Origin of the sequence: Nocardiopsis sp. EMB25 (assembly GCF_026797795.1) — a bacterium.
Taxonomy (GTDB): domain Bacteria; phylum Actinomycetota; class Actinomycetes; order Streptosporangiales; family Streptosporangiaceae; genus Nocardiopsis; species Nocardiopsis lucentensis.
Window position 1 is genome coordinate 5,450,323 of record NZ_JAMTDN010000001.1, and the last position, 56,482, is coordinate 5,506,804.

55 protein-coding genes, 1 tRNA gene and 1 pseudogene (2 of these 57 running past the window's edge) are annotated in these 56,482 nt (G+C 69.4%); 35 read left to right on the forward strand and 22 right to left on the reverse strand.

What is annotated here, in order from left to right:
* From KIK06_RS24140 to KIK06_RS24150, 3 genes are all read left to right on the forward strand, one after another.
* A protein-coding gene (locus KIK06_RS24140; protein WP_268645222.1) for a replication-relaxation family protein crosses the window boundary here: on the forward strand, positions 1-587 show its 3' portion. The gene continues 253 nt to the left of window position 1, outside the view; the window shows 587 of its 840 coding nt (coding positions 254-840); the start codon falls outside the window, past its left edge; it ends in the stop codon at positions 585-587.
* Positions 588-1,309: 722 nt separating this feature from the next.
* Positions 1,310-1,705 (forward strand): WhiB family transcriptional regulator, encoded by a 396-nt coding sequence (locus KIK06_RS24145; protein ID WP_268645223.1) that lies wholly within the window; start codon positions 1,310-1,312, stop codon positions 1,703-1,705.
* Positions 1,683-1,931, forward strand: coding sequence for a helix-turn-helix domain-containing protein (locus tag KIK06_RS24150; RefSeq protein ID WP_268645224.1), 249 nt, complete (start codon positions 1,683-1,685; stop codon positions 1,929-1,931). Before KIK06_RS24145 ends, KIK06_RS24150 begins: the two co-directional genes overlap by 23 nt.
* 73 nt (positions 1,932-2,004) lie before the next feature.
* On the opposite strand, the gene KIK06_RS24155 is transcribed toward KIK06_RS24150, so the two are convergent.
* The 3 genes from KIK06_RS24155 to KIK06_RS24165 form a co-directional block, all read right to left on the reverse strand.
* A complete protein-coding gene (locus KIK06_RS24155; protein WP_268645225.1) occupies positions 2,005-3,375 on the reverse strand; it encodes a tyrosine-type recombinase/integrase in 1,371 nt (456 codons plus the stop codon).
* A gap of 466 nt (positions 3,376-3,841) precedes the next feature.
* On the reverse strand, positions 3,842-4,063 hold the full coding sequence (locus tag KIK06_RS24160; RefSeq protein WP_268645226.1) for a hypothetical protein: 222 nt from the start codon (positions 4,061-4,063) through the stop codon (positions 3,842-3,844).
* 472 nt (positions 4,064-4,535) lie between these two features.
* Positions 4,536-5,270, reverse strand: coding sequence for a helix-turn-helix domain-containing protein (locus tag KIK06_RS24165; RefSeq protein WP_268645227.1), 735 nt, complete (start codon positions 5,268-5,270; stop codon positions 4,536-4,538).
* 427 nt (positions 5,271-5,697) lie between these two features.
* Between KIK06_RS24165 and KIK06_RS24170 the strand changes: the two genes are divergently transcribed.
* From KIK06_RS24170 to KIK06_RS24180, 3 genes are all read left to right on the forward strand, one after another.
* Entirely contained in the window at positions 5,698-5,976 is a 279-nt protein-coding gene (locus tag KIK06_RS24170; protein ID WP_268645228.1) for a hypothetical protein, read from the forward strand.
* A gap of 215 nt (positions 5,977-6,191) precedes the next feature.
* On the forward strand, positions 6,192-6,677 hold the full coding sequence (locus tag KIK06_RS24175) for a GntR family transcriptional regulator (RefSeq protein WP_268645229.1): 486 nt from the start codon (positions 6,192-6,194) through the stop codon (positions 6,675-6,677).
* Between the two features lie 94 nt (positions 6,678-6,771).
* Positions 6,772-7,239 carry an HD domain-containing protein gene (locus KIK06_RS24180; RefSeq protein ID WP_442789796.1) on the forward strand — a complete coding sequence of 156 codons (468 nt, stop codon included), beginning with the start codon at positions 6,772-6,774 and terminating at the stop codon, positions 7,237-7,239.
* A gap of 2 nt (positions 7,240-7,241) precedes the next feature.
* Here KIK06_RS24180 and KIK06_RS24185 read toward each other — a convergent pair whose 3' ends face one another.
* From KIK06_RS24185 to KIK06_RS24200, 4 genes and pseudogenes are all read right to left on the reverse strand, one after another.
* Positions 7,242-7,715, reverse strand: coding sequence for an NUDIX hydrolase (locus KIK06_RS24185; protein ID WP_268646166.1), 474 nt, complete (start codon positions 7,713-7,715; stop codon positions 7,242-7,244).
* A gap of 45 nt (positions 7,716-7,760) precedes the next feature.
* Positions 7,761-8,174 (reverse strand): annotated as a pseudogene (locus tag KIK06_RS24190) (Clp protease N-terminal domain-containing protein); the annotation flags it as partial.
* A gap of 2 nt (positions 8,175-8,176) precedes the next feature.
* The gene (locus KIK06_RS24195) at positions 8,177-8,665 is read right to left on the reverse strand and encodes a Clp protease N-terminal domain-containing protein (protein WP_268645230.1); all 489 of its coding nucleotides are present in this window, start codon (positions 8,663-8,665) and stop codon (positions 8,177-8,179) included.
* Between the two features lie 16 nt (positions 8,666-8,681).
* Positions 8,682-9,419, reverse strand: coding sequence for a DUF5919 domain-containing protein (locus KIK06_RS24200; protein ID WP_268645231.1), 738 nt, complete (start codon positions 9,417-9,419; stop codon positions 8,682-8,684).
* Positions 9,420-9,707: 288 nt separating this feature from the next.
* Here KIK06_RS24200 and KIK06_RS24205 point away from each other — a divergent pair, with 288 nt between their 5' ends.
* From KIK06_RS24205 to KIK06_RS24215, 3 genes are all read left to right on the forward strand, one after another.
* Positions 9,708-10,112: a plasmid replication, integration and excision activator gene (locus KIK06_RS24205; protein WP_268645232.1), complete on the forward strand. Its 405-nt coding sequence runs from the start codon at positions 9,708-9,710 to the stop codon at positions 10,110-10,112.
* Between the two features lie 104 nt (positions 10,113-10,216).
* A complete protein-coding gene (locus KIK06_RS24210) occupies positions 10,217-10,462 on the forward strand; it encodes a hypothetical protein (RefSeq protein WP_268645233.1) in 246 nt (81 codons plus the stop codon).
* Entirely contained in the window at positions 10,462-11,880 is a 1,419-nt protein-coding gene (locus KIK06_RS24215) for an FtsK/SpoIIIE domain-containing protein (RefSeq protein WP_268645234.1), read from the forward strand. Before KIK06_RS24210 ends, KIK06_RS24215 begins: the two co-directional genes overlap by 1 nt.
* Before the next feature lie 233 nt (positions 11,881-12,113).
* Here KIK06_RS24215 and KIK06_RS24220 read toward each other — a convergent pair whose 3' ends face one another.
* Positions 12,114-12,323, reverse strand: a complete 210-nt coding sequence (locus KIK06_RS24220) for a hypothetical protein (protein WP_268645235.1) — start codon at positions 12,321-12,323, stop codon at positions 12,114-12,116.
* A gap of 71 nt (positions 12,324-12,394) precedes the next feature.
* Here KIK06_RS24220 and KIK06_RS24225 point away from each other — a divergent pair, with 71 nt between their 5' ends.
* From KIK06_RS24225 to KIK06_RS24235, 3 genes are read left to right on the forward strand one after another with little or no spacing between them, the layout of a single operon-like run.
* Positions 12,395-14,089 carry a replication initiator gene (locus KIK06_RS24225; RefSeq protein WP_268645236.1) on the forward strand — a complete coding sequence of 565 codons (1,695 nt, stop codon included), beginning with the start codon at positions 12,395-12,397 and terminating at the stop codon, positions 14,087-14,089.
* Positions 14,089-14,313, forward strand: a complete 225-nt coding sequence (locus tag KIK06_RS24230) for a helix-turn-helix domain-containing protein (protein ID WP_268645237.1) — start codon at positions 14,089-14,091, stop codon at positions 14,311-14,313. The genes KIK06_RS24225 and KIK06_RS24230 overlap by 1 nt, the downstream gene beginning before the upstream one ends.
* Positions 14,313-15,473 (forward strand): tyrosine-type recombinase/integrase, encoded by a 1,161-nt coding sequence (locus tag KIK06_RS24235; protein WP_268645238.1) that lies wholly within the window; start codon positions 14,313-14,315, stop codon positions 15,471-15,473. The genes KIK06_RS24230 and KIK06_RS24235 overlap by 1 nt, the downstream gene beginning before the upstream one ends.
* Before the next feature lie 115 nt (positions 15,474-15,588).
* Here KIK06_RS24235 and KIK06_RS24240 read toward each other — a convergent pair.
* Positions 15,589-15,659: transfer RNA gene (locus KIK06_RS24240), tRNA-Gly, on the reverse strand.
* A gap of 140 nt (positions 15,660-15,799) precedes the next feature.
* On the opposite strand from KIK06_RS24240, the gene dcd reads away from it, so the two are divergent.
* The 4 genes from dcd to KIK06_RS24260 all read left to right on the forward strand — a co-directional run bounded on the left by dcd (position 15,800) and on the right by KIK06_RS24260 (position 20,098).
* Positions 15,800-16,390, forward strand: a complete 591-nt coding sequence (gene dcd / locus KIK06_RS24245; protein WP_017600497.1) for a dCTP deaminase — start codon at positions 15,800-15,802, stop codon at positions 16,388-16,390.
* 431 nt (positions 16,391-16,821) lie between these two features.
* Complete coding sequence (locus KIK06_RS24250) at positions 16,822-17,817, forward strand: quaternary amine ABC transporter ATP-binding protein (RefSeq protein ID WP_268646168.1); 996 nt, start codon at positions 16,822-16,824, stop codon at positions 17,815-17,817.
* Positions 17,814-19,049 carry an ABC transporter permease gene (locus tag KIK06_RS24255; protein ID WP_268645239.1) on the forward strand — a complete coding sequence of 412 codons (1,236 nt, stop codon included), beginning with the start codon at positions 17,814-17,816 and terminating at the stop codon, positions 19,047-19,049. Before KIK06_RS24250 ends, KIK06_RS24255 begins: the two co-directional genes overlap by 4 nt.
* Positions 19,050-19,087: 38 nt before the next feature.
* Positions 19,088-20,098 (forward strand): glycine betaine ABC transporter substrate-binding protein, encoded by a 1,011-nt coding sequence (locus KIK06_RS24260; RefSeq protein ID WP_268645240.1) that lies wholly within the window; start codon positions 19,088-19,090, stop codon positions 20,096-20,098.
* 137 nt (positions 20,099-20,235) lie between these two features.
* On the opposite strand, the gene KIK06_RS24265 is transcribed toward KIK06_RS24260, so the two are convergent.
* Positions 20,236-20,850, reverse strand: coding sequence for a rhomboid family intramembrane serine protease (locus KIK06_RS24265; RefSeq protein ID WP_268645241.1), 615 nt, complete (start codon positions 20,848-20,850; stop codon positions 20,236-20,238).
* Positions 20,851-20,985: 135 nt separating this feature from the next.
* Positions 20,986-21,459 (reverse strand): hypothetical protein, encoded by a 474-nt coding sequence (locus KIK06_RS24270; protein WP_017600492.1) that lies wholly within the window; start codon positions 21,457-21,459, stop codon positions 20,986-20,988.
* Between the two features lie 672 nt (positions 21,460-22,131).
* Here KIK06_RS24270 and KIK06_RS24275 point away from each other — a divergent pair.
* The 6 genes from KIK06_RS24275 to KIK06_RS24300 all read left to right on the forward strand — a co-directional run bounded on the left by KIK06_RS24275 (position 22,132) and on the right by KIK06_RS24300 (position 32,387).
* On the forward strand, positions 22,132-23,832 hold the full coding sequence (locus KIK06_RS24275) for an ABC transporter family substrate-binding protein (RefSeq protein ID WP_268645242.1): 1,701 nt from the start codon (positions 22,132-22,134) through the stop codon (positions 23,830-23,832).
* An 83-nt stretch (positions 23,833-23,915) separates the two neighbouring features.
* Positions 23,916-24,926, forward strand: coding sequence for an ABC transporter permease (locus tag KIK06_RS24280; protein ID WP_017600490.1), 1,011 nt, complete (start codon positions 23,916-23,918; stop codon positions 24,924-24,926).
* Positions 24,919-25,839 (forward strand): ABC transporter permease, encoded by a 921-nt coding sequence (locus tag KIK06_RS24285; protein ID WP_017600489.1) that lies wholly within the window; start codon positions 24,919-24,921, stop codon positions 25,837-25,839. Before KIK06_RS24280 ends, KIK06_RS24285 begins: the two co-directional genes overlap by 8 nt.
* Positions 25,836-28,022: an ABC transporter ATP-binding protein gene (locus KIK06_RS24290; RefSeq protein WP_268645243.1), complete on the forward strand. Its 2,187-nt coding sequence runs from the start codon at positions 25,836-25,838 to the stop codon at positions 28,020-28,022. Before KIK06_RS24285 ends, KIK06_RS24290 begins: the two co-directional genes overlap by 4 nt.
* Before the next feature lie 332 nt (positions 28,023-28,354).
* Positions 28,355-30,001 carry a D-alanyl-D-alanine carboxypeptidase/D-alanyl-D-alanine endopeptidase gene (gene dacB / locus KIK06_RS24295; protein ID WP_442789797.1) on the forward strand — a complete coding sequence of 549 codons (1,647 nt, stop codon included), beginning with the start codon at positions 28,355-28,357 and terminating at the stop codon, positions 29,999-30,001.
* 313 nt (positions 30,002-30,314) lie between these two features.
* Positions 30,315-32,387 (forward strand): ABC1 kinase family protein, encoded by a 2,073-nt coding sequence (locus KIK06_RS24300; protein ID WP_051059235.1) that lies wholly within the window; start codon positions 30,315-30,317, stop codon positions 32,385-32,387.
* 16 nt (positions 32,388-32,403) lie between these two features.
* Here the strand turns inward: KIK06_RS24300 and KIK06_RS24305 are convergent, their stop codons facing one another.
* On the reverse strand, positions 32,404-32,955 hold the full coding sequence (locus tag KIK06_RS24305; protein ID WP_268645244.1) for a TIGR03086 family metal-binding protein: 552 nt from the start codon (positions 32,953-32,955) through the stop codon (positions 32,404-32,406).
* Positions 32,956-33,095: 140 nt separating this feature from the next.
* Between KIK06_RS24305 and KIK06_RS24310 the strand changes: the two genes are divergently transcribed.
* Positions 33,096-33,887, forward strand: a complete 792-nt coding sequence (locus tag KIK06_RS24310; RefSeq protein ID WP_268645245.1) for a helix-turn-helix transcriptional regulator — start codon at positions 33,096-33,098, stop codon at positions 33,885-33,887.
* On the opposite strand, the gene KIK06_RS24315 is transcribed toward KIK06_RS24310, so the two are convergent.
* Entirely contained in the window at positions 33,823-34,434 is a 612-nt protein-coding gene (locus tag KIK06_RS24315; protein WP_268645246.1) for a TetR/AcrR family transcriptional regulator, read from the reverse strand. The genes KIK06_RS24310 and KIK06_RS24315 overlap by 65 nt on opposite strands.
* Positions 34,435-34,547: 113 nt before the next feature.
* Positions 34,548-34,871: a DMT family transporter gene (locus KIK06_RS24320; RefSeq protein WP_017600482.1), complete on the reverse strand. Its 324-nt coding sequence runs from the start codon at positions 34,869-34,871 to the stop codon at positions 34,548-34,550.
* A gap of 309 nt (positions 34,872-35,180) precedes the next feature.
* On the opposite strand from KIK06_RS24320, the gene KIK06_RS24325 reads away from it, so the two are divergent.
* Positions 35,181-36,488: a L,D-transpeptidase gene (locus tag KIK06_RS24325; RefSeq protein WP_017600481.1), complete on the forward strand. Its 1,308-nt coding sequence runs from the start codon at positions 35,181-35,183 to the stop codon at positions 36,486-36,488.
* A 117-nt stretch (positions 36,489-36,605) separates the two neighbouring features.
* On the opposite strand, the gene KIK06_RS24330 is transcribed toward KIK06_RS24325, so the two are convergent.
* The gene (locus KIK06_RS24330; RefSeq protein WP_268645247.1) at positions 36,606-36,848 is read right to left on the reverse strand and encodes a hypothetical protein; all 243 of its coding nucleotides are present in this window, start codon (positions 36,846-36,848) and stop codon (positions 36,606-36,608) included.
* Between the two features lie 558 nt (positions 36,849-37,406).
* Between KIK06_RS24330 and KIK06_RS24335 the strand changes: the two genes are divergently transcribed.
* Positions 37,407-39,632 (forward strand): serine/threonine-protein kinase, encoded by a 2,226-nt coding sequence (locus KIK06_RS24335; protein ID WP_268645248.1) that lies wholly within the window; start codon positions 37,407-37,409, stop codon positions 39,630-39,632.
* Positions 39,633-39,650: 18 nt separating this feature from the next.
* On the opposite strand, the gene KIK06_RS24340 is transcribed toward KIK06_RS24335, so the two are convergent.
* Entirely contained in the window at positions 39,651-40,226 is a 576-nt protein-coding gene (locus tag KIK06_RS24340; RefSeq protein ID WP_268645249.1) for an NADAR family protein, read from the reverse strand.
* A 64-nt stretch (positions 40,227-40,290) separates the two neighbouring features.
* A complete protein-coding gene (locus tag KIK06_RS24345) occupies positions 40,291-41,073 on the reverse strand; it encodes a dioxygenase family protein (protein WP_268645250.1) in 783 nt (260 codons plus the stop codon).
* 71 nt (positions 41,074-41,144) lie between these two features.
* On the opposite strand from KIK06_RS24345, the gene KIK06_RS24350 reads away from it, so the two are divergent.
* The 6 genes from KIK06_RS24350 (at position 41,145) to fxsT (ending at position 50,806) form a co-directional block, all read left to right on the forward strand.
* The gene (locus KIK06_RS24350) at positions 41,145-41,630 is read left to right on the forward strand and encodes a MarR family winged helix-turn-helix transcriptional regulator (RefSeq protein ID WP_017600476.1); all 486 of its coding nucleotides are present in this window, start codon (positions 41,145-41,147) and stop codon (positions 41,628-41,630) included.
* A 209-nt stretch (positions 41,631-41,839) separates the two neighbouring features.
* On the forward strand, positions 41,840-42,265 hold the full coding sequence (locus KIK06_RS24355) for a DoxX family protein (protein ID WP_017600475.1): 426 nt from the start codon (positions 41,840-41,842) through the stop codon (positions 42,263-42,265).
* Between the two features lie 216 nt (positions 42,266-42,481).
* A complete protein-coding gene (locus KIK06_RS24360) occupies positions 42,482-43,456 on the forward strand; it encodes a trypsin-like serine peptidase (RefSeq protein ID WP_268645251.1) in 975 nt (324 codons plus the stop codon).
* Complete coding sequence (locus KIK06_RS24365; protein ID WP_268645252.1) at positions 43,453-44,907, forward strand: VMAP-C domain-containing protein; 1,455 nt, start codon at positions 43,453-43,455, stop codon at positions 44,905-44,907. Before KIK06_RS24360 ends, KIK06_RS24365 begins: the two co-directional genes overlap by 4 nt.
* Positions 44,908-44,936: 29 nt before the next feature.
* Positions 44,937-46,100 carry an AAA family ATPase gene (locus tag KIK06_RS24370; RefSeq protein ID WP_268645253.1) on the forward strand — a complete coding sequence of 388 codons (1,164 nt, stop codon included), beginning with the start codon at positions 44,937-44,939 and terminating at the stop codon, positions 46,098-46,100.
* Positions 46,097-50,806 carry an FxSxx-COOH system tetratricopeptide repeat protein gene (gene fxsT / locus KIK06_RS24375; protein ID WP_268645254.1) on the forward strand — a complete coding sequence of 1,570 codons (4,710 nt, stop codon included), beginning with the start codon at positions 46,097-46,099 and terminating at the stop codon, positions 50,804-50,806. The genes KIK06_RS24370 and fxsT overlap by 4 nt, the downstream gene beginning before the upstream one ends.
* 30 nt (positions 50,807-50,836) lie before the next feature.
* Here fxsT and KIK06_RS24380 read toward each other — a convergent pair whose 3' ends face one another.
* Positions 50,837-51,034 (reverse strand): DUF397 domain-containing protein, encoded by a 198-nt coding sequence (locus tag KIK06_RS24380; RefSeq protein WP_017600470.1) that lies wholly within the window; start codon positions 51,032-51,034, stop codon positions 50,837-50,839.
* 217 nt (positions 51,035-51,251) lie between these two features.
* On the opposite strand from KIK06_RS24380, the gene KIK06_RS24385 reads away from it, so the two are divergent.
* Positions 51,252-51,590, forward strand: a complete 339-nt coding sequence (locus KIK06_RS24385) for a CU044_2847 family protein (protein WP_040690544.1) — start codon at positions 51,252-51,254, stop codon at positions 51,588-51,590.
* A gap of 248 nt (positions 51,591-51,838) precedes the next feature.
* Complete coding sequence (locus KIK06_RS24390) at positions 51,839-52,300, forward strand: nitroreductase family deazaflavin-dependent oxidoreductase (RefSeq protein WP_051059232.1); 462 nt, start codon at positions 51,839-51,841, stop codon at positions 52,298-52,300.
* Positions 52,301-52,320: 20 nt separating this feature from the next.
* On the opposite strand, the gene KIK06_RS24395 is transcribed toward KIK06_RS24390, so the two are convergent.
* The 3 genes from KIK06_RS24395 to KIK06_RS24405 form a co-directional block, all read right to left on the reverse strand.
* The gene (locus KIK06_RS24395) at positions 52,321-52,668 is read right to left on the reverse strand and encodes a VOC family protein (protein WP_268645255.1); all 348 of its coding nucleotides are present in this window, start codon (positions 52,666-52,668) and stop codon (positions 52,321-52,323) included.
* A 130-nt stretch (positions 52,669-52,798) separates the two neighbouring features.
* The gene (locus KIK06_RS24400) at positions 52,799-53,170 is read right to left on the reverse strand and encodes a hypothetical protein (RefSeq protein ID WP_017600466.1); all 372 of its coding nucleotides are present in this window, start codon (positions 53,168-53,170) and stop codon (positions 52,799-52,801) included.
* 98 nt (positions 53,171-53,268) lie between these two features.
* A complete protein-coding gene (locus KIK06_RS24405) occupies positions 53,269-53,748 on the reverse strand; it encodes a hypothetical protein (RefSeq protein ID WP_017600465.1) in 480 nt (159 codons plus the stop codon).
* Between the two features lie 607 nt (positions 53,749-54,355).
* On the opposite strand from KIK06_RS24405, the gene KIK06_RS24410 reads away from it, so the two are divergent.
* Entirely contained in the window at positions 54,356-54,781 is a 426-nt protein-coding gene (locus tag KIK06_RS24410) for a CBS domain-containing protein (protein ID WP_017600464.1), read from the forward strand.
* 248 nt (positions 54,782-55,029) lie between these two features.
* Here KIK06_RS24410 and KIK06_RS24415 read toward each other — a convergent pair whose 3' ends face one another.
* Positions 55,030-55,878, reverse strand: coding sequence for a helix-turn-helix transcriptional regulator (locus KIK06_RS24415; RefSeq protein WP_268645256.1), 849 nt, complete (start codon positions 55,876-55,878; stop codon positions 55,030-55,032).
* A 138-nt stretch (positions 55,879-56,016) separates the two neighbouring features.
* On the opposite strand from KIK06_RS24415, the gene KIK06_RS24420 reads away from it, so the two are divergent.
* Positions 56,017-56,482 carry the 5' portion of an NAD(P)H-dependent oxidoreductase gene (locus KIK06_RS24420; protein ID WP_268645257.1) on the forward strand. 314 nt of this gene lie beyond the right edge of the window, so the window shows 466 of its 780 coding nt (coding positions 1-466); it begins with the start codon at positions 56,017-56,019; its stop codon lies off the right edge, out of view.

The window sequence follows — 56,482 nt, forward strand, 5'->3', positions numbered from 1 at the left end:
GAGCAGTGTTGGTCGCCCTGTACCAGGGCAAGGAGCCCGAGGAGCTGCACTTCCGCTCCGACCGGGCTCTGGCGTTGGCCCACTCGCCCCGCCTGGACCACATCCTCGGCCTGGCCCAGACCCGCGCGGAGTTCACCGAGAGCGCCCGTGAGGTGGGTGCTGATCTGCTTCGGTGGAGGTCCGAGCGCGAGTGTAAGGAGCGGTGGGGCCGCTACATCCGCCCGGACGCCCTCGTGCGCTGGGAGCAGGGCGTCACCGTGGTGGACGCGTTCGTGGAGTACGACACCGGCACCGAACCCCTCACCCAGCTCAAGAGGAAGATGCCGGGGTACGCGCTTCTGGCCCAGACCAGCAAGTTGCCGTCGATCGTGCTGTTCGTGGTCCACTCCGACCGGCGCGAGGACAACGCGGCGCGCACGCTCGCCTCCTCCTGCACCGGCACGGTGGGGGTGTACCTGACCACCCACCACCGCCTGGCGGTGCAGGGGGCGGGCGCGCCGATCTGGCGGCTGGCTCACTGCCGTGACCGGGTGGAGCTGCGCGATATCCCCAACGCTTATCCCTGCGAGAAGAAAGACAATTCCTAGCCCTCTTATCACGGCGAACATTCCCGATTTCAGTCGCCGAAAAGCGGACGTGTATTCGGTGGTGGCGAGAAGAGACAAGGGATGTTTGGTGGGGTCCAGTGAAGCTTCGGCGGGCGGTCGTGGCCGTGGTGGGAGTACTCCGTTGGCGGGCCTGTGACTCCGCCTGTGACTGGGCCGGTAAGTGGGCCGTTACCGCGTCCGCCTTGGCCTCCGTCTGGTGCTCCCTCCTTGGGTGGACCACCCTCGGTGGTGTGTTCAGTGCAGGTCGGGCGGGTTGTGGGGTGGTCCACCGGCCGCCCCGGCTGTATACCCAAGTGGGTAGTCCTCTTCACGTAGGGCGCGCGGCGCCCGGGGTGTGCGGGGGCGGGACCGCCCCCGCACACCCACCCCACGACGGTCTCACCATCCCCACCCACCCGCCCTCTTCCACCCTTTCTTGCCCACCAATTAATCCTTTTGTTGAGCATCTCCATGGCGAGGGTCGATGCAGCCAAGATCGCGCAGCCAGGCGAGAGTCATGGCGGCGCGCCTTTTCTTCTCGCGCCGCTTTTTCTTGGCTGCCGCGAATTGCTTCGCCGCTCGCCGGGCGAGCACCGGCGGCGCCGCGTGACCGCCACCTTGTGCTCGCGGGTCGGGTGTCGCATCTGCGGTGGGGCCGTCTTCATAGGAGGTCGTCAAGGGGGAAGCGCCGACGGATCCGGACGGATCACGAAAGGGTGGACATGGGGGACACGAATCGGCAGACGCCGCTGGTGGGCCATGTGACGGCGGGGACACCGCGCCCGCGCCCCACGGGCCGGGGCGGTGTGTCAGGGGCGGACGGGCGGTTTGGTGGCCCCACACGCCCCGACCCGGGCGACGGGGGCTGGCAGGCCCATGCGGCGTGTTGGGGGATGGACCCTGACCTGTGGTTCCCGGCCCAGGGTGGGTCGGTGCGTGCGGCCAAGCGGGTGTGCCGGGTGTGTCCGGTACAGGTCAACTGTCTGGCCGAGGCGATCAAGCGCGGCGAGCTGTACGGGGTGTGGGGCGGTGCCTCAGAGGACGAGCGACGCCAGTTCCGCACCGCACACCGGGTCGAGCGTGGGGGAGGTGCTGATGGCCGAGGTCGAGCGGCCTGACGAGGTCGGGCCGGACCGGTTGTTGACGATCCCGCAGGCAGCTCAGGTGTTGGCGGTTCCGGAGTCGTGGCTGCGGGAGCGGGTCCGGCTACGGAAGGTGCCGCATCGCAGGCTCGGCAAGCACGTCCGCTTCACCACCCAGGACCTGGAGCAGATCGTGGAGCGAGCCGCCCAACAGGTGGTGCCCGCACGGCGAACCTTCCAAGGGCGCCCGTACAAGAGATAGGGAGAAGGAGCAGCGGGCCGGTGGGGTGGGTGAACGCCCGCCCCACCGGCCCTCCTGGCTCCCGATCTCTCGGTCAGGAGATGAGCCGCAGGCGCTTCCCGCCGTCCGGATCCAGGTGGGGTGCCGGAGCGGTGGGTGGGCCGTCGATGGCCTCGATGATGGCATCGTCGATGTCTGTGACCAGGTGCCCGTAGCGGTCCATGGTGGTGGTGATCGACTTGTGTCCGAGCCTGCGCTGGATCTTGAACACGTGCACGTCCTTGTCGATCAGCCACGCCACGTGGGTGTGGCGCAGGTCGTGGATACGCGGCTTCTTGGCCAGGCCCCTCTCGCGGGCCTTCTTCACGGCGGGGACCCAGCGCCGTGAGTAGAAGGAGGAGTGCCGCCACCACGCTCCCGTTTCGGTGGTGAACACGAAGTCCTCGGCATCCTTCCCCTTCAATCGTGCCTGGATGAGGTTGATGGTGCCGGGCGAGAGCGGCACTCGCCTGCGGGAGTTGCGGGTCTTGGGCGGGCCGAGCTTGAAGGTGTTGTCGCTCTGGCGCTTCCACGCCCTCCGCACGTCCAGGTAGCCGCGCACGGTGGCCGTGCCGTCGGCTCCGACCGCTCGGGTGATGGTGATGTCGCGGACCTGGAGGGCGACCAGTTCGCTGTAGCGCAGGCCGGTGCGCACGAACACCTCCAGCATGTCCCGCACGTCGGCGTGGGCGGCATCGCGCAGGATCTCGAACTCCTCACGGGTCAGAAAGCACATCTCCTGGTCGCCCTCGCCGTCGTCCACGCGGGGCAGGCGGGTGCGGGCGGCGGGGTTGGAGTGGCGTAGCGGCGGGTCCTCGCGGACGGCGGCCTCGCAGACGGTGAACAGCAGCGCGTGCAGGTTCTGGATCGACTTCGGTGCGAGCGGCGGGCGCAGCCACCCGTTCTTCTGTCCGCGTTTGGCGCCCTTCTTGCTGCCCTTGCCGTTGTTGGGGTTGACGGGGGTCCTGGGGTCGGGGATTCCGGCCTGGAGGTGGTTGACCCAGGCCCGCACGTCCTTGGGCTTGAGCTGGGACGTGTCGCGCAGGTTCACCTTCCCGAAGTGGGGGAGCAGGTGGCGGTTGAGGTCGCGGTGGTAGTCGGCGCGGGTGCGTTCGTCGATGCCGGACATGGAGTCGATCAGGTCGCGGGCGAAGTCGGCGAACAGCACCGGTTCGTCTTCGGGCTCGTCGTCGGTGTTCACCCACCCGTGTCCGGGGACCCACCCCTGCGCCCATCCTTTGCGGGGGATCCAGTTCTCCGGCCACAGGTGGCCCGCTGCCTCGACGTGGAGTTTGAAGGTGTAGGCGTCGGCGTGGACGTCGAACGGTTCGGACTGGGGTGCACCGTCACGGGTGCCGCCAAGCCGCCATTTCACCCAGTACCGGATGCGCCCGTTGGCCAGTGTGCGCTGGTTGATGGTTGCCATGCGTGGACCATCGCTTGGGTGGGCGCCAAAGCGAAGGGAATCGGCGGAAGATCTTGGAGAACCTTCGACCCGGGCGCCGCGGTGGGCGATCCATCCGCGTTCGCGCAGGTTGTCGGCCTCACAGGCTGGGTCCGTGCACCCGCGTGCACCCCGGCTGGGGGTGTGTATGACGGGATGGGCGGAGCACACCCACCGGCCCGATCCCGGCCCCGTGCACCCGCTGGTGCACCCCAACACGAAGACGGCCCCTGGCGTGCGCAGCGTTAGCGCACGTCAGGGGCCGTTTTTGATGCCGAGCGGATGACGGGAATCGAACCCGCGTTATCAGCTTGGGAAGCCGACAACGCTTCTGGGTGCTGACCTCGTGCCTCGCCTACCTGCGTTGATGTGGTCCGTCTGTCCGCGATTCCCCGTGGTTCCCCGATGTTGACCGCCTCGTGTGGCACGTGTGTGGCACGGAAACCGCCTACGGTTCGGCTCGTCTGGAGGGGCGGAAGACGTCGGCGTGGAGCATGGAGAGCTCGATCCACGGCGGGTCGCCGTCTTCCCGTACCCGGGCGACGACGGCGCTTCGCTCTGTTCCGATGGCCGGGTAGTCCCTGGGCTCAGCCCGATCGCGTAGCGGTGAGTCGATGACGATCCCGTCCACGGACGCACCGATGTATTCGTGGCCGATGATCTGGACCATAACTCCCCACGGCTCGTGGCTCGTGATCCTGGCCCGCACGAGATCGCCTGGTCTCAGGTCGGTCGTTCGTCTGGTGGGAAAGTCGTCCGCTTCCGTGGCCAATCGTGTTGTCCTTCCATCGCCGTGTCTCCGCGGGACCGGTTCGGCTCGCATCTATACACCCCTGTCACAGGGGAGGGCCACCACGGTTTTGGTCCGAGGTGCCCGATAGCGCCGGAATGAGCAACCCATGACAGTCGTATTCCGCTGTCGGGTGCCTCGGGATCCGAACACGCCAGCAACCACGGTGGGCCGCCCGGGGGCGGTACTGGTTCTGTCGGATCAGCCCCGGTGCCGCTCCTCCGCTCCGCCCGGTGTCCGGCTCGGGACCGGGCGGCAGCCCGCAGCCCGAGACGGGCGGCGGGCCGCGCGACGGCGCTCGCGCCGTCGCCTTGATCCCATAAAGCCCAATTCGGCAACGAGGCCAGTGGACCTATGACGCGACGGGTTGTGCTCCCTCCCACGCCAGCGTGAAGCTCCGTGCGTAGGTCTCGGCCATGTCCGGGGACAGGGTTCGGTCGATCTCGACCACGGGCGACTTCGCCGCTGGAAGGCCATAGATGTGCTGGTTGACCAGAAGCCGCCTTTCCGTCAGGTAGACGGAGTTGTACAGGATTGTGGAATGAGTCCTGACCTCGACGCCTTCGACACCCAGGAGGGGACGGAAGAGGGCAAGTGCGTTCCTCGCCCTGGCGGCCAAGGCGTCTCCGATCTCCTCGTCCTCCCCGCGCTGCCTGACCTCTGGGGAATCAGGGTCTCCGAGCAGGATCCGGACGCTCACGCCGTCACGGGCCCTCGCGGCCAGGAGCTCCAGCATGCCCGCGTCGTCAGCGAGGAAGAGGCCGCTGTAGACGAGGATGCCGATCTCCTGCTTCGCCTCGGCGAAGAGAGCGCACCATGCTTCCCGTGGCACTTCCCAGCGGTGGGCGAACACGCGGTAGGCGTGCTCGAAGAGGGGAGGGTCCTCCTCCGGCTCCGGAGCCCCCTGCGGCCATAGATCCTCCTCGTCCACTTGGAGAAGATCGGCGACCGCCCAGCGGTGGCGGGGGTAGGGCCGCTGACCCGAAAGCCATCGGCGGACGGTCTTGGGGTCGACTCCGAGACGTGCGGCTACGTCGGTCTCGGTGAGTCGGGACGCGGCCAGTGCCTTCCGCAGTGCAGTGTTCACGTCGGTGCCCTCCGGGGGTACGGGACCCCGACGATAACAGAAGACGTCCCTAGACGTCCCTCAGCTTGTCCGATACGTGGTACACATGTCCGCCTACTCAGAGCATCGTTTCCCACGTAACGAAGGCTCCTGCGAGTCCCTCGGACTCCCAGGTGTCTGACCCGACCGAGTAGGGGCGGAACATGCGGAACCCGTTCGCGTACGTCCGGAAACGAGCACCCTCCACGAACCGAGTCCCCAGAGCCACGCCGTGCACGGGGCTTGCCTTCACACCGCCGCCGTCCGTATATGCGGTCGCTCCCCTGGTACGTGTGGCCCGGCCCTACGTGCTCCACGTGGAGAGGCTGCGCGCTGCTCGTCTCGTCGACCAGACCCGGACCGGCCTGGAAGTCCTTTTGGAGATCTCGCGAATGGAGGTGATGGCGGCGTGAGCGCGAAAACCGGGCCGGACATCCTGCTTCGACTGCTCAAGAGCCACTACGGCGACCAGTGGTCCATCCGGCGTCACGGACGCCTGTGGGTCGCCACCACCACGAACGCTGACGCGACGCACGCTCCCACGCTCATCGAGGAGAACGTGGAGGTCTTCGCCAACCAGCTTGAGCATCCCCCCAACGGGATCGGGAACGCGGACCTGCTTCCCGCGCGGATCGCCCAGGGCGGCCGTCGCATCGGGGGTGCCGAAGACGGTCCTCCGGAGGGGTGAGGACCGGCCGCGGGCCGACGCTCGAGTTCGTCCGTGACCAGCTTCGGTGCTGCGGTTGGGGCGTCCGCTTGGTGGTGATCGGGGGGAGGGTCTACAGGCCCGGTCATCACCGGCGGGCGTCCGTAGAAGTCCTACAGTCATCTGGAGACAGTTGGACTCAGTTGGACTCGGTGGGACTCAAAGTCCGACCGCTGGCTTTTCTCGGAGGAATCCGCTTGAACTCGCGTACCCCGTGGGGGACCTACAACCAGATCGCGGAGGTCCTCCGCTCCCGCATCGCCGCTGGGGACCTCGCACCTGGGGACGCGCTTCCCTCGGAGGCGGCGCTCGGAGACGAGTTCAGTGTCTCCCGCACGACCGTTCGCCGCGCCCTGGCCCTGCTGGAGGCGGATCGACTGATCAAGGCCCTTCCCGGGACGGGCCGGGTCGTGTGCACCGAGGAAGAACGCCAAAGTAAGGAACCGGGCTCTGCGCCTCCTGCTCAGTATCGGCGGATCGCCGCTGACCTGCGGGACCGGATCACCAGTGGTGAACTCGCGCCCGGTGACGCTCTGCCCAGTGAGGCCGCGCTTGTCCGGCAGTACGACGTATCGCGGGGGACGGCGCGACAGGCTCTCTCCGAACTGGAGGGAACCGGGCTCGTGGTCGCCGTGCACGGCAAGGGCCGGTTCGTCAAAGGCCCGGACACGGCCGCGGGTTAGCCTGGCACATGTGGGACATGTTCACTGGGCGCGGGATCTCGCGCGAGAGTTGCTCGAACGACCGTTGCCCCGGCGCTGGGCGCACACACAGGGTGTGGCGGAACAGGCACGCTCCCTGAACGGGGTTCTCGGGGAGGACGCGGATCTCCTCGAAGCCTCGGCCTGGCTGCATGACATCGGGTACTCACCGGACCTGGCGACGACTGGCTTCCATCCCCTCGACGGTGCTCGCTACCTCCGGGACGTCCAGAAAGCTGATCACGAGTTGTGCTCCCTGGTCGCCTACCACTCCGGCGCCGTCGTGGAAGCCGAAGAACGCGGCATACCGGGTGTGCTCGAAGGCGAGTTCACGCACCCTCGGCAAGATCTGCTGGAAGCGCTCACCTACTCGGATATGACCACGGGGCCGGACGGCACCCATCTACCGGTCGAACGCCGGTTGTCGGAGATTCTGGAGCGCTACGCCCCTGACCACCTCGTGCATCGTGCGATCACCCGTTCCTCACCGATGCTGACGTCGGCGGTGCGGGCCGTGGAACAGCGTTTGGCCAACGCTCACTGAGGTCACCCGATGTGCATCGGTCCGCCGCTGAGGAAGTGATCCACACGTAGCCGCATCGAACGGTCCATCGTGTACGTCGCCAACTCCGCCCGGGGAACCCAGACGACTTCCTTGGACTCGCTGCTGGGCCTCGGCTCACCCGAGACGGGGTGGGCTGTGAACGCGATGGAGAATTCCTGGCGGGCCTCGCCGTCGCTGGTGTAGTAGATGATGTGCTTCGGGTCGCTGTAGATCCCGACGGTTCCGGTGATCTCGCAGGTGATCCCAGTCTCTTCGAGGGTCTCCCGCACCGCGGCTTGGGGAACCGACTCGCCCAGGTCGATGGCTCCCCCGGGAACCGCCCAGTTGTCGTTGTCGGTGCGACGGATCATCAGGACCTCGTCGTGCTCGTTGACGACGAAGACGTTCACCGAGGGGACGAGACTGTTCGCGGCCGGTGCCTCGGGGTCGTCGTAGTAGTCGATCCGCTTACCCATGGGCCTTTCCTCAACTGAATGCGTCACGTAGTTCAGGGCGCGGTTGATGTGCTGAGAGACCTGCGCAGGAGAAACGCCGAGGCTTTCGAGCACGGACGATGCCGTGTTGTTCTGATCGTGCAACAGTCCGGAAAGCAGATGCTCCGTACCTATGGCGTTGTGATCCCGATAAGTCGCTGCGTGGAGGGCTCCCACCAATGCGGTCTTAGCATCCGGATGGAAGGGTAGGTGTTTCGGCCGGAACCAGATTTTTCGCTCGCCGGTCTTGGCCGTTTTCGCCCGAACCGCCTCGTAGTCGACGTTGAAGAACTTCAGGGTGTGGGCGGCAATGCCCTCGCGTTCCGCAATGATGCCGAGAAGCAGGTGTTCGGTTCCGATGTAGGTGTGCTTGAGTGTCTTTGCTCCGTGCTCGGCTAGGCCGACCACTTGCCGGGCCTGTGGTGTGTATCTCTCGAACATGGCTACTGCTCTCGCATCAGGCGGAGTGTGGAGGCCTGATCATGACTGTACTTCGCGATTTCGTCCAAGGTTCGGTGTACGTGCTGAACAACGTCTTCAGGAGGAATGCCGAGGTTCTGGAGGACGTGGGACGCCACGTTGTGTTCTTTGCGCAACAGTCCGAGAAGTATGTGTTCTGTCCCGATGAAGTTGTGCTCTCGCCCTATGGCGGCGTAAAGCGATCCCTCCAAGGCATTCCTGGCCTCGGGGTCGAATCGTCGATGGTACCTGAGGGTCCAACTCTTTCGTTCGCCGAGGTGGGCCACTTCTGTTCGAGCAGCCTCGTAGTCCAGTCCGAGAGAGGCCAACGTGCTGGCCGCGAGACCGTTGCCTTCCAGGGCCAGCCCCAATAGCAGATGCCCGCTGCCGATACGTCTGTGCTTGAGTGCAACCGCTTCGCTCTGTGCCTGCACGACTGCATCTCCTGCTTGGTCGGTGAACCGTTCGAACATGCCCCTCAGTTTCGCATCAGTCGAGGGGGGTCGCCTGGTCCCAGACCTTCTCGAAGCTCTCCATGTAGGTGCTCATCATCCCACCGCCGGGAATCTTGCGAAGGTGGAAGACCGGCGCCTGGGCCGCCGGAGCACCGTAGACGTGGGTGTTCACCAAGAGCTCGTCGTCGGCGCGGTACAGCGAGTTGTACAGAGTCGTCCCGTGCAAGCGGTACTCAGCACCCTCGACTGCACGTACTGGCTTGTGCATCAGGATGACGTTCTTGATCTTCGAGGCCATCAGCTCGTCGATGCCCTCGTCCCGGCCTCGCTGCGCGACGGCTTCACTTTCGGGATCACCCAGGAGGATCCGCACACGGACACCTGAACGGGCCTTGTCCGCCAGGAGCTTGAGCATGCTCGGGTCGTCCGCGAGGAAGAACCCGCTGAAGATGAGGATCGAGATCTCTTCCTCGGCGCTCTTGAAGAGGCGCTTCCACAGGTCGGGAGGGACGCTCCACCGGTGGGGGTAGATCTCGATGATCTCGCTTTGCGATGCCGCCTTGCTCTGTTCCGGGCTCAGGGCCTCGGGCCAGATGTAGGTCTCTTCGACTCCGAGGTAGGCCGCGGCCGAGTAGCGATGCCGTCGGTAGGGTGTGCGGCCCTGCGTGATCCAGCGCTCGACGCTTTTCGCGTCGACACCGATCGCTTCGGCCACGTCGGCCGGTGTGACGCCACGCTGAAGGAGCGCGGCTCGCAACCTCTCGTTCGGCATGTACCCCGTGGTTCGCAGGATGTCTAGGGACGCGCTCACATTATCGAGACGTCCCGAACACGTCCAGCCATGTAGTGATCTCGTCCCGTCCCCTCAAGGGATCGTGGTCACTGTCGCCGGAACTTCTGGTGGCAGCGGATTCGACGGGCTTCCTCAACTTCTTCCGTCTACCGCTAGTCGCGAGTATCGATACATGCTATACATGTATCTAAATTGGTTCGAGTGGTCGCCTGGCGATCACCGGCAAGGGTTCTGACCTGTGTGAACGACGAGAAGAGGACTGCCGATATGGCTATTCAGGGTGCGTTGCCGGTGGAGTTCGGGACCGTGTTCCCGCACGGGGCCTTCGCTCTGGGGGTGGAGGCGATCACTGACTTCGAGACCAAGCGGCCCCAGTTGGACAAGGAATCGGGGTTGCCGTTGTGGGCGGTGGACGTGATCGACGCCGACCCCGAAGCCCGGGGCAAGGCCAAGTCGGTCAAGGTCAAGGTCGCCGCCCAGGTGTGCCCGACCCTGCCGGACGAGGTCCCCGGGCTGCCGTTCCGCCCGATCGAGTTCGAATCCATGGCGGTCATGCCCTACGTGGACGACAACGGCCGCCGCCCCCGGGTGGCGTACTCCCTGCGGGCTCGGGGCGTGAAGGCTCCCGGCGCCGCTGGTGGTCGTCGCTCCCAGACCAAGGACGCCGCCTGACCCCCGCCTGAACGTGAAGCGGGGCGGCCTGGTGCTCCAACACCTAGCCGCCCCTGAACCCCTCCCCGTTACCCGCGAAAGCTTCGTGAAGAGGTGCCTTCAGTATGTCCCATTACCCCGATGACCTGTCCGGGATCTCCGGCTCGCGGCTGGTCCGGCTGTTCCTGGAAGCGGTGGACACGCCGCGCACGACCTCGACCGAGTGGGCGGAGTTCTTCGACTTCAAGGCGCGCGTGTTCGCTCTGATCGCGGACCGGGACGGCAACCCCGACGCGGCCAAGGCCGCCGAGCGCGCCCGCACGAACCGTGACCGGGTCCTCAACGAGATCGCGGACGGGGGTGAGGTCTGATGCCGTCCAAGGTGGGTTCCGCTCAGACCTCTCCGACTCTGCCGTCTCCGGCTCAGGGGGTGCGGTGGACGACTCCGATCGTGGAAACCCCCGGGATCGTCGTGCTGGCCTCCTGGGTGTGGCGGCTGGTGCGGTTCCTGGTGACGCTGCCGTTCCGGTTCCCCGTTATGGTCGCCTCTGCTGCTGTGTCGGCGGCATCCTGGTACTGGTTCGGCTGGCTGGGTCTGGCCGTGCTGTGGGCAACCGCCACGGTGGCCTCTCTGGTGTGGTGGCGCGTCTGGCCGGACTCGTTCCGCCAGTGGGTGACGCTGCGGACCCTGGCGTGGTGGCGGCACGTGTTTGTCTACCGCCGGCACTGGCAACCCGTCTTGGTCATCTCCGGCCTGGCCGAGTCCTACCAGGAACGCCGCTACCTGCCCCGCATCCGCCGCGTCTCCTGCACTTCCTGGGCGGATCGGGTTCGGGTCACCCTCGTAGCTGGGACTTCCCCGGCCGACTTCGAAACCCGCGTGGCCGAGCTGGCGCACGGGTTCGGCGCCCCCTCCTGCCGTGTGGTGGTGGAGGGGCCGCGCAAGATCACCTTGGAGTTCCCCCGACACGACACGTTGTCCGAACCCCTCCACGCCTTCCCGATGACCCACCACGTGGATCTGTCCGCGCTGCCGGTCGGCGTCACCGAAGACGGTTCCGAGTGGCGGCTTCGCCTGCACGGGACTCACGTCCTGGTGGCTGGGGTGACCGGGTCCGGGAAGGGGTCGGTGATCTGGTCCGCCATCCGCGCGACGCTCCCGGCCGTGGCTGAGGGGACGGCGCAGGTGTGGGCGATCGACCCCAAACGGATGGAGCTGTCCTACGGGCGGTCCCTGTTCGCTCAGTACGCCGATGACGGCGAATCCGCGGTGGCGGTCCTCGAACTGGCCGTGAGCCAGATGCAGGACCGGGCACGCCGCTACGCCGGTCGCCAGCGCTCCCACACCCCCACCAAACAGGATCCGTTCGTCCTGGTGGTGCTGGACGAGGTCGCGTTCCTGACCGCCTACCACCCCGACCGCGACGTGCGCCGCCGCGCGGAGAACGCGATCGCCACGCTGACCTCGCAGGGTCGTTCGGTGGGGTTCTCGGTCCTGGCCGCGCTTCAGGATCCGCGCAAGGAGGTCATGAACCTGCGCAACCTGTTCCCGGACAAGGTCGCGCTCCGTCTGGACGAGGCGTCCCAGGTCGACATGATCCTCGGCGAGGGTGCCCGGGATCGTGGGGCGAACGCGCATCTGATCGACCCGGGGCTTCCCGGGGTGGGCTACGTCCGCATGGAAGGCTCACCCGCACCGGTCCGAGTCCGGGCCGCGTACGTAGCGGATGAGGACATCACCGCCATGGCCGACGGCTACGGACCCTCCGAGAACGGAGCGGACCGGTGATGGCGGTAGTTGCGGACCTCTCGCCAGTAACTCCAGCCCAGCCCTGGGGCCACCACAGCAACGACCAGCAGGTGCAGCCAATTCGGGTTCGGCTGGGTCAGCGTGATCACGGTGATGAGCGCAGCTCCGATGATTCCCAACCCATACACGGCGTTGAGAACCACCATGCCTCGGCGGCTGAGGACTTCCTGAGGTCTGGCCATGGCGAACACCTAGATCGTCTGGGGGCGGGTCTACGGGGCGGATTCTTCCTCTGGGGGAGGGGTGTCCTGATGTTCTCGGAAGGCGCGTTTCTTGGTGACGTAGGTGTAGGTGCCCAAGACCAGGCAGAGCAGCCAGGTGATGAGTATGTCCCACAGCATGAAGGCGAAGGAGCCGCCGATCTCCGGTCCCGTTACCAGCCATGTGGCGGCACCCACCACGATGACGCTGCTCAGGATCACGAACCATGGACGGGGCGGCTTGGGTTCCATGCGGTGGGGGTCTCCCGCTCGGTGGTTGTGGGGGTGGGTTGATGCCGACTCCTACCGGTAAGTCGACTCGGGCTGAACGGCTGGCGCAACCCCTGGCGCGTGAGGTGGCCGAACAGGTGGCCGCTGACCACGGGGTGTGTATCCGCCCGGTGTCCCTTCGACGCACCGACATCGCCACCGGTGCCACCGAGATCGTGGACGTCCCGTGCGGGTCCACGCTCGAATCCCGGTGTCCCGCCTGCGCGAAGCGGAAGCGGTCGCTGCGGCGGACGCAGTGCGAAGAGGGCTGGCACTTGGCCTCTGAGCCGGTGGTGGAGCCTGACCCGCCTTCCGAGGTGCAACGCTCGTGGGTGGAACAGCGGGCCGTGGTCACCGCCGAACGGGAACAACTCGCCTCCACAGGTTCGGCGTCGGCTGAGGACCTGGCCGAACTGGACACCGCGATTTCGGACCTGGACGAGGAGATCACCGCCTCCGGGCTGCGGGGCTCGGTCACCCGTTCGGGCTCCTCGTCGTCGGGATCGCGTCGGGTTCGCTCCACCAAGCGCCGTCAGGACGTGCCCGATCTCCCGAAGCGTCCGATGACCAGGAAGACGGTCGGGCGGGCCTACACCGACCCCAACACCGGCCGGACGTTCCGACCCTCGCTGTTCATCACGCTCACCCTCGACTCCTACGGGCGCGTGAAGTCGGACGGGACCCCCGTGGATCCCGTCTCGTACGACTACCGTCGGGCGGCTCGGGACGCTCTGCACTTCTCCAAGCTCGTGGATCGGTTCGTGCAGAACCTGCGTCGTGTGGCGGGGTTCGATGTGCAGTACTTCGCGGCCGTCGAACCCCAACGCCGGTTGGCTCCGCATCTGCACATGGCCACCCGGGGGACGATTCCGCGGGCCGAGCTGCGCCAGATCGCCGCCGCGACCTATCACCAGGTGTGGTGGCCACGGGCGGACCGGGTCGTGTACGAGGGTGATCACCTGCCGGTGTGGGACGAATCCGCGGGAACCTACCTCGACCCGACCACGGGCGAACTCCTGCCCACCTGGGAACAGGCGCTGGACGCCTTGGACGAGGACCCGGACGCGGAGCCTCATCATGTGGTGCGGTTTGGCCGTCAGGTGGACGCCAAAGGCGTGGTTGCTGGGTCGGCGGACGCGGACCGGTGCGTGCGCTACCTCGCGAAGTACCTGACGAAGGACATCGCCGAGTGCCATGAAGTGGAGTCCCTGGCGCAGGAACAGCACATGGACCGGTTGTTGGACGCGCTGCGGTTCGAACCGTGCTCGCCCCGGTGCGCGAACTGGCTCCGCTACGGCATCCAACCCGACCAGCCCAAGGCGGGCCTTCGCCCCGGGTTCTGCCGTTCCAAGGCGCACCGCCGCGAACACCTGGGCTACGCGGGCCGTCGTGTCCTGGTCTCCCGCAAGTGGTCGGGCAAGACCCTCGCCGACCACAAGGCGGACCGGCTCACCTGGGTCCTCAACGCCCTCGGGATCGATCGCATCGATCGCATCGATGGAGACGACGGCCAGGAGGACGAGAACGATCCCCGGTCACCCGTGCTGACCTCGGTCAACTCTGGAAAGTTCGCGTGGGAACTGGCGCGTCCCACCGACCCGGATGTCGCTCCCCGCGAACGCCGTCTGCTCCGCGCGGTGGGTGAGTCCCTCAAGCGCCGCGCACAACTCGACGCGGCACGTACCTCCGAACGTTCGGCAACGGAAAGGGCTGCCTGATGGCGACCACCAAGACCCGTCCCACTGGCCGTCTGCTCACCGTGGCGCAAGCGGCCGAACGCCTCAACACCTCCGAGCGCTACCCCCGTCGCCTGATCGAGGAACGACGCATCACCTTCGTGAAGCTCGGCCGCCACGTGCGCATCCCGGAATCGGCCCTGGACGACTTCATCACCGCTGGCACCGTCGAACCGGTCCGGCTCCGCATGGGAAGGGTCGCGTGATGGCGGGGGAGAAGAAGCGCGATTTCGGCAACATCCGCAAGCTGGCGTCGGGCCGCTTCCAGGCTCGGTACCGAGTGCCGGACGGGGAGCTTCGCCCGGCTCCGACGACGTTCGCGACCAAGAAGGCGGCGCAACGCTGGCTGACGCTCAAGGAAGCGGAGATCGCCCAGGGCGACTGGTTCGACCCTGAGGCCGGGAAGGTCCCCTTCGGTGAGTTCGCGGCCGAGTGGGTGAAGGATCGCGACCTGACCCGCAAGTCTCGACGGACCTACGAAGACCTGCTGCGGCTCCACCTGAATCCCACGTTCGGTGACATGCACCTGAACGAGATCACGACGGCGGACGTCCGCCGGTGGCGGGCCTCCCGGCTGCGACGCAAGCGGGGGAGGGGGCAGGTTCCCAAGGCGTACCGGCTCATGCGGGCGGTTCTCAACACCGCCGTGGCGGACAAGCTCCTCCGTGAGAACCCGTGCCAGATCGAGGGCGCGGGCCAGGAGGACAGCGAGGAACGCCCGGTGCTGTCCGTCGCCGAGGTGTTCAAGCTGGCTGATGCCATCAAGCCGCGGTACCGGGCCCTGGTCCTCCTCGCGACGTTCGGCAACATGCGCTGGGGCGAACTGGCCGGACTCCGTCGCCAGAACCTCGACCTGGACAAGCGCACGGTCCGGGTCCGGGAGACGGTGACCGACGTGGGCGGCTTGTATCAGGGCAAGCCCAAGTCGAAGGCGGGTTACCGGACGGTGTCCCTCCCGGAACTGATCATCGCGGACCTGCGCCACCATGTGGAGACCTACGCGGCTCCGGGGAGGAACGGCTTCGTGTTCGTCGGGGTGCGGGGCAACCAGCTTCGGCGCGGCAACTTCTCGAAGTACTGGGCGGACGCCTGTGACGCGGTGGGCCTGGAGGGCGTCCACCTTCACGACCTCCGGCACACGGGCAATACCTACGCGGCGGAAGCAGGGGCTTCCCTGCGGGAGCTGATGAAGCGCATGGGGCATTCCAGCTCGAAGGCGGCGCTGATCTACCTGCACGCCCGGGAGGAACGGGAACGGGAGATCGCTGACCGCCTGGGCGCTCGGGTCGCCGAGGAGCTGAACGCGGGCCGGACCAACCCGGACGAGGACGACGATGACCCGCCGTTGGCAGGGGCTCGGGTCTGAGCCCGCCTCTCGCCCGTGTGGCACGTGTGTGGCACGGCGACCGGGACATACCCCCACGAAGCACTTAGGCCAGGTGTTCGGAAAACCCCGAATGACCTGGCCTAACACTGTTCGGAGCGGATGACGGGAATCGAACCCGCGTTATCAGCTTGGGAAGCTGAAGTTCTACCATTGAACTACATCCGCGCTGTCCCTCCGATGATCATCACCGGCTGGCAACGAACGCTATCCTAGCCCAACTCCGGGGTCCGTGGGCAACTCGCCGCCGGACGGGGTTGCCTGCGAGGTCGCCCGCGCCGCGTTCTCCCAGGCGGTAGGTTCGGAGCGTGCTGCTCTCCGATCGCGATATCAGGTCCGAAATCGACGCCGGGCGGGTCAGGATCGACCCCTTCGACCCCGGTCTCGTCCAACCCTCCAGCATCGACGTCCGGCTGGACCGGTACTTCCGTGTGTTCGAGAACCACAAGTACCCCCACATCGACCCCTCGGTCGAGCAGCCGGACCTCACCCGGCTCGTCGAGACCGACGGCGACGAGGCGTTCGTCCTCCACCCGGGCGAGTTCGTGCTGGCCTCCACCTATGAGGTCGTCTCCCTCCCCGACGACATCGCCAGCCGGCTGGAGGGCAAGAGTTCCCTCGGCCGCCTTGGTCTGCTCACGCATTCCACGGCCGGGTTCATCGACCCCGGCTTCTCCGGGCACGTCACCCTGGAACTGTCCAACGTCGCCACCCTGCCGATCAAGCTCTACCCCGGCATGAAGATCGGCCAGCTGTGCATGTTCCGGCTCTCCTCAGCCGCGGAGCACCCCTACGGCTCCGCCCGGTACGGCTCTCGCTACCAGGGGCAGCGCGGTCCGACGCCCTCGCGCTCGCACCAGAACTTCAGCCGCACCCCGATCCCGGTCGAGTCCGACTGACCGGATGCGGCCACCCGCGCGGGGGATGTTGACGGTATGGTCAGGGTTGGACACGTTCCGTGGGCGAGTGCGCCCGATTTGCCGATGTGACCCATATCACCCTGAAATGGTGTGTGGCGTAGATCACACTCGGCCCTCTTGTGGTGCCTGGAACCACCGCTACAGGTCGGCGGACCACTTTTGCCCAGGTTAAACCTGTTATTTGCTGGTGACATTCCAACTAAACCGCCGGTGTACATCTCGGTAGGGTGGCGCTCCGACGTGACACCAGGTGGCGGTCTCGCCCCGGTCCTCGGGGTGCGCACGCGGGGGCTCTGCGCCGACCCGCCGCCTGAGGTAACCGCGGGTGGCGAAGGGGCGATGCGCCTTGTCGGGGCTCGCGGTGGAACAGCCCCGCAGAGGAGACCGTGTCAGCAGTACGCGCAGACAACCTGTACAAGGTGTTCGGCAGGCAGGCAGGGGCCGCGGTCGAGCGGCTCTCCGACGGCAGCCACCGTGACACCATCGCCGACCTCGACGTGACCGCGGCCGTCATCGACGTCTCGTTCGAGGTCAAGCCCGGCGAGATCTTCGTCGTCATGGGCCTGTCCGGGTCGGGGAAGTCCACCCTGATCCGCATGCTCAACGGCCTCCTGGAGCCCACCTCGGGCACCGTCGAGGTCGACGGCGTCAACATCTCCGCCCTCAACAAGAAGGCTCTCCTGAAGCTGCGCGGAGAGAAGATCAGCATGGTCTTCCAGCACTTCGCGCTTCTTCCGCACCGCACGGTCCGCGAGAACGCCGCCTACGGCCTCGAACTGCGCGGCGTTCCCCGCGCCGAGCGCGACCGGAAGGCCCAGGAGACCCTCGAACTGGTCGGCCTCGGCGGCTGGGAGGACAAGCTCCCCCACCAGCTCTCCGGCGGTATGCAGCAGCGCGTGGGCCTGGCCCGCGCCCTCACCGCCGACACCGACATCATTCTCATGGACGAGGCGTTCAGCGCCCTGGACCCGCTGATCCGCCGCGACATGCAGACCCAGCTCCTCGAGCTCCAGGAGAGCCTGGGCAAGACGATCATCTTCATCACGCACGACCTCAACGAGGCCATGCGCCTCGGTGACCGGATCTGCGTCCTGCGCGACGGCCGCGTCGCCCAGGTCGGCACCGCCCAGGAGATCCTCAGCGCTCCGGCCAACGACTACGTCGAGCGCTTCATCGAGGACGTCGACCGCACCCGGGTCCTCACCGCCACCGAGGCGGTCGACCCCGACGCGCCCGACGACGCGTCCTTCCCGGAGGTGGCGGCGGACACCCCCATCGCGGACCTGTACGGCAGCATGACCACCTCCGACCACCTCCGCGTGGTCGGTGACGACGGCCGGGCCCTCGGGACGGTGTCGCGCACCTCCGTGCTCGCCGCCCTCGCGGCCGGGAAGGAGAACGCGTGACCCCCGTCGACTTCCCGCCGAACATCCCCCTCGGCGTCGGCTTCGAGACCCTCAACCAGTGGCTCAAGAGCAACTTCGCCCCGGTCTTCGACGCCCTCGCCGCCTTCGTGGACTGGGCCGTGGACGCCCTCTCCGGGTTCTTCGTGTCCCCGGGGGCCGGTCAGCTGGCCTTCATCGCCGCCGCGATCATCGCCGTCCCACTGCTCCGGACCCGACGCGAGCCCCTGACGGCCGTCGTGGGCGTCGTCTCACTCCTGTACATCCTCCAGGCCCAGTTCGGGGTCGGTGACCTGTTCATCAACAGGGTCCTCCCGCCCGCGCCGGTCCTGTGGCTGATCGACGTGACCGGTGAGTACGCCGACGGGTACTTCGTGGTCTCCCTGCTGTTCCTGATCTCCGTGACGGTGCTCGGGACGATGGACAAGGGGGCCCGGGCACGCACCGCGGTGGTGTCCGGCGGCTGGCTCGCGGCGGTCCTGCTCGGCTGGTTCCTCCTGCCGATCGTGGTCACCGAGCCGCGTGCCCTGCTCATGCTCCTGCTGCTCAGCCTGCTCGCGTTCTCCGTGGCGGGCTGGAAGATGGGTGTGTTCGCCCTGGTGGCGCTGTCCGTGGTCGCGTCCGTCGACCAGTGGACCAACGCCATGGACACCCTCGGCCTGGTCCTCATCGCCAGTCTCATCGCGGTGCTCATCGCGATCCCGATCGGCATCCTGTCGGCCTACAACGGCACGGTCAGCAAGATCGTCAAGCCGGTCCTCGACCTGATGCAGACGATGCCCGCCTTCGTCTACCTCATCCCGGCGATCTTCTTCTTCTCGATCGGGGCGGTCCCCGGCGTGGTCGCGACCGTCGTCTTCGCCATGCCGCCCGGCGTCCGCCTCACGGAGCTGGGCATCCGCCAGGTCGACAAGGAGCTGGTGGAGGCCGGTGAGTCCTTCGGCGCTCCCAGCCACAAGATCCTGACCGGGATCCAGGTCCCGCTCGCCCTCCCCACGATCATGGCCGGTGTCAACCAGGTCATCATGCTCAGCCTCTCCATGGTCGTCATCGCGGGCATGGTCGGCGCCGGCGGGCTGGGCAACCAGGTCTACCAGGGCATCGCACGCAATGACGGTCCTCTGGGCTTCGAGGCCGGTGTCGCCGTGGTCGTCCTGGCGATCTTCCTCGACCGCCTGACGGCCGCGGTCACGCACAACACCCCGCAGGCACGCGCCGAGCGCGCGCGCTCGTGAGGGACCGACGAGAAGTATCGAGGGAAGGAAGAACACGTATGAACGCGCGTCTGGCATCGCTCACGGCCCTGGGCCTGGGCAGCGCACTCCTGCTGACCGCCTGTGGTGGCGGCGGGCAGGACCTGACCGAGGGTGACGGCGACGACCAGGCGGCGGGCGCCTGCGAACCGGGCGCGGAGGCGCCGGTCGTCGAGGAGACCGACATCCCGGTGGTCGACATCCCGGAGTCCGGTGAGGACGCCGACGAGATCAACATCGCGCTGATCCCGTGGGAGGAGGGCATCGCCGCCACCGCCCTGTGGGAGGTGCTCCTGGGGGAGAAGGGCTACGACGTCACCATCACCGAGCTCGACGTCGCCCCCATGTACCAGGGCGCCGCCAACGGCGACGTCGACCTGTTCCTCGACACCTGGCTGCCGCAGACCCACGCGGACTACTGGGCGGACTACGGGAGCGACCTGGAGAACCTCGGCTACTGGTACGACAACGCCCGTCTGACGCTGACGGTCCCCTCCTACATGGAGGACGTCAACACCATCGCCGACCTGCGCGAGCACGCGGACGAGCTGGACGGCCAGATCGTCGGCATCGAGTCCGGTTCCGGTCTGGTGCGCACCACCAAGGAGCACGCCGTCCCGGGTTACTGCCTGGGCGACGACCTGGAGCTGGTCGAGTCCTCCACCGGCGCCATGCTCGCCGAGCTGGACTCCGCCTACCAGGCCGAAGAGCCGATCGTCGTCACCCTGTGGCGTCCGCACATCGCCTACGCCCAGTACGACCTCAAGGACCTCGAGGACCCCGAGGGCATGATGGGCGGCGCCGAGACCATCCACGCGGTCGGTCGCGGCGGCTTCGCCGAGGACTACCCGAACGCCGCCTCCTGGCTGAGCGAGTTCACGCTGTCCGACGAGGAGCTGGGTTCCCTGGAGTCCCTGACCCTCGACGAGTACGAGGACGACCCGCAGGAGGGCGCCCGCGTCTGGCTCTCCGAGAACCCCGAGTTCCTGGAGCGCACTCTGGGCGATGACGCGGAGGGCCTGGAGTTCTAGCCGACTCCCGGCGCCGCACGGCGTCCCGGATCAGCCGTCCCGAGCCTCGTGCCGGGGCGGCGGGGCCGTAGAGAACACGTACGGGCCGTCTCCCCGAGGGGGAGGCGGCCCGTACACGTGCGTGCGGCCCGTGTGGTTCAGGGCGCGTAGTACCCGCCCTGGGCTCCGGGCTTCCACTGGCCGGCCTGGTTACGGCGTTCCCGCCGGGGGAGCAGGTAGGCGGCGAGCAGGCCGCCGACGAACCCGAACAGGTGGGCCTGCCACGAGACGCCGGGGTGTTGGGGCAGGACCCCCCAGATCATCGTCCCGTAGAAGAGGACCACGCAGATCATGATCACGATGTCGATGGTCTTGCGCTCGATGACACCGCGCAGGACGGTGTAGCCGAAGTAGCCGAAGACGAGCCCGCTGGCGCCGACGGTGAGGGAGAGGGGCTGGCTGAACAGCCACACGCCGATCCCGCTCACCAGGGCCACGATCAGGGTGGTCAGGAGGAACCTGCCCAGGCCGCTGAAGGCGACCAGGGATCCCAGGACCAGGAACGGCAGCGAGTTCCCGATCAGGTGCGCCAGGTTGCCGTGCATGAACGGTGCGGTGAGCACGGTCCAGGGCTCGGAGAACGTCCAGGCGCGCAGCCCGAACTCCCGGTCGAGCCCTCCGCTGAACAGGAAGCTGTCGAGGATCTCGAAGACCCACATGGTCGCGAGCATCCCCGCTACGGTCAGGATGGCGGTGATTCTGGACTGCTTCACCCCACCGAGAGTAGATCACGCGTCCTTGAGGCGGTATGTCCGTGGGGTGTGTGGTGCGGTGCGCCCGTCTTGTGCCTGGAGGGAGCACGGTTCGCGCGTCACCGCGCGGACGGTGACCGCTTTCGGTGGGTCCGCTCAGGAGGTCAGGGAGCGCTCGCGGGGCGGGATACCGGCGACCGCCATGAAGGCCTCGACCTTGGCGGGCCTGGTCATCCCGGTCAGCGGGAGGTGCGTGCGGGCGGTGCGGCGGCTGCGCAGCGACGGGAAGCGCTTGGGCCGACCGGAGGTGTCGTACAGGGCCAGGGAACGGATCCGTCCGGGGAGCACGTGGTACGAACCGATGTCCTGGAACGGCACGCTCACGGTGTACCGGCCCCGCGTGTAGCGGAACTCGTCGTCGGAGACCTCCAGGACGGGCACCTTGATGAGGTGGCCGTGGACGGCCAGCGCGACGCCCATCAGGGCGAGGAGGATCCCGAGGGTGACGGTGGCCCAGTGCCCGGGTTCGACGACCACGGCGACGACGGCCAACGCCACGAGGAGGTAACCGGCCGTCAACTCCACGTGCTTGCGGCCCGCGGGGCAGACCAGGCGGACGGTTTCGGACACGGCAGATGCCTCTCTCGCTGGGTACTGCACGGGGTGACGGCGGTCGCCGATCGCAGCCTATCGGCTCCCCGCCCCTGCGGACGGCGGTTTCGGACACCCCACTTCACGGCGTCGGCTACTCATCTGTGACTGTTGATGCTTGTTGTTCTGTTTCGATTGATTAGTCTGATTATCATCGGACCTTCCGATGAAAGGACCCTTGTCCTTCCCCTGTCGTCGCTGGTGGGCGATGCGCTCTGCGGCGGGAATTTATCGCATTATTTGAGTGGTTTAATCACCTGTGTCCGCTTTGGTGTGTGGGTGGGTGTAGGTCACTCGCGTGGATAAACACTGTTGACCTTGGACTCGATTTCGATGGTCATCCCTTGGGAGTCTTCGCGCATTTTCGGCATGTCCGAATCCGACTTCGCTGGGTAACTTCGCTGGGAGGGTTCTGACCTGCGAAGTTGTGCGGTTTCGCGGTGTGTTGCCGACGTATTGAGATCCCGTGTCGGCCACGCTCGGCGACGGCAGCGAACGGGTTGCGGATGGGTCACGAATCCGGCATTGGGGCTATACAGACATTTCGCCTAATGGTCTTCTGAACGACTAATCGCCTAACTTCGGCGGGGTATGCGTCATGTGTTCCGACGCTGCGTGTTCGGCTCGTATTAGCGATCAAGGGTGTAACTGATGCACGAACGAAGGAAAACGCTCGCGCTGGCCGCGGCGGGCGCCTCCGCGATGATGGTGTTGACGGCCTGTTCCGGTGGCGGAAGCGGTCCAGCGGAGGGGGACAGGGAGATCACCTGGGTGATCAACAGCCTCCCGGCCGCGTGGGCGAGTATCAGCGGCGCGGGCGGCAGTGTCTACACGGTCCAGATGCTCTCCGGAGTGGTCCCGCACACCGGGGTCTTCCAGCCCGACGGCAGCTATGAGTACGACCTGGACATCCTCGCCGAGGAGCCCATGGTCATCAACGACGACCTCGACGAGGGCCCGTTCCAGTACAGCTTCACGCTCGCCGAGGACGCCGTGTGGAGCGACGGAACGCCGATGACCGGTGAGGACCTGCGCGTCACCGCGATGATGTACGCCTCCCCCGACGAGGGCTACTGCACCACGTGCGACTCCCGGGGCACCACCAACGCCGACATGATCGACACGATGGAGGTCGACGGCAAGACCATCACCATCACCCTGGAGGAGGGGCTCTCCGACCCCGAGTGGATGAGCCTGTTCGACTCCACCAGCGCCGGCGGTGGCTTCTACCCGTCCCACCTGGCGGAGGAGAACGGCTGGGACGTCGACGACCCCGACCAGCTCGGCGAGTTCTTCACCTGGCTGCACGAGGCCCGCACCGAGTGGTCCGGCGGCCCGTGGATGATCGTCGAGGGCGACCTGGAGAACCAGGTCGTCAAGGAGCCCAACCCCGAGTGGTGGGGCGACCCGGTCCAGCTCGACCGCATCATCATGCCGTTCAACACCGACGAGGGCACCTTCGTCAACGCCTTCAACAACGGCGAGTTCGACGGCGCCAACCCCGCCCAGTTCAGCACGGACGTCGTCACCCAGCTGGAGGGCGCCCCGAACGCCACCGTCACCATCGGTGAGGGCAACATCTGGGAGCACATCGACTTCAACACCGAGAACGAGTGGCTCCAGGACGTCGAGCTGCGCCGCGCCATCTTCACCGCGATCGACCGGGACGACATCGCCAGCCGCACCTACGGCGAGGCCTACCCCGAGTACGAGCTGAAGAACAACCACATGTTCGGCAGCGACAGCGAGTACTACGTCGACCACATCACCCCCTCCGGCCAGGGCAGCGGCGACACCGACGCCGCTCTGGAGATCCTCGAGGAGGCCGGGTACGAGCTCGACGGCGACACCCTCATGCTCGACGGCGAGCAGGTCGGACCGTTCCGTCTGCGCACCACCGACACCGTCATCCGCAACAACTCCGTCCAGCTGATCCAGGCGCACCTGGCCGAGATCGGCGTCGAGACCACCATCGAGATGACCGACAACCTCGGCGAGATGCTCGGCGGCCAGGACTACGACATCGTCGAGTTCGGCTGGAGCGGCTTCCCCTACTTCACCAGCAACCCCGAGCAGTTCTGGCACAGCGAGAGCGGCAGCAACTTCGGCGGCCTCTCCAACGAGGAGATCGACGAGCTGGCGGAGGCCACGGGCTCGGCGCCCAACCGGGACGAGGCGGCCGAGTACGCCAACCAGGCCATGGAGATCCTCGTGGAGGAGGCCTACGTCCTCCCGCTCCTGGCCGACCCGCAGTACTTCTTCGTGAACGACCGGGTCACCAACATCGAGGACAACCTCAACACCAGTCTCCGCGCCACCTACAACATCGGTGAGTGGGCCCTGGCCGAGTAACTCGGTCCAGGTCTCCGGGCCCGGGCACGGGACACCCTCCCCTGCCCGGGCCGGTCCTCGTCCACCCTGAAGGATCACACACCATGCTCGTTTACACGGTGCGGCGCGTGCTGGGCGCGATACCCGTCCTCCTCCTGGCGTCCGTCCTCACCTTCGTCCTCATCGACCTCTCCGGCGACCCCCTGGCCGACCTGCGCGTCATGCAGCCGCCCCCGGACCCGGAGGTCATCCAGCTCCAGTCGGAACGCCTCTACCTCGACCGGTCCATGCCCGAGCGCTACTGGCTCTGGATGACCGGCGTCGGCGGCAACGGCGACATCGGCCTGCTCCAGGGGAAGTTCGGCCCCTCCACCCAGAGCGCCACCTACGACATCGGCGCGAACATCGCCGAGCGCCTCGGGGTCACCCTGCGGCTCGTGGGCGCGGCCATGGTCTTCGCGCTCGGCCTGGCCATCCTGACCGGCGTGGTCAGCGCCATGCGGCAGTACTCCAAGCTCGACTACACCCTCACCTTCGTCGGCTTCCTCGCCCTGGCCATGCCGACCTTCTGGTTCGCCGGGATCGTCCAGCAGGCCGGGGTCTCGTTCAACGAACTCGTCGGCACCCAGTTCTTCGCCACGGTCGGCGACGGCACCTACCAGGCGCAGGGGCTGTCCCCGTGGGGCCGCTTCACCAACGCCCTCGCGTACATGACGCTGCCGACCATCGTGCTCATGCTGACCAGCTTCGCGTCGTGGAGCCGGTACCAGCGCACCTCCATGCTGGAGGTGCTCAACAGCGACTACGTGCGCCTGGCGCGCGCCAAGGGACTGCCCAACCGCGTCGTCGTCCGGCGGCACGCCCTGCGCACCGCTCTCATCCCCCTGACGACGGTCGTGGCCGTCGGCATGGCGGCCATCATCGACGGCACCGTTCTGACCGAGCGGGTCTTCCAATGGAGGGGACTCGGCGAGTTCTTCATCCAGGCGGTGACGGCCAACGACTCCTTCGCGCTCATGGCGTGGCTGATGCTCAGCGGCACCACCGTCATCCTGGCCAACCTCATCGCCGACCTGCTGTACGGCGTGCTCGACCCGAGGATCCGCTATGAGTGAGAACAGGGCGCCGGACACGGTCCGGAAGACCGCCGCCGACGGGGTGGGCGGCGTCGAACGCACCCAGCTGCAGATGATCACGCGGCGGTTCCTCCGGCACCGGCCCGCCATGATCAGCCTGGCGCTGCTGATCGTCATCGTCCTCTTCGCCTTCGTCGGCCCCTACCTCTGGACCTGGGACCACCTCGTCCACCGGGAGGTCCCGCCCAGCGTGCCGCCCAACGCCGACCACCCGCTCGGCACCACCACCGCCGGGAACGACGTGCTCGGCCAGCTCATGCGCGGCGCCCAGCAGACCCTCAAGGTGGCGTTCACCGTGTCGGTCCTCGGCACGGTGGTCGGCTCCCTGTGGGGCGCCACGGCCGGGTACTACGGCGGTCGGGTGGACTCCCTGATGATGCGGGTCGTCGACGTGTTCATGATCGTCCCGCTCCTGGTCATGGTCGCCGCGATCGCCGGAAGCGTGCGCGGGGGCACCACGTGGTGGGCGGTGGCGCTCATCATCGCCGCGTTCTCCTGGGCGCAGATCGCCCGTGTCGTCCGCGGCGTGGTGCTGTCCCTGCGGGAGCAGGAGTTCGTGGAGGCCGCCAGGGCGGCGGGCGCGTCGCCGGGCTGGATCATCGTCCGGCACCTGCTGCCCAACGCGGCCGGGCCGATCATCGTCGCCGCCACCCTCCTGGTGGCCGTGGCGATCCTGTTGGAGGCGGGGATGTCCTTCCTCAGCTTCGGCATCCAACTCCCCGACATCTCCCTCGGCCAGATGATCGGCGACGCCCGCACGGCCGCCTCCACCCGCCCCTGGCTCTTCTACCCGCCGGGTGTCCTACTGGTGATCATCTGTCTGACGATCAACTTCATCGGTGACGGGCTCCGCGACGCCCTGGACCCGCGACAGACCATGGAGCGCCGATGACCGCGACCGACGCGACGAACAGGGAGAAGGAAGGCACCGTGGACCGCGACGACGTGGTGCTGGAGGTCGACGACCTCAGCGTGACCTTCGAGTCCGACGACGGGCCGCTGCGGGCGGTGCGCGAGGTCTCCTACGTGCTGCGCGCGGGGGAGGCGCTGGGGATCGTCGGCGAGTCCGGGTCGGGCAAGTCGGTGACGTCCATGGCGATCATGGGCCTGCTGCCCCGCAACGCTCGTGTGAGCGGTTCGGCGCGGTTGCTGGGACAGCAGATCGTCGGGCTGACGGACGCGCAGATCAGCAAGGTGCGCGGCGAGAAGATCGCGATGATCTTCCAGGACCCGCTGACCTCGCTCAACCCCGTCTACACCGTCGGCTACCAGATAGCCGAGGCCGTGCTCGCGCACCGTAACGTCAGCAAGGCCAAGGCGATGGAACGCGCGCTGGAGTTGCTGGAGCTGGTGGGCATCCCCCACCCGGAGCAGCGGCTGAGGCAGTACCCGCACGAACTGTCGGGCGGCATGCGCCAGCGCGTGGTGATCGCGATCGCGATGGCCAACGAGCCCGACGTCATCATCGCCGACGAGCCGACCACCGCGTTGGACGTCACCGTCCAGGCCCAGGTCCTGGAGGCGCTGAACGCGGCGCGGCGGGAGACCGGCGCGGCGCTCGTGCTCATCACCCACGACCTGGGCGTGGTGGCCGGGAACGTCGACCGGGTCGCCGTGATGTACGGCGGCCGCATCGTGGAGTCGGGCCCCGTGGAGGAGGTGTTCTACCGGCCGCGGATGCCCTACGCCCTCGGCCTGCTGGGCTCCCTGCCACGGCTGGACGCGGACCGGAGCGAGCGCCTGACCCCGATCACCGGGACGCCGCCGTCCCTCAACGCCATGCCTGCCGGGTGCTCCTTCGCGCCGCGCTGCCCCATGGCGCGGCAGCTGTGCCACGAGGAGGAGCCGCTCCTGCTGGGGGTCGACGAGCACGGCGAGCGCGTCTCCACCGCCGTGGCCCACCCCGCGACGCACTCCGCCGCGTGCCATTTCAGCGCCGACCTGGGCGAGTCCAGCCCCGCGGACCTGTTCAGCCCCGGGGAGGAGTCGTCCGGGGAGAGCGACACGGTGGAGTCCGTCGGCGGGGGCGGGGCCGGGGAGGAGGCGGCGCCCGATCTCGCGGGCGATGAACCCATCCTCACCGTCACCGACCTGGTGAAGAACTTCCCCATCCGGTCGAAGGGCCTGCTCAGGCGGAAGATCGGCGAGGTACAGGCGGTCTCCGGGATCTCTCTGGAACTGCGTGAGAGGGAGACGCTGGCCCTGGTCGGTGAGTCCGGGTGCGGTAAGTCGACCACCGCCCGGCTGCTGTTGCAGCTGATCCAGCGGACGTCGGGGGAGGTGCACTACCAGGGCCAGCCCCTGCACGCGCTCACCCCGCGCCAGATGCGTCCGCTGCGGCGCGACCTCCAGCTGGTCTTCCAGGACCCGTTCGCCTCGCTGGACCCGCGCATGACGGTGGCGGACATCATCGCCGAGCCGCTGCGCATCCACCGCGAGGGCAACGGCTCGGCCCGGCGGCGCGTCGGCGAGCTGCTCGAACTGGTGGGGCTCGACCCGGAACACGGGTCCCGGTACCCGCACGAGTTCTCCGGCGGCCAGCGCCAGCGCATCGGTGTCGCGCGCGCCCTGTCGCTCAACCCCCGGGTTCTGGTCCTGGACGAGCCGGTCTCGGCCCTGGACGTGTCCATCCAGGCCGGGGTGATCAACCTGCTGGAGGACCTCCAGGAGGAGCTGGGCCTGTCCTACCTGTTCGTCTCGCACGACCTGTCGGTGGTCAAGCACATCGCCGACCGGGTGGCCGTGATGTACCTCGGCCGGATCGTGGAGACCGGTACCACCGACCAGCTGTTCGGGGCTCCCGCGCATCCCTACACGCAGGCGCTCATCTCCGCCATTCCCCTGCCGGACCCGGTCAAGGAGCGCACCCGGGAGCGGATCATCGTGACCGGTGACGTTCCCAGCCCGGCCGATCCGCCGTCGGGTTGCCGGTTCCGGACGCGGTGCCCGAAGTTCGCGAACGAACTCTCCGACGAGGAGCGGATCCGCTGTGTGGAGGAGCCCCCGGAACTGGAGGAACGAGGGTCCGGCCACCGCGACGCCTGCCACTACTCGGAGGTGGTCGAGCTGATCTGACCTCTGCTTCCTCGGACCCCGGCGGGCCGGGTGGCCGGCGCGATCCCGCGCCGCGGCCGCCCGGCCCGCCGCCCGTCGTCTCGGGGCGGCTCGTCGTCTCGGGGCGGTGTCGAGAACGGGGGACGGCGGTGTGAACGAAACCGTCGCCTCCGGCATCGGACCGGTGGGCGCGTCTGGTCGGTGGCGGGTCTTTCCGAGGGCGTCCGCGGCGGCGGGCCCCTCTCGTCCCGCCTCCCCGGGCGAGTCCGTGGACCGACGGGGACACCGTCGGCTACGTTCGTGGCGCCATTCCCGTGGCGCCGTACCGATCGATGATCTCGTAGAGGACATCCATGACCCTCGAAACCCCCAGCGATCCACGCCCCACACGTGGTCGCGTCCGCGGCTCCGGCCGCGGGACACGGATGGCCGCGGCCGCGATGGCGGCCATCCCCCTGGTCGCCTTCGCGCCGTTCACCGCCTCGTCCGCGCTCGCCGACTCCGTCGACGGGCAGGAGCGTCTCGCGGACCTGCGCGCCGACATCGACGCCCTGCTGGAGGACCCCGCCCTGGAGGGCGCGACCAACGGTGTGGTCGTCGTCGACCCGGAGACCGGCGAGCGGCTCTACGCACGCGACGGCGGCGCGCCCCTGCTGCCGGCCTCCAACATGAAGCTGTTCACCACCGCCGCCGGGCTGGAGACCCTGGGCACCGGCCACACGTTCACGACGGACGTCATGGTCGAGGAGCGGATCGGCCGGGGCGGCTCCTCCGTCTCGGACCTGTTCCTGGTCGGCGGCGGCGACCCCTCGCTGACCGCGGACGACCTGGACGCGATGGCACAGGAGGTCGCCGACTCCGGGGTCAGGACCGTGCGCGGCGACCTGGTCGCCGACGACACCTGGTTCGACGACGAGCGCCTGGTGAACGACTGGTGGCCCTCGGACGAGCCGTACGCCTACAACGCGCAGATCTCCGCCCTGACCGTCGCCCACGGGGAACGTCTCGACACCGGAGTCACGGAGGTCGTGGTCACCCCGGCGGGGGAGGGTGAGGCGGTCGACGTGGACCTGGGCGCGGCCGAGGGCTACATGGAGCTGGACAACCAGGCCGTCACCGTGGCGGCCGGGGAGAGCGGCTCCGTCGTCATCGACCGCCCCACGGGCACCAACACCATCACCGTGACCGGTTCGCTGCCCGAGGACGCCCAGCCGGTGGTGCGGCTGCGCACGGTCGACGAGCCCGCGGCCTTCGCCGGGCACGTCTTCCGGGAGTCGCTGGAGCGGCACGGGGTCCGGGTCCGGGGTGACGTGACCCTGGGCGAGACCCCGCAGGACGGGTCGGACGCCGAGGTGCTCGCCGACCACGAGTCCGACCAGCTGGGCGAACTGCTGGTCCCGCTGCTGAAGTTCAGCAACAACGGGCACACGGAGATGCTCGTGAAGAGCATCGGCCGCGAGGTCGCCGACGAGGGTTCGTGGTCGGCCGGTCTGGTCGGCGTCGAGGAGGCCGTGGCCGGGCTCGGCGTGAACACCGGCGACCTCGTCCTCAACGACGGCTCCGGCCTGTCCCGGACCGACCGGGTCACCGCCGACGCCGTCACCGACCTGTACACGCGGGTGCGGGACGCCTCCTGGTTCGACACGTGGCGGGCGGCGATCCCGGTGGCGGGCGACCCCGACCCGTGGGTGGGCGGCACGCTCACCAACCGGATGGGCGGCACGGCCGCGGACGGCGTCGTCCAGGCCAAGACCGGCACGATGTCCGGGGTCAGTGCCCTGTCCGGGTACGTCACCGGACCCGACGGGCGCGACCTGGTGTTCAGCGTGATCAACAACGGTCACTCGGGCTGGGCGCCGTACCACGTGCAGGACGGGATCGCGATCCGGATCGCCGAGTACCTGGGCCACGAGGCTCCGGTGACGACCTTCTCCCAGAGGGGGTCCGTCCAGCGGCAGGGCAGCGGCGAGCTGGAGTGCTCGTGGGAGCTGACCTGCTGATCGACTGACGATCGGGGCGTCGGCCGACGGATCGGCCGACGGTCGACACGGCGGGGCGCGCTCCCTCGGGGCGCGCCCCGCTCACCGTCGGGACCGGGTGGGCACGTGTTCGGGGATCGCGGGGGGTTGTCCACAGGCTGTGGACGTGATCGCCCGCGAAGGACCGGAAAGTGGCAGACTCGGTGTCGGGCGTCCCCGCCTCCAGCACTCGCCATCCCGGGATCCACGGCGCCACACCGTTGTCACCTCTCCGCTGACGTGCGTGCCCACGGAAGGGCGCGCCCGTCATGACGCCCCGGAAGGGCCCGTGGTCATGTTCAGCCGCCTCCAGGAGCTTCCCGCACACGCGTCGGCCGCCCTGCTGGGCTCGGCGGTCGCGGACGGCGCGGCGTGGTTCGGGCAGATCGTCTCGCCGGTCCTCTTCGTCCTCCTGCTGCTGGGACTGGGCGTCCTGGCGAGCCGGATGATGGGCGTTCCCTTCAACGCGCCACGACTCGTGTTCGCCGGAGCGGTCGGCATGGTGCTCGGCAGCATCGCCGGCGTGCTCCTCTACTTCGGCACCGTGCCCGACTCACCGGACTTCGACCCCTACCAGGAGCCCGTGGGGCCGGGCTTCATCGCCCTGATGGCGCTGTCCACGGCGGCCGCGGCGCTGCTCGTCTTCGTCGCCCTCGAACTCGCCCTGCCGCAGGGCACGCGACTGCGTCCGGTGGCCGCCGCACGCGCGGTCGTGCTCTGGTCCAAACGGATCGGCCGCTACCGCCGGATCGTGTGGATCCTGGCCAGACACGGGCTGTGGGGGTACGTCACCCGCCCCCGCGACGGCGGGGAGGACGCCTCCACCCAGCGCCGCCTCGCCCGCTCCCTCGCCCGGTCCATGGAGGAGGCCGGGGTGGTGTTCGTCAAGCTCGGGCAGGTGATGGCCACCCGCCGCGACCTGCTGCCCCCGGTGTTCGTCGAGGAACTGGGCCGCCTGCACAGCGAGGTCGCGCCCGTACCGTTCGAGCAGATCCGCGCGTGTGTCGAGGGTTCACTGGGCCGCCCCCTGGACGAGGTCTTCGCGGACTTCTCCGCCGAACCGCTCGCCGCCGCCTCCATCGCCCAGGCCCACCTGGCCCGGCTGGCGGACGGGGAGGAGGTGGTGGTCAAGGTCCAGCGCCCCGGCGTGGGGCCGGTCGTCCACCGCGACCTCGACATCATCCGGCGGCTGGCGCGCAGGTTCCAGCGGGGGACCGACTGGGGCCCGGCCATCGGGGTGGTGGACCTGGCGGAGGGGTTCGCCGAGGCGCTGCTGGAGGAACTGGACTTCAAGGTGGAGGCGACCAACATCGCCGCCGTCTCCGAGGCCACCGCCGGCTCTCCGGTGCGCATCCCCACCGTGCACGAGGCCTACACCACGCGCCGGGTCCTGGTCATGGAACGCCTGCACGGCACACCCCTGGGCGGCGCCGACCTCAGCGGGACCGACGGCGGCCACCTCGCCCGCGTGCTGCTGGACTGCCTGCTGGAGCAGGTGATGCTCAGCGGCATCTTCCACGCCGACCCGCACCCCGGCAACATCCTGCTGCTCGACGACGGCGGCGTGGGGCTGCTGGACTACGGATCCGTGGGCCGTCTGGACGGCCAGACCCGCGAGGCACTGCGGATGATGGTCCTGGCCGTCGACCGCACCGACGCGGTCCTGCTCACCGACACCCTGCTCGACGTGGTGGACGACTCCTCCGGAGCGGACGAGGAACGCCTGCGCCGGGCCCTGGGCCAGTTCATGGCGCGGTACCTGCAGGGCGGCGCGACCGCCAGCATGCGCATGTTCACCGAGCTGATGCTCATCGTCACCCGGTTCGGCCTCTCGCTGCCGCCCGAGATGGCGGCGGTGTTCCGGGCCCTGGCGACGCTGGAGGGCACGCTGGTGCACCTCTCCCCGGGGTTCGACACGATCACCGAGGCGCGCAGGTTCGCGGAGGAGCGGATGACCGATGCCCTGACCGGTCAGAACGTCCGCGACGCCGCGATGGCGGAGCTGGCCGCGCTCATCCCCACGCTCCGGCGCCTGCCCCGGAGACTGGACCGGGTCACCGACCAGCTGCACAAGGGCAGGTTCACCGTCCGGGTGCGCCCGTTCGCCCACCCCGCCGACCGCGCACTGCTCCGGGCAGTGACCCAGCGCGCGGTGCTCACGGCCCTGACCTTCGCCACCGGGTTGATGTCGGTGGGGCTGTTCAACGTCACCGAGGGCCCCGACGTGGTGTGGGCCGAGCTGCCCGCGCGCGCCCAGGTGCTCAACATCGCGGCCTGGGCGCTGCTGGCCGCCTCGGTGCTCATGATCCTGCGTCTGCTGGTCGGCATGACCAAGGTCGGCGCCGCGCCCCGCGAGACGGACGCCTGACCGTGGTGCCCGGCGGTTACCAGGCGCGGCGGCCGAGGTGGGCGAGCAGGCGGGTCTGTTCGTCGGCGTCCTCCGGCGGGGTCAGTTCGGGGCCGCACACGCCCTCGCGACGCAGGTTCGGACCGAACGCGGCGGCGGTCTCGCGCGCCCAGCTCACATCCTCCGGTGCGATGCGCTCGTCCTGTCCCGTCGCACGGCACAGGTCCCAGCGGTGGACCACGAGGTCGAACCCCAGGAAGCGGTCGACCGCCTCGGCGAACGTGCTCCTGCCGAAGAGTCCGTCGAACTCGGCGGCGGCGCGCTCGGGATCGTGGAGATCGCGCAGGACCACCGTCCGGGCGGCCTCCCACGCGGCGGACGGGTCGTCGTCCACCGAGGGGATGTCCCCGAGTTCGCGGCCCACCAGGCCGAGGAACATGCCCTGGGTGTCCACGACGTGGCGGACGAGGTCGCGCGCGGTCCAGCCCGGACAGGGGGTGGGGGCCGCCCATCCATCCTCGGGAACGGCCGCGACGGCGGCGGCGAACGCGGTGGACAGCCGGTCGTAGCGCTTGGCGATGTCACTCATGGCGCAACCCTCTCCCCGGAATCGTCAGTGGCGCCCAGTCTGCTTCGGCCGAACCCGCGCCGTCTTGAACAAACGCGACAGACAGGTGTTCGAAAATGTGTGATCGAGCGGCGGGCGCCGGGCGGTCGGGACCACGGCCCGTGGAACAGGACGCGCGCGGCATCCTCGACCCGGAGACCGGGCTGACCCGCTTCCGGCTCGACCGCCACGCGCCCTCGGCGCCCGTCTCCCGCTTCGTGGACCGCTACTGGGTGACCGCGTGGGACCTGACCGGGTGCGCCCCGCACGTCCAACGGGTCCTGCCGCACCCCGTGGTCAACGTCGTGTTCCACGGCGGGGGCGCCGGAGTGTACGGGCCCGCCACACGCGTGGTCCCCCGTCGGCTGGAGGGATCCGGCTGGGCACTGGGGGTGATGTTTCGCCCCGCCGGGTTCCGGCCCTTCCTCGGTCGCCCCATGAGCACGATCGTCGACGCCGCCCTGCCGTGGTCGGAGCTCTTCGACGCGGAGGTCCCCGACCACGACGGCCCCGAGTCCCTGATCGCGTGGATGGACGGCCTCCTGGCCGCGCGGCTCCCCGGTCGGCGCCACCCCGCGGAGGACACCGCCGACCTCGTGGACCGGCTGGCCGCCGACCCGTCGGTGGTGAGCGTGTCCGCCCTGGCCGGTCGTGAGGGGATCGGAGTGCGTCTCCTGCAACGCCGGTTCGCCGACCACGTGGGCCTCCCGCCCAAGACGGTGATCCGCCGCTACCGGCTCTACGAGGCGGCAGAGCGCGCCCGGTCAGGGGAACGGCCGGACTGGGGCGCGCTCGCCGCTGAGCTGGGCTACAGCGACCAGTCCCACCTGACCCGCGAGTTCACCTCCGTCATCGGGACACCCCCGGGCCGGTACGCGGCTCTGGGGCGGAGCCGGGGGACACCAGGCGGCTGAGGACCGCCTGCACCTCGTCCACCTTCGGCGCCGGCTCGACGGTGCAGCAGCGCAGGAACAGGCCGTCGATGGCGGCGGCGGCCCCGGCCCTGGCCACCGGGTCGGGCAGGTAGGGCGCGAGGAAGGCGTCCACGGCCTGGTTCCAGCGCCTGATCTGGGTCCGCATGGACGGCCGCCTGGCGGCGATGAGGAAGAGCTCGCACTCGGCCATCACGTGCGCCCGGTCGGCGTCCGACCCCGTGGCCACCAGGGCGGCGAATCCGCGCAGGGCGTCGTCGGGATCGTCGGGCAGCGCCGCGATCGCGGCCACGTAGGTGTCGTTGACCCTGGTGAGGGCGTCCACCAGGAGGTCGTCCACGGCCGCGTAGTAGTAGGTGACCGCGCTCGGCGGCACCTCGGCCTCGGCCGCGACCCGGCGCTGGCTCACGGCGGCCACGCCCTCACGTTCGATGATCCGCATCGTGGCGTTCAGGAGGAGGCGGCGGCGCTGTTCGCCCTTGCGCCGCCGGCCGTCGGTGATGTGCTCGGTCTCGCTCACGTGTCCCATTGTCCGTGGTGTCCGGTCATGCCCGCGGCTGACAGGGCCCGGGACGAGGGCGTCACCGCCGGGAGGGGTGCGTCCAGCCGACGGGGCCCTTCCTCGGTCGACGGGGCGCGAGGTCAGTGGGAGCCGCCCATCTCCAGGGCCATGACACCGCCGATGATGAGGGCGATACCGCCCACCTGCACCCAGGTGAGGGACTCACCGAGGAACATCACGCCGATCACGGCGACCAAGGCGATGCCCGCCGCCGCCCACACGCCGTAGGCCACGCCGAGCGCCATCCCCCGGCTCAGCGACTGGGAGAGCATGGCGAAGGCCGTGACGTATCCGACAGCCACGACGACCGAGGGGACGAGCCGGGTGAAACCCTCGGAGAACTTGAGTGACGTCGTCGCGGCGACCTCGGCGATGATCGCGCCGCACAGCCAGATCCAGGGCATGGGACCCCCTTCAGACAAACCTGATCGAATGCTCCAGATGGTATCCAGAAACCTGCGCGATCGCTCAGGTATTCCCGGATATGATCGGTCTGTGTGCGTGGGGGGTCTCGGATGACCGTAATCTCGGGACCGGAGGATCGGCCCCCTACCCCTGGGATGTATGGTCGGCTGTTCCGGTGCGTTCGCCCCACGCGCCCGGGATCACCTCTCTATACCGATCCGCGGAAGTTCCGAACCTTTTCGGCGTTCGCGCGTCTCACTATCGACAGCCTGCGTTAGGCACCCGGCGTTCAAGATGGAGGTCCAGACGTGACGGGCAACACCACCCCGGCGGTGACGCGTCGGTTCGGCATCGGACTGATGGCGCTGGCGCTCGCGGCCACTGCCTGTACGTCCGGTGACGCCGAACCCCAGAGCAGCGAGGACTCCACCGTCGACGCCGCCCCGGCGACGCTGTCGATCACCCCCGAGGACGGCGGCGCCGAGGTCGCTCCGAACTCCCCCATCCGGGTGACCGCCGAGAGCGGTGTCATCACCGACGTCCAGGTCGAGCAGAACGTCGTCAGCGAGGCCTCCCTCACCGGTGCCGGGGCGGACGAGACCGACCTCCTGCCCATGACCGGAACCCTCAACGAGGGCGAGACCGAATGGGTCAGCGACTGGAACGTCCGTCCTGGGGCCGAGGTCGTCGTCACCGCCACCGCGGCGAACGCGGCTGGTGAGGAGACCGAGCTCTCCCACACCTTCACCACCGTCGACGCCACCCCCGGGCAGCGACTGGAGGTGGACCCCTACACCACCTACCCGAAGGCCGGCGACACCGTCGGGGTCGGGATGCCCGTGGTGGTCGGCTTCGACCTGCCCGTCACCAACAAGGAGCAGGTGGAGAGCTCCATGGAGGTGGTCGCGGACGAGGAGATCGCGGGCGCCTGGAACTGGGTGTCGGACCAGCTGGCCGTCTTCCGCCCCGAGGAGTACTGGGAACCGCACCAGAACGTCACCGTCGACCTCCACCTGGCGGGTGTCGAGGCGTCCGAGGGTGTCTACGGCGTGCGCGACTACCAGATCGACTTCGAGATCGGCCGCGAGCTGATCCTGACGATGCACGTGCCCGACCACGAGATGGCCGTCAACATCGACGGCGAGCAGGACCGGGTCATCCCGGTCAGCAACGGCGACGCCTCCCAGCGCATCTACACCACCACCACCGGCACCCACGTGCTCATGGAGCGCTACGAGCAGCTGACCATGGACTCGTCGACGGTCGGCATCCCCGCCGACTCCCCGGACTCCTACAAGGTCGACGTGCAGTACGCCGTCCGCACCTCCAACAGCGGCGAGTTCCTCCACGAGGCCTCCTACAACGGCAACATCGGCTCCGCCAACACCTCCCACGGCTGCACGAACCTGCGGATGGAGGACGCCCGGTGGATCTTCGAGAACACGCTCATGGGCGACGTCCTGGAGACCACCGGCACCGACCGCGAGCTGGAGTGGAACAACGGCTGGGGCTACTACCAGATGTCCTGGGAAGAGTGGCTGGACGCCAGCCTGACCGGTGAGCAGACCACCGACGGCTCCGGGACCACCGGCTCCCCCCACGGCGAGGGCCTGTAACCGACATCCTTCGCCCAGAGGCGCCGACAGGGGCGCCGGGAACCCGCGGCGGGTTCCCGGCGCCCCTGGTTCGTTTCCGCCCCCGGGATGCTCGCCCCCTCACGCGGAGCTCCCGGCTCACCAGGCGCGCACACCGCCGATGGGCGCGGGCATCCGCTCGTTGAGCCAGGTCCAGGTGCCGTCGTTCTCGGTGAAGCGGCGCTGGACGCGGTCGATCTCGGTGAGCGGGTTGGTGAACACCTCGCGCCACGCACCCGCCGCGCGCTCCTCCAGGTAGAGGCAGTGCGCGTCGGTGCGCATACGCACCGCCTGGAGGGTGTGGGAGGAGCCGTCATTGAGATGAATGCGGTAATAGGCCATGGGAGTCCCCTGGATCTGGTCGCGTCAATGTGAGGACGGTGTGTCCCGGAACGAACGCGGCGCGCCGTGCGCGCGTGATGGACCGGTTTCCCGGGGCGCGTGACCGCGTCGTCGACCGATGGCCACGAGAATCGCTGAAGGGTGGCGGCGAGAATGCCGAGACCCGGAGTGCTCCGGGGAACGGGCGCGGGTGCCGGGGCACCGTACTGTCCGCGTTTCCGGACTCTACTCCTGTGGCGTCGTGGCCGGAGCCAAACAGAAGGTTTACCGCAGGCGAATTCTCCCCCTCACGGGCATCGAGTAGGAGAAACATGCACTAAATCACGTATGTGAAATTAGTGTTTGTCTCTCGTGTTCTGAGGCGTGTGTTGGTATTCATGTCACCAGCGCGTCTCCGCCCCCCCAGCGCGTGCGCGGGTGTCGTTCCCGTCCGCGGCCCCGGGCTAGGGTGAACGGCTGGGGCCCAGGAGGCGTCCCAACCGCGTGACCGATTTCCTCCCGTGGGACGTGACCGACGCCGTACCGCGGGGTGGAGGCCCCCAAACCCCGAGGACTTCCATGGCCCGCCCGCCCCACCCGCCCCGAGTACCGCCCGGTCTGACCCCGCTCCAGCCGACCGACCCCCGGGTGATCCCGCCGTTCGCCGTCCACGGCAGGCTCGGCGCGGGCGGCATGGGCGTGGTCCTGGCGGCGACCGACCCCCGCGGTGCCTGGGTGGCGATCAAGCTCGTGCGGGCCGAGTACGCGAACGACCCCGAGTTCCGGTCCCGTTTCGCCAGTGAGATCGAACTGATGCGCCGGGTCCGGGCCCGCTGCATCGCCCCCGTTCTCGCCCACGACACGCGTGCGGCTCAGCCCTGGTACGCCACCGCCTACCTGCCCGGACCGACGCTGGGCGACCGCGTCCGCCGAGGCGGTGCGCTGCCGCTACCGCGCGCCCGGGTGCTCGCGGCGGGCATGGCCGAGGCCGTCGCCGCGATCCACGCGTCCGGGGTCCTGCACCGCGACCTCAAGCCGTCCAACGTCATCCTCGCCCCGGACGGTCCCAAGGTGCTCGACTTCGGGATCGCCCGGGCGGTCGACGAGACCGGCCTGACCCGGACCGGCGGACTGGTGGGCTCTCCGGCGTGGCTGAGCCCGGAGCGCTACCGGGGTGTCAGCGGACCCGAGGCCGACGTGTTCGCGTGGGGCGCCATGGTCGCCTTCGCCGCCACGGGGCGCCCGCCGTTCGGCAACGGCGGGGCGGAGACGCTCATGTACCGCATCCTCAGCGAGGAACCGGATCTGGACGGGCTTCCCGAGGAGCTCGCGGAACCGGTCGTCCAGTCCCTGGACAAGGACCCCGGGCGCAGACCCCGGGCGGCGGAGCTCGTGCACCGCGTCGCCGGTCCGGTCCCGGACGGACTCGGGGACGACGACACGACCATCGTGGCCGGGCTCATCCGCGCCCACTGGGAGCCGGACACCGGGGACGCGGAAGCGGTGTCCGCGGGGACCGTGCCGACCCCCGCCCCGCAGCCGTTCGACGCGCCCACCCCACCGGCGCGGCCCTTCGCGGACGCGACGCCCCCACCGGCTCCGTACGCGGCGACGCCTCCGCCGGTGCCGCCCCCGGACCCGCGGCTCCCGCTGGGCGGGGACGGACCGAGTCCCCGCCGCTGGAAACTCCCCCTGGCCCTGGGCGCGGGAGCCCTGTCGCTCGCGGTCCTCGGCGCGTTCGGGCTGTACGCCGCCGACCGCCTCGCAGCCGAGGGCGGATCCAACGGACGGGAGGGCGGCGGATCCGACCAGCCGACCGGACCGGTGGCCCTGGCCGACGTCGACACCCTGGAAGGGGAGTTCACCGGTGCCGGGGCCAGCTTCCTCGGCATGGCGACCGACCTGTGGTCCGAGGGTTACCGCACGGAGCGGCAGTCGGGCGTGACGATGACCTACGAGCCCTCCGGTTCGGGGGCAGGTGCGTTCCGGTTCATCGCGGGCGAGGTCGACTTCGGCGTGTCGGAGGCCGGGCTCACACCGGAGCAGGTCGAGGATGCCGAGGACGGCCGGGGCTGCCCGGTGGTGCAGTTCCCCGTGGTGACCGGCGCCGTGGCCGTGGTGGGTGGAAGCGAGAACATGGAGGGCATGGCGTTCACCCCGTCCGTGCTCGGGGACATCTACCTCGGCGCCTACACCAACTACCGGGAGATCCCGGTGACCGACGCCGACCAGGAGTCGAACGTTCCATGGCGGCCGGACCTGGAGATCGTCCCGGTACGCCACGACGACGGGGCCTCCACCGCGCGGGTCTTCAGCCAGTACCTGGCGTCGCGGAACGCCCGGTGGACCACCGACGAGTGGGGTGACGTCGCCGTGGTCGGCGCGGGGGACGAGGGCGTGCACCGGGCGCTCATGGACGCGCCGGGCACGATCGGGTTCGTCAACGGCTCCTACGCCGTTCGGAACGATCTGGTGACCTTGCCCCTCTACAACGACTCCGGCAACGTCGTCTTCCCGGACTCCGACGGCGCGGCGGCGGCCGCGGAGCGGCTGGTGCTGGGCGATGACGGAGTCGCCACCCTGCCTGAGGCGGAGGGCGAGGCCTACCCGATCATGCGGATCGTCCACGTGTTCGCCTTCGAGTGCGGATACGACGAGAGCACCGCCACCGCGTTGCGGGACTTTTGGACCTACGCCCTCTCCGAGGACGGGGCGGAGGCGGTCGAGGACGGGGGCTACACTCCGCTCGGCCCCTCGCTCGGAGAGGCGGCGATGACGTCCGTCGCCAGGATCGGTGGCGCCTGACGGAGCCGGGGGAGGGGGTCAGCTCCCCCCACCGGCCGCCAGCCGCGCCCGGGCCTCCATCAGCGCGAAGCCCAGGAGGTTGAGTCCGCGCCAGCGGTCGGGCCGCTCGGCGTCCTCGTTCCGGGCGCCCAGACCGATCCCCCACACCCGGTCCCGGGGGCTGGCCTCCACCAGGACCCGTTCGCCGGTGCCGAGCAGGAACGCCCGCAGGTCCGGGTTCTGTCCGAACTTGGCGACGTTGCCGTCCACCACGATCCCGAACCGCGCCTCCTCCCAGGCCGCCTGGTCGAAGCCCCGGACCTGCCGACCGAGCCTCTTGGCCTCCCCGGGGTGGTCCACCGCGACGATCCGCTCTGCCGCCTCCTCATCGCGAAACAGCCGTGCCTTGCCCGCCATCATGTAGTGCTCGGCCGTGGCGTAGGTGGTCCCGTCGACGGTGAAGTCGGCGGGCCACCACTGCGACAGGCAGCTCGCTGAGACGCCGCCCGACGCGGGCGGCCGGTGGCCCCAGAAGTGCAGGTACTTCGGGCGGCCGGACGCCGCGATCACATCGCTCACCGACCGCGCGTCGGCCGGGCTCCGTGTGTCCGTCATGACCCACATCGTGACAGAGGGCCCCGACACTCGGACACCGGGTTTTCCGGTTCGCTCCCGTCCCTCACTCGAACTGGAAGGAGCGCTTGGCCAGCCCGTGCCAGAAGCCGTCCACCGTGGACGTCGACCGCTCGTGGCCGTCGAGACCGGCGCCCAGGGCGACGAACAGCGGTGCGAAGTGGTCGCTGCGCGGGTGGGCGAGGGCGGAGGCCGGGGCCTTGTGCCGGAAGTCCAGGAGGGCGTCGACGTCGTGGGCGGACACCGACCGGTGCACCCAGTCGTCGAACTCCGCCGACCAGGACGGCGGCTCACCGTGGGGCCGCCGGGACATCTCACGCAGATTGTGGGTGGTGAACCCGCTGCCCACGATGAGGACGCCCTCGTCGCGCAGGGGTGCGAGACGGCGGCCGAGTGCCAGCAGCGTGCCCGGGTCGAGCGTCGGCATGGACACCTGGAGGACCGGGATGTCGGCCTCCGGGTACATCTCCTTGAGGGGGACGTAGGCCCCGTGGTCGAGTCCCCGGGCCGGATCCTGGCGGACGCTCCCACCCGGACCGGTGGCGAGCTCCCGGACCCGCTCGGCGAGCCACGGAGCTCCGGGGGCGGGGTAGACGACCTCGTAGTAGCGTTGCGGGAAGCCCCAGAAGTCGTAGGTCAGCGGCACGTCGTCCGCTGTGGCGCCGACGGTGAGCGGGGCGTCCTCCCAGTGCGCGGACACCACGAGGATGGCCCTGGGCCGGGCCAGACCACCAGACCAGTCGGCGAGTTCCCGTGTCCACCGGTCGTCGTCGGCCAGCGGCGGCGCTCCGTGGCTCAGGTACAGGGTAGGCGTGCGGGTGGTCGACACGGGGTCCTCCGATCATGGGAGCCTTCTGGCACCCAGAACACAGTTGAACTCTCAAGTATTCCGGGGGAGCGGTGGCCGACACGAGGTGGCTCGACGAGGATGAGCAGCGGACCTGGCGGACCTTCCTGAGGGCCGTCCACTTGTTGGACAGCGCCCTGGACCGCCAGCTCAGAAGGGACTCCGGCCTTCCGCACGCCTACTACCAGGCGCTCGTGGCGCTGTCCGAGGCCCCGGAGCGCGCGCTGACGATGACGGAGTTGGCCGGACTCCTGCGCTCCTCGCCGAGTCGGCTCTCGCACGCCGTGGCCCGTCTGGAGGAGGACGGGCTGGTCCGCCGGTTCAAACGGCCCGGTGACCGGCGCACGACGATCGTCTCCCTCACCCCCGAGGGGATGGAGGTGCTGCGGGAGGCGGCGCCGGGGCACGTGGAGGAGGTGAGGAGGGTGCTCTTCGACACGATCAGCCGTGAACAGGCGGATCGGTTGAGGGAGATCTCCGAGGCGATGCTGGGCGCCCTGGATCCCGGCGGAGAGGCCCCCGGACGACCGGCGTCCTAGGGGGCGCCCGGGGGGCGCGACACGCCGCCCGAGGGTGGAAAGTTCTCTGAACAGGGGTGATCACGGCTTGCTTACGCCTGGTTCGACACCTTATGTGATCGACTGGACACGTACGAAAACCTTGTTTCTCGGGAAAAGGTTGTAGTCTCAAGCGTCCGCTCCGGGACACCTTCTCCCGGAACGCCCGCTACACGGAAGCAGGAAGACCCATGAGCCAGCAGTCATCGGGGCTGGGAATCAGCGACTTCACGAGCCTCCTCGCCCGACTCGTCGTCGGCGGCGTGTTCGTCTACCACGGTTGGCCCAAGCTGGCCGACCCCGGCGCCACCGCCGAGGGCTTCGCGATGATGGGCGTTCCCATGCCCGAGGTCGCCGCCGTCGTGGGCGGCCTCGTCGAGGTCGGTGGCGGGATCGCGCTCATCATCGGGTTCCTGCTACCCCTGGCCGGTATCCTCCTGGCCCTCCAGATGATCGGCGCCTACGTCTTCGCGCACGCCGGTCAGGCGTTCGCGGAATGGGAGCTGGTCCCGGTGATCGGCGCCGCCGCGCTCGCGCTCGGCTTCGCCGGTGGCCGCTTCGCCCTGGATCGGATCATGCCGTGGGGGCGCAGGAGCCGTTCCGACCGCGAGGCGTAGGCGCTCGCTCACGCGCCCCGGCCCTCCCACCTTTGAAAACGGGCGGCCCGGGGCACTTCTCTACTCAATTCACCATTCAGGCCAGGTGCTATAAGGATTTGTGTATTGTGGTGTTTTCGGGTCAGTAGGTAGAATCAGACGGAATCCACGTCGACAGCGGGGTGGAAACGACCTCCGTCCCCCGTTTCCCCTCCCCCGTGCCGAACGGGAGCCTGCTTGTCCCACCTGGCCACATACCCGCAATACCAGAATTCCGCCGACTGGCAACTGCGTGTCGCCGACCGGAACGGCTTAGCCCTCCACGGGGCGGCGGCACTGGTCACCCCCCACCACGTGGTCACGTGCGCCCACGTCGTCCGCGCCGCCGTCGGTGACGCGGGCCCCGGCAGCCGTGTGCACGTGGACGCGCCCCGGGGCGCGGACGGGTGGACCGCCATGGCCCAGGTCCTCCCGGACGGGTGGTGGTGGCGCGACGCGAGCCCCTGGGACGTGGCCGTCCTGCGCCTCGACCGCCCCGCCCCGGCCCGCCCCGCCGTCCTCGCCGGTCCAGCGCGGGTCGGCGACCGCGTCCGCGTCGTCGGCTTCGCCCAGTCCCCCTCCGGTCGGTGGGTCACCGGGAGCGTCGCCGGGTCCGGCGGCAGTCACCCCGAGTACGTCCAGATCGACACCGACCCCGGTACGGGAACCGTCTTCACCCGGGGTTTCAGCGGTGGCGGTGTCCGAGAGGAGAGTACGGACGCCCTTGTGGGCATCGTGTGTGAGGCGGCCACCGAAGGCAGGCTGGGCTGGATGATTCCCATGACGGAGATCCGCCCGGTGTGGGAGTCGGACCGGGCGGTTCCACCGCTCCCCACCCCGCCCCGGCCGCGGTCCCGGCGCCAGCCCCCGGACGACGGCGCCGTGCGACGGGCGGTCACCGCGACCGGCCTCGCCATGTCCGACCTGGACACCATCGCCTCCCCTGATCAGCGCAGGTCCTTCCACCAGGGGCTCGACCGGCGCCTGCGGGTGCGGGTACGCCTCGACCAGGACCCGCGCACCTTCGCCGCTTCACTCGTCCGTCTGGCCCACCATGAGTTCGACCTCCTCGCCGAGGTCCTGGACCAGCTGGACGCGTGGGAGGAGGGGAGCGCGTCCATGCGGCGTGTCCGCGAGGCCGCGGCCCCGCTGCTGGAGTGGGGCTCCGGGTGAACGCGCGGGACGTCGAGCGGCTGGCCCTCGCGCTGTGCGACGTCGAACACATCTACTCCCAGGAGCACCGGGCGCAGCTCATGCGGTATCTGCCCAGGGCCGTCCGCCGGGACGTGGACGCCTCCGGGGCGCCCTCCGTCTTCGCTCGCCGACTCGTCCAGTTCTGCCAGGACCGGGAGTGCGTCGGCTGCCTGCTGCGCTGGGTCCTCCACCTGGAGGACCGCGGCCGAAGCGCGCGGACGGCGGCGGAGGCGGCCCGTCCCCTCCTCGACGAGGAGGAGTACGCCCTGCTCGCCCAGCACGTCGAGGTCCGCGACGCCCGGGACGTGGGCACCGTGCGGGACGAACTGTCCCGTGTTCTCTTCGACAAGGTCGAGGCGGTCTTCGAGCGAGTCCGGCCACCCACCCTCCGGGTCGAGACCCCCGAGCCCGCCACGGCCTGGGACGCCCTCATGGACCTCGCCGAACGCCCCGCCCCACCGGACGGGGAACCGCCGGTGCTCCTGTTCTGCGCGGAGGTCGCCCGCCACTTGAGGACGCTCAACACGGGCCTGTTGGAGGAGTGGGGCCGGGGCCTGCGCCCTCCCGAGCCGCCGGGGACGCCGCCCGCTCCGGAACGTCCGGCCCGCCTGGTCGTGCGGGTCGGACAGGGCACGCGGCGGGGCCGTTACGAGGTGGAGTACTGGACCGTCCTCAGCCAGCGCCGCGGCGAGGAACCGGAGTTCTGCGACCACGACCTGCACCCCGACGTCGACCCGGCCTCGATCGGGGAGCGGATCGGTGGACTGCTCAGCCGGATGGAGGCCGACCCCCGGGCGGCGCACCACGGCGGCAGGCGGGTCGAGCTGGTCGCGCCCCTGCTCCTGCTCGACCGCCTCCAGGCCGAGAGCTGGCAGCGTGCCCACTCCGGCGGCGTCCCCCTGGGCGCCCGCGCGGAAGTGGTGTACCGCGCGGAGGAGCTGCTCCCGGACCGGGCGGACCGTGACGCGTGGAGCACGTGCGTCAGCAGGTGGCAGCGGTTGGAATCGAGCGGAGAGGCACTCGCGCTCGACGAGTTCCACGACCGGGGAATGGACGACGACCCCCTTCCGGAACGGCTGCGGGACGACCGGGTGATCGTTCTGTCCGTTCCCTCCCGCCTGAGCCGTTGGTATACACAAGTCTGGTCGGCGATTACGCTTGGGGTTCCGGTTGTGGTCTGGCGATCCGCGGAATTCGGCCCGGGAATCGGATCATGGCTGAATCCGGTTCGCATGGGACGGGAGGTGACCGTGACCTCGGAGGAAATCCGAGCGCTCCCCGAAGTTCTCCACAGCTCTCGGTCCGGACGCGTGTCATCGAGTGAGAGCGGGTACATCGAGGGCAGTCTCGAGATCGCCGTCATCTACCACGATCCCCTTCCGGTCCTGCCGGAACCTCCTCCGCAGATGTCCACCGACAGCATCCGATAGCCCCCTGGGCGCGGTCCGAAGGGCATGCCATGACCACACCCCCCGGAACAGGGCCGGCCGACTCCGCGCGGACGGTGCCTGAGTGGTGGATCTTCCATGGCACCGGTCAGCCCCGCCGCCATCTCGACCTGGCGGCCCAGCTACCGCCGCCCCCGCCGTGGCGTGCCTATGGGGGTGAGCCCGCCCCCGGCGCTCCGCCGCAGGACGGCCCGCCCCGGGAAGAGGAGTCCTCCCGGGTGCTCGGCGGGGCCCGGACCGGGCCGGTCGCGCTGGGCGCCCGACGCCGCCGTCTGCTCGACAGGGTCAACGCCGCGATCCTGCTGAGGCGACCGCTCCTGCTCGTCGGCCCGCCCGGAGTGGGCAAGTCGAGCCTGGCATACCAGATCTCCCGCGAACTCGGGTTGGGCCGGGTGCTGCGCTGGGCGGTCAACAGCAGGTCCACCGCCGCCGAGGGGCTCTACTCCTACGACCCCCTCACACAGATCCACGACCTCAACGTGGAGGGCGCCCGCCGCCGGGCCCTCGGGGCGGTGGACCGCCGTTACGGCGCGGGGGCCGACGCCGACCCGGTCGAGGCCCACCTGCGCAGCAGCGCCGAGTCCATCGGCCGCTACCTCACCCTCGGCCCCCTGGGCACCGCCTTCCTCCCCGCCGCCCTGCCGCGCGTGCTGCTGGTGGACGACTTCGATCTCGGCGACTTCGACCTGGCGGGCGACCTCCTCGACCTCTTCGAGAACGGGGGGTACCGCGTTCCCGAACTCGCCAGGCTGGCCGGGGCCGCCGAGTCGATCGAGGTGGGCACCGACGACCCCGACCGGACCGCCCGCGTCACCCGCGGCGAGGTCCTGTGCTCGGCCTTCCCGGTCACCGTCGTGACCTGCAACAGTGACCGCGACCTTCCGCCCGCCTTCCTGCGCCGCTGCATTCCGGTGTACATGGAGCTGCCGGACGAGGAGGAGCTGGTGTCGATGGTCGCCGGACACTTCAACGGCGCCACGCCGCCGGGGACGCGCGCCCTGGTCACCGAGTTCCTGCGCCGCACCGGCGACGGCCACCGGCTCTCCGTCGACCAACTGCTCAACGCCGTCCACATGCTCGGGACGGTGGACGGGGCGGGCACGGCGCCCGGTCCGGAGCAGGTGGAGCACTTCTCCGAGCTCCTGTGGCACCGGCTCACGGAAACCCCGGGATGAGCGTCAGAGGGGAACATGGTGGCGGCGGTCCCGGACGATCCGGCGGCCGCTCCGACCCCTGGGCCGAAACGCTCGGCGCCAGTGCGACGGACCTGGCGGACGCGGTCTACCTCGCCGCGCTGCGCCGGATCCGGTCCGACACACGACGCAGGGAACCGCCCCGGGACGACGGAGCGGACCAGGACCCGCCCCGATCCGCGCACGACACGGATCCGGCGCCGGAGACGGACGCGGACACGCGCGGAGCGGATGGCGCGCCCCCCGCGGCCGACGGGACACGCGGTGGTCCGGCCCCGACCGCTCCGCGGACGGAGCCGACCGGAGTGACGCCGGGACCTCCCGAGGCCGGGAAGAGCACGGGGGATCCCTCGTCCGAGGTGTCCGGAAATCCGGCGCCCCAGATGACCGGAACACCGTCGCAGCCGCCGCCGGGAACACCGGTCGAGACCGTCCACCTCCCCGGCGACGTCGTGGCGGACGGGCCGTACGAGCCCGCACCACCGCTCGACACGGGCGAGGCCGTGCTGGAGGAACGGCAGGAACTCCTCGCCGCGCTCCGGCCCTTCAACCTCAAACTGCCGCAGGGGCCGCGCGACCGCCTCGACGTGGAGGGCACGGCGCGCAACTACGCCCGTGCTCTGTTGGAGACCCTCCACTGGCCCGAGGGCGACCGTGGGCGGCACGCGGTCCCGATCGTCCCCGAGCTGCGCGCGCGGTCGCACCGGGCGGTCGACCTCGTCCTGCTCGTGGACGACGGCGTCACCATGCTGTTCCAGCGCGGGGTGGCGGCGGCCTTCTCCCGGTTGGCCAGGGACAGCGGGGTCTTCCGGTCGGTGCGGGAGCTGCGCTTCGACTCCGGCCACGGCGGGGCGCCCGTCCTCAGGGACGGCGGGGGCGGCCCCCGCCGGCTCCCGTCACCGCCGAGGACGGGCACACGGCTCGTCCTGGTGCTCACCGACGGACTCGGCGGGGCCTGGCGGGACCGCGCGTTCCAGGGATGGCTCGCCGAGGTCGCCGCGACCGGGGCCGTGGCGGTCCTGCACCTGCTGCGCCCCCAGCTGTGGCGGCGCGGCGCGCTGCGCACGGTCCCCGTGGAGCTGAGCGTGTCCGGACGCGCTGAGCCCGGGCCGCCCAACACCGCCTACGTGCGCGAACGGGCGATCACTCGCACTGACGAGGAGGACCCGCCACCGTCCGGGACGGTCGTCCCCGTGCTGCCGCTCCGGCCGGACGCCGTCCACGCCTGGGCCTCCTTCGTGATGGGCCGCGACCGCGGCCGCCTGTGGGTCCACGCGGCGGAGTTCCCGGAGGCGCGGGACCAGGGGAGCGGGGCCGTCGACGCGGCGGCCGCCCGAGGAGGGGACACGAAACCGGGGGAGCGGTCGGTTCCCGGAGCCTTCGGCGGCCCGGCTCCAGGCTCCGGCTCCGGGCCCTCACCGGATGCCGGTTCCGGTGGCGGACGCGCGTTCGACGCGGTCCGCGCCGTGCGCCGGTTCCACGAGACCGCCACCCGCGACGCGTTCGAACTCGCGGTCGCCCTGGCCGCGGTGCCGCTCGTCCCGCGGATGGTGGGCGCGGTGTGCGAGGACGTCTTCGGCGGTCCCACGCCGTCGGAGCTGACGGAGGTCTTCTTCAGCGGGCTCGTCACCCGGAAGGCGGCCTCGGAGGGTGCCGGCGGCGACGAGGAGCGCTGGGAGTTCCGCGAGGGCGTGCGGGAGGCGCTGCTGTCACTGGGCGGACGGGTGCCCGACATCCGCCGGATGCTGGCCCTGGCCGCCAACCGCCTCGGCCAGGTGGACCCGTGGTTCGGCGAGCTCGGTCGGATGCTCCGGGGGCAGCCCGTGGATCAGCCGAGTACCACCCGGGCGTCCCAGCACTGGCTGAATTCGGTGAAACCCGCGATGGACAGTATCTCCCTGAACCGTCATTACGCGGGTTCGATCGACATGTACGCCAACGTCCTTTCCAGGGGCGGAGAATCGCGTGAGAACGATCCTTCGGAGGTCGCCCTTCCCGAGGTCCCTGGTCTACAATCGCCGCAGGGTCCCGGATCTACGCACGCGACCAAGAACAGCACAGGGAAAACGCGGAACCCTGCACACAGTTCCGCCCCATCGGGCGACAAAAACGGTATGTCCATAATCCCGTCGAGTGGGGGAATGATGAACGATTCTTTCGACTCACCCACCGCCACCGGTGGACGCTCGCGGGGTCGGCCGCTGAACGCGGTCTGGGTGCAGGTTCCTCGGAGGAACACCGCCTTCACCGGGCGCGAGGAACTGCTGTCCGCGCTGAGATCACAGCTGGTCAAGGACCAGCGGCAGGTCATCACCGCGCTCAACGGCATGTCGGGGGTCGGCAAGACCGAGCTCGCCAAGGAGTACCTGTACCGGTACGCCGAGGACTACGACCTGATCTGCTGGTTCCTCGCGGGCCACAGCAACCAGCTGCGCGACGCCTTCGCCTCGTTGGCGGCCAGGTTCGGCCTCGACAGCGTCGGTGCGGGCAGCGAGCACGTCATCCAGGACGTCCTGGAGGCGCTGCGGCGGGGCGTGCCCTTCGGACGCTGGTTGCTGGTCTTCGACAACGCGCAGTCCCGGGAGGAGCTGGAGCAGTACCTTCCTGTCGGGGGCGAGGGACACGTGATCATCACTTCACGGGACAGCAGTTGGACGCGCAGGGGAGGCGACACCTTCCTGTCCGTGCGGGAGTTCACCCGCGCCGAGAGCATCGAGCTGCTCAAGCGCCGCGGTCCGACCTCGCTGACCGAGGGCGAGGCCGACCGCCTGGCCGAGGAGCTCGGCGACCTCCCACTGGCCCTGAACCAGGCGGCGGTGTGGCTGCACGAGAGCGGGATGGACACCGAGGAGTACCTGCGGCAGTTCGCCGACAAGTCCACCGAGATGATCCAGCTGCTGTCCCCGGTGGACCCGGACTACCCGGTTCCCGTCGCGGCCGCCTGGAACGTCTCGCTGGACCGGCTCGCGACCACCAACCCGGCCGCGCTCCAGCTCCTCCAGCTCTGCTCGTTCCTGGCCACCGCGCCCATTCCGCGCTCGCTGTTCAACTTCGCCCGGCAGATCGACGCGCCGCCCGAACTCCGCCAGGCGCTGGAGGAGCCCGCGCGGTTGGGGATGGCCATCCGCGACATCGGGCGCAACAGCCTCGCGCACATCTCCCACCGCAGCAACACCATCTCGCTGCACCGCCTGGTCCAGCGCGCGGTCCAGGCGCCCATGAGCGACGAGGAACGGGAGGCGATGCGCCACTGCGCCCACCAGCTCCTGGGCCGCAACGACCCCCAGGACGACTCCGTCGCCGCCCACCAGCGGTACGCGCGGCTGGTGCCGCACGTGTGGGCGTCGGAGGCGTGGAACTGTGAGGACCCGTGGGTGCGCAACCTCGTCATCCAGCTCGTCCGCAACGCGGTCCCCGCGGGTGAGTTCGGGGAGGCCGGGCGGCTGGCCAGGACGGCGCACGAGTGGTGGCGCCGGACCCTGGGCGAGGAACACCGCAACACCCTGCACATGGCGCTCCAGATCTCCAAGGTCATGCGCGAGGAGGGCAAGCTGGTGGAGGCGCACGAACTGTGCGAGTCCACCCTGCTCACGCTGCGCGAGGCACACGGCGAGCAGTCCCCCGAGGCGCTGGAGGCCGAGCGCGAGCACGTGCGCAACCTGCGGACCATGGGCAGGTTCGCCGACTCCCTCCGGGAGACGGCCGACATCTACCGCGGTCGGGTGCGCATGTTCAGTGAGGACGATCCGCTGACCCTGGAGATGGCGCACAACCTGGGCTACAGCCTCCTGCTCAGCGGTGACCCCAGGGCGTCGGTCGACCGCTACCGCGACGTCCTGGACCGGACGGAGTCGGTCCTGGGCCCGGACCACCCGAACATGATCGGCACCTCCAACGGGTACGCCGAGGCGATGATGGAGCTGGGCCACTACCGCGAGGCGGAGCGGATCCAGACCGAGGTGGTGCAGCGGTGCGCGGCGGTCTTCGGCTCCGACGACGCGGGGACGCTGTCCAACGAGTCGGTGCTGGCCGTGATGCGGCGGCGGATCGGCGACCACGCCGGCGCCTTCGCCCTGTCCGAGCGCACCTGGCAGCGGTTCCTGGCCAAACTCGGGGTGGACAGCAGCGACACCCTGTACGCGGCGCTCATCCACACTCTGTGCCTGAACGCCGTGAACCGGTACGACGAGGCGTTGGAACTGGCCGAGACGTCCGGTGAGCGCTACGTCAAGCTCCTCGGGGAGGAGCACCCGCACGTCGTGGCGGCCACGGTCAACCGGGGTATCATCCTGCGCCGTCTGGGCCGGGCCGCGGAGGCGCGGGACATGGACGAGCGATCCCACACGCTGCTGCACGAGCGGCTCGGCGCGCACCACCCGAGCACGCTGGCGTGCCGGGTCGACGTCGCCAACGACCACTTCCTCACCGGGGACGTCGTGGGGGCGCGCGAGCGCGACGAGATGACGGTCGCGGACTGCCGCGTGGAGCTGGGCGACCGACACCCGCTGACGCTGGTGGCCCACCGGAACCTCCTGGTGGACCGCGGCGCGCAGGGTGAGGATGTCGCGGAGGAGTTCGGTGCGCTGGAGGCCGCCTACCGGGACGTCATGGGCGCGGGCCATCCGGCGACGCTGAGTATCCGGCAGTCGGTGCGAGGAGACGCCGACATCTTCCTGACACAGATGTGACCGAGCGGTGCGGACCGTCCGCACCGCCGTTCATACGCCGTGGGCCAACCGGGCCAGCACGGCCCACTGCTCCGGTGGGAAGGCGAGCGCGGCCAGGTCCCGGTGGGTGGAGTCGCGCACGCCGACGTGGCCCGTGTCCCACAGTGTCACCTCGACACAGGTGCTCCCCCCGTTCTGGCTGAAACTGGAGACGCGCCACGTGCCCGGTTCCTGGCCGAGTCCTCTCACGTGTCCCTCCGGGGGCGCCGTCTTCCCTGGTCTTTTCTATGCACGAGGCGGCCTCGATTCTCCCAGTTCCATCATTGGTCGCTCCTGTTTCCCGCGCAGTCCGGAAAGTTCGGTCGGTCGCTTATGTTTTCTGATAACGTTCGGACTCACTTGTACATGCCCACTCAGCTACCGATCATGTGATCACGGCGGCTGCTCCCCCCGAGAGGTGCATTAAGTGTCACGACTCGTTCGTTTCAGCGTGGACGGCGGGGACTCCGTCGTCGTGGAGGTCGATGACGGCCGCGACGACAGTATGCTGGTCAGCGGTGGTAGAGAGATCGAGGACGCCACCCAGACGTTCACGGAGAAACTCTCCACCGTACGCAAAGCCGTTTCGGCGACACTCGACGAACTGGGAAACTCCCTGAAGCCGGACGTCATCAAAGTGACCTTCGGAGTGAAACTCACCGCGGAGGCCGGGGCGGTCATCGCCAAGTCGTCGGTGGAGGGAAATCTGCACGTCCAGATGCAGTGGGGCTATGAACGCCCGGAGGAAGAGCAGCAGCAGGGCTGAGACGTTTGCACGCTCTCGACGGCTGACGTCAGCGGACCGGCCCGCTCGTGGTGACGCGCTCACCCCGTCGCCCACGCCCGCCCCTGTCGTGCGTGGTCCCGTGCGTCCCCGTCCTCCCACCGTGAGGCGGCGCCCCTCTTCTGGTGGGAAGCGGGCCACCGGATCGATCAGGAATCGAGAAGCCCTGGTCAGCGCCTCGCTCCTAGGTTGGTTCCCCGAGAGGACAGGGCGACTGACTGGAGGCGGTCATGGCACAGGAGCAGCGGGTGGAGAGTCGTGGAGGGCACGGGCCGGTGTCGCGGTGGCTGCAGCACCGGGCCAACGCTCGCATGAAGCGCAAGATCCGCGGCGGGCGCGGCTCGTTCATGGGCATGGACGTTCTGATCCTGCACACGGCGGGCCGCCGGAGCGGGCAGCCCCGGGAGACGCCGGTGGCGTGGTTCCCCGACGGTGAGGACGCGTGGCTGGTCGTCGCGTCCGGCGGGAAGGACCGGCACCCGGACTGGCACCTCAACCTGATGGGGCGCCCCGAGCGGGCCTCGGTCGAACTGCCCGGGAGCCGGACGGTCCCGGTGTCGCCGCGTGTGCTCGACGGGCCCGAGCGCGACCGGGCCTGGAAGCGCATCACCCGAGCCCAGCCCCGCCTGGGCACGTACCAGAGCAAGAGCGGCCGCGAGTACCCGGTGGTCCGGCTGAGCCCACGGTCCTGATCCGGTGGGGGCGCGTCGGGTCAGCCGTGGCTCACGACGTTGACCACCCGGCCGTTCGGGTCACGGACGAAGAACCGGCGCACGCCCCACTCCTCGTCCTGCAACGGGTGGACGATCTCCGCACCGCTGTCGACCACGGCCGCATGCACCGCGTCCACGTCGTCCACCTCGATGCTCATGTCCGGTGTGACGGGCGCGGTCTCGTCACGGCTCATGAGGATGACCTGTGCCGTGGGGTTGGAGGGGGAGGCGAGGTTGACGACCCAGCCGAGGTTCATGACCTCCTCGAGCCCCAGGAGACCGTAGAAGTCCCGGCTCTCCTCCATGGCCTTCGACTGGATGTCGGGTACGACTCGACGGACTGACAACGGGGGCTCCTGTCGACGGGCGGAAGCGGACCCTCCTGAGCCTTCCCGGGCGGCGGCGGGACACACCCGTCGCGCCGCGCGGGCGGGCGGGGGCGCGCCTCCCCACCCGCCCGCACACCTGGTCGCGGACTCAGACCTCCAGCGTTCCCTCGATGCTCTTGAGCTTGTGGCGGGCCAGGGCGAGGTTGCCCCGGGAGCGGTCCAGCGCCAGGTAGAGGAACAGGCCCTGCCCGTTGCGGCTCGTGAGGGGGCGGATGATGTGGTACTGGCTGGACAGGGTGATGAGGATGTCCTCGACCGCCTCGTTGAGGTTGAGCTGTTCGATCGTCCTCATCTTGGCCCTCACCACCTCCGTGTTGCCCGCCGCGGCGACGTTGAGGTCCAAGGCGCTCGTCGCGCTGAGCGTGCCCAGGGCCATGCCGCTGCCGTAATCGACGACGGCGGCTCCGAGGGCACCCTCGATCGCCATCATTTCCTTCAGCCCGGTTTCGATGTTGGCCATGTCCTTCTCTCTTCTGGGGTTGGTCCGACGCAGCGTCGGCCGTTGGGCGATCCAGCGGCGCACGGCGGGAATGCGCCGTAGTGGAGACCGGCGCTCGGTCACGCGATCACCGGCCCCGTCCGTGGATGGTCGACCGACAGGGTGCGAAGCCCTTCCAGGACGCGTTCGAGTACCGCACGGTCCACCGCGACGGCGGGGCGCGCCACGGGGCGGTCCCGGCCCGGGCCCCGTCGGGGCGGCAGGACGCGGGCCGTGCTCGCCAGACCGCGTAGTCGTCGCAGGGCGAAGGCGAGATTGCCTCGCTCCCGCTCCATCCGTACTTGCACACAGAGGTCAGAGCCCTTCAGAACGGCGAGCAGCAGGTGGTGGTCGTCGTCGGTGACGACCACGTCCTCCACCGCTTCGGCGGTGCACAGGGGGCCGGTGTGGAGGGCCTGGAGGATCCACGTCGACTCCGCCGCCCGGTCCTTCTCGCCGACACGCGACACGGTGTCGCCTCCCCGCCAGTCGATGAGGCAGACGCTGCGGACTCCGGGAGTCTGGAGCATCTCCCGCATCTGCTGGTCGATGGAGAGCACGACGGCTCCTTCGGGGAGAGCGGGACGACACGTGTCGGCCCGCGGTCGGACGGTTCGGCCGCACAACGGCCTCTGCGGATTCCACGACACTAAGGCGTGAACGATTCGATCGCAGGGATTTGATGATTTTTCCCGCCTTGTCCTAGGAATGTGGTGGAACTCGGCTGTCCGAAAGGGTGGAGTTCGGGTGGATTATGCGTTCCGGGGAGAACAAAAACGCGTGTCAGAGGGTAAGTCCCCGTAGGGCGTCCGCCTTCTTCTTCGCGTCATTCACGACTCCGTGCGCCGGTGCGTGCGGTGCGCCGGTCAAGTGCACGACATGTACCTGTTTCAGCCCTCTTGGGGTAGAAGATGCACCACCATGAACCCCCCAATTCTTTGTCACCGATTCCCTTGCCCGGGTATGTTCCGCCCGTGATGGGGGATGGCGAGGGGGACTGTGTTCGCGCTGGTCACGCCTTTCCGGCGGAGGACCGCGGGCCCGCCCTCGATTCGGGGCCGGGGCGCGCGGCGCGACACCGGTGAGAAGCCCGGCGCGCCGCTTCTCGGGCAGGGCCGCGCGCGACCGACGGGTCACATACGTCCCGAGCACCGACAGGAGTACACGATGACCACCGCCGCCGACATCATGCACACGGGAGTCAAGTGGGCCCCCGCCAACGAGAGCCTGGACCGGATCGCCGAGATGATGCGTGAACAGGGCGTGGGCGCGATCCCGATCGCGGACGCCGACAGCCCCGACGAGCGCATGTGCGGCATCATCACCGACCGCGACATCGTCCTCGAGTGCATCGCCCAGGGACACGACCCCGCACGGGTCACCGCCGGGGAGCTGTGTAAGGGCACGCCGCGCTGGGTCTCCACCAGCGCCGGTGTCGACGAGATCCTGCGGGAGATGGAGTCGCACCAGATCCGCCGCCTGCCCGTCGTCGACGAGAACAAGAGGCTGGTCGGCATGATCACCGAGGCCGACCTGGCCCACCACCTCACGAACGACAAGATCGCCGAGTTCGTCGGGCGCGTCTACGCCTGAGCGCCGCGGCGACGCCTCCGAGGGCCTCCGGGCTCCCCGTGGACACACCCGTCCGCTACGGGGAGACGGGGGCCCTCACGCATGGGGTCGGTGGGGTCCGGGGTCGGAAGATCAGGTCGATGGCGTCGTCGGGGGCCTGATCCAGGCGCTGCTGAACACGGCCCCGGTCACCGCGGTGGCGCTGCTCACCGGGTTCCGGCCCGGCGCGGGCCCGGCTGAGTGGCTGGCGACCGTACCATCCCGGCCCGTCACTCGCGGACCCGGGCGTTCTCCGCGGCGGGACGCGCGTCACCGCCGTCCGCGCCCAGGCCCGCGAGTAGGCGCAGCCCGTCCTCGGCGGGGCCGCCGGGAGCCGCGGACAGCACCAGCAGCTCCATGCCTGACTCGTCCGGCAGCGCGAAGTTCTCCTGATGTAGTTCCAGCAGTCCGATCAGCGGGTGCCGGTACGCCTTGCGTCCATGTGTACGGGCGCGCACGTCCGCGCGGGCCCAGAGGTGGCGGAAGCGTTCACTGCCCATCGCCAGCTCGCCGACGAGCGAGGCCAGGCGGGGGTCCTCGGGATACTTGCCGGTGGCCAGGCGCAGGTGCCCGACCACGTCGAGGGTGCATTTCTCCCAGTCCGCGTAGAGGCCGCGCTCGGCCTCCTCGAGGAAGATGTGCCGGGCGGTGTTCAGACCCGGCATCGGCCGACCGTAGAGGAGCCCGGCGAGGCGGTTGCCCGCCAGCACGTCCAGGCGGTGGTTCATGATCAGCGCGGGTGAGTCGGCGACCAGGCCGAGGACGCGCAGCAGCTCCGGCCGGACCCGCCCGCTCGGCGCCTTCGCGCGACGGCGCTGCCGCGCGAGCCGATGGAGGTGCCCGCGTTCGGTCCCGTCGAGGCCGAAGACGCGGGCGAGCGCGTCGAGGACCTGCTCGGACGGCTGGGTCGCGCGGCCCTGCTCCAGGCGTACGTAGTAGTCGACGCTGACTCCGGACAGGTGCGCGACCTCCTCGCGGCGCAGCCCCTCGACCCGGCGGCGACTGTCGGCGGGGATGCCGACGGCCGCCGGGTCGACCCGGGAACGCCGGGTCCGCAGGAAGCCCGCGAGATCGTCCATGCCCCCAGTATGGGCCGGATGGTGCCGGTGAGGGTGGCCCTGCCGTTACCAGGAAGTCCCGTCCGACGGAGGAGGCGCCCCTGAACACCGGGCGCCGTGGAGCCCAGGATCGAAGGCGTCCGATCCGAAGGAGTTCCCATGAAGACGCTGATCGTCTACGCCCACCCGGAGCCGAAGTCGCTCAACGGTTCGCTGAAGAACCTCGCGGTGTCCACTCTGGAGACCGCCGGGCACGAGGTGCGGGTGAGCGATCTGTACGCGATGGGCTGGAAGGCGGTCGTGGACGCCTCGGACTACGGCCCCGACGCCTCGAGTCCGCTGAAGGTCGCCCTGGACTCGGGCCGGGCCTTCGACGCGGGGACGCTCACCCCGGACGTCCTCGCCGAGCAGGAGAAGCTGCTGTGGGCCGACACGATCATCTTCCAGTTCCCGCTGTGGTGGTACACGATGCCCGCGATCCTCAAGGGGTGGGTGGACCGGGTGTTCACCTACCACTTCGCCTACGGCGTCGGTGAGCACAGCGACACCAGGTACGGCGAGCGCTTCGGCGAAGGCACCCTCGCGGGCAGGAGGGCTCTGTTGTCGGTGACCACCGGCGGCCCGG

Coding starts and splice junctions, on each gene's coding strand:
- KIK06_RS24145 (WP_268645223.1), top strand. CDS start 1,310: ATGGGGGACACGAATCGGCAGACGCCGCTGGTGGGCCATGTGACGGCG.
- KIK06_RS24150 (WP_268645224.1), top strand. CDS start 1,683: ATGGCCGAGGTCGAGCGGCCTGACGAGGTCGGGCCGGACCGGTTGTTG.
- KIK06_RS24155 (WP_268645225.1), bottom strand. CDS start 3,375: ATGGCAACCATCAACCAGCGCACACTGGCCAACGGGCGCATCCGGTAC.
- KIK06_RS24160 (WP_268645226.1), bottom strand. CDS start 4,063: ATGGTCCAGATCATCGGCCACGAATACATCGGTGCGTCCGTGGACGGG.
- KIK06_RS24185 (WP_268646166.1), bottom strand. CDS start 7,715: ATGGGTAAGCGGATCGACTACTACGACGACCCCGAGGCACCGGCCGCG.
- KIK06_RS24195 (WP_268645230.1), bottom strand. CDS start 8,665: ATGTTCGAACGGTTCACCGACCAAGCAGGAGATGCAGTCGTGCAGGCA.
- KIK06_RS24200 (WP_268645231.1), bottom strand. CDS start 9,419: ATGCCGAACGAGAGGTTGCGAGCCGCGCTCCTTCAGCGTGGCGTCACA.
- KIK06_RS24205 (WP_268645232.1), top strand. CDS start 9,708: ATGGCTATTCAGGGTGCGTTGCCGGTGGAGTTCGGGACCGTGTTCCCG.
- KIK06_RS24210 (WP_268645233.1), top strand. CDS start 10,217: ATGTCCCATTACCCCGATGACCTGTCCGGGATCTCCGGCTCGCGGCTG.
- KIK06_RS24215 (WP_268645234.1), top strand. CDS start 10,462: ATGCCGTCCAAGGTGGGTTCCGCTCAGACCTCTCCGACTCTGCCGTCT.
- KIK06_RS24225 (WP_268645236.1), top strand. CDS start 12,395: ATGCCGACTCCTACCGGTAAGTCGACTCGGGCTGAACGGCTGGCGCAA.
- KIK06_RS24230 (WP_268645237.1), top strand. CDS start 14,089: ATGGCGACCACCAAGACCCGTCCCACTGGCCGTCTGCTCACCGTGGCG.
- KIK06_RS24235 (WP_268645238.1), top strand. CDS start 14,313: ATGGCGGGGGAGAAGAAGCGCGATTTCGGCAACATCCGCAAGCTGGCG.
- KIK06_RS24260 (WP_268645240.1), top strand. CDS start 19,088: ATGAACGCGCGTCTGGCATCGCTCACGGCCCTGGGCCTGGGCAGCGCA.
- KIK06_RS24275 (WP_268645242.1), top strand. CDS start 22,132: ATGCACGAACGAAGGAAAACGCTCGCGCTGGCCGCGGCGGGCGCCTCC.
- KIK06_RS24280 (WP_017600490.1), top strand. CDS start 23,916: ATGCTCGTTTACACGGTGCGGCGCGTGCTGGGCGCGATACCCGTCCTC.
- KIK06_RS24285 (WP_017600489.1), top strand. CDS start 24,919: ATGAGTGAGAACAGGGCGCCGGACACGGTCCGGAAGACCGCCGCCGAC.
- KIK06_RS24290 (WP_268645243.1), top strand. CDS start 25,836: ATGACCGCGACCGACGCGACGAACAGGGAGAAGGAAGGCACCGTGGAC.
- dacB (WP_442789797.1), top strand. CDS start 28,355: ATGACCCTCGAAACCCCCAGCGATCCACGCCCCACACGTGGTCGCGTC.
- KIK06_RS24300 (WP_051059235.1), top strand. CDS start 30,315: ATGTTCAGCCGCCTCCAGGAGCTTCCCGCACACGCGTCGGCCGCCCTG.
- KIK06_RS24305 (WP_268645244.1), bottom strand. CDS start 32,955: ATGAGTGACATCGCCAAGCGCTACGACCGGCTGTCCACCGCGTTCGCC.
- KIK06_RS24315 (WP_268645246.1), bottom strand. CDS start 34,434: ATGGGACACGTGAGCGAGACCGAGCACATCACCGACGGCCGGCGGCGC.
- KIK06_RS24320 (WP_017600482.1), bottom strand. CDS start 34,871: ATGCCCTGGATCTGGCTGTGCGGCGCGATCATCGCCGAGGTCGCCGCG.
- KIK06_RS24330 (WP_268645247.1), bottom strand. CDS start 36,848: ATGGCCTATTACCGCATTCATCTCAATGACGGCTCCTCCCACACCCTC.
- KIK06_RS24335 (WP_268645248.1), top strand. CDS start 37,407: ATGGCCCGCCCGCCCCACCCGCCCCGAGTACCGCCCGGTCTGACCCCG.
- KIK06_RS24340 (WP_268645249.1), bottom strand. CDS start 40,226: ATGACGGACACACGGAGCCCGGCCGACGCGCGGTCGGTGAGCGATGTG.
- KIK06_RS24355 (WP_017600475.1), top strand. CDS start 41,840: ATGAGCCAGCAGTCATCGGGGCTGGGAATCAGCGACTTCACGAGCCTC.
- KIK06_RS24370 (WP_268645253.1), top strand. CDS start 44,937: ATGACCACACCCCCCGGAACAGGGCCGGCCGACTCCGCGCGGACGGTG.
- fxsT (WP_268645254.1), top strand. CDS start 46,097: ATGAGCGTCAGAGGGGAACATGGTGGCGGCGGTCCCGGACGATCCGGC.
- KIK06_RS24390 (WP_051059232.1), top strand. CDS start 51,839: ATGGCACAGGAGCAGCGGGTGGAGAGTCGTGGAGGGCACGGGCCGGTG.
- KIK06_RS24400 (WP_017600466.1), bottom strand. CDS start 53,170: ATGGCCAACATCGAAACCGGGCTGAAGGAAATGATGGCGATCGAGGGT.
- KIK06_RS24410 (WP_017600464.1), top strand. CDS start 54,356: ATGACCACCGCCGCCGACATCATGCACACGGGAGTCAAGTGGGCCCCC.
- KIK06_RS24415 (WP_268645256.1), bottom strand. CDS start 55,878: ATGGACGATCTCGCGGGCTTCCTGCGGACCCGGCGTTCCCGGGTCGAC.